The 57,671-nt window shown below is 35.2% G+C and carries 55 protein-coding genes and 2 pseudogenes (1 of these 57 running past the window's edge); 17 read left to right on the plus strand and 40 right to left on the minus strand.

Going from position 1 to position 57,671, the window contains the following annotated elements:
- From A6I66_RS16775 to A6I66_RS11975, 5 genes and pseudogenes are all read left to right on the plus strand, one after another.
- Positions 1-406: pseudogene (locus A6I66_RS16775) on the plus strand (hypothetical protein); the annotation flags it as partial.
- 77 nt (positions 407-483) lie between these two features.
- Positions 484-990: a DUF6702 family protein gene (locus A6I66_RS11960; protein ID WP_067149610.1), complete on the plus strand. Its 507-nt coding sequence runs from the start codon at positions 484-486 to the stop codon at positions 988-990.
- A 105-nt stretch (positions 991-1,095) separates the two neighbouring features.
- Positions 1,096-3,402, plus strand: coding sequence for a M1 family metallopeptidase (locus A6I66_RS11965; RefSeq protein WP_067149611.1), 2,307 nt, complete (start codon positions 1,096-1,098; stop codon positions 3,400-3,402).
- A gap of 94 nt (positions 3,403-3,496) precedes the next feature.
- Complete coding sequence (locus tag A6I66_RS11970; RefSeq protein WP_067149612.1) at positions 3,497-3,784, plus strand: Sec-independent protein translocase subunit TatA/TatB; 288 nt, start codon at positions 3,497-3,499, stop codon at positions 3,782-3,784.
- A gap of 257 nt (positions 3,785-4,041) precedes the next feature.
- Positions 4,042-4,692: a peroxiredoxin-like family protein gene (locus tag A6I66_RS11975; RefSeq protein ID WP_067149613.1), complete on the plus strand. Its 651-nt coding sequence runs from the start codon at positions 4,042-4,044 to the stop codon at positions 4,690-4,692.
- A 90-nt stretch (positions 4,693-4,782) separates the two neighbouring features.
- Here the strand turns inward: A6I66_RS11975 and A6I66_RS11980 are convergent, their stop codons facing one another.
- From A6I66_RS11980 to A6I66_RS12045, 14 genes are all read right to left on the minus strand, one after another.
- On the minus strand, positions 4,783-5,424 hold the full coding sequence (locus A6I66_RS11980) for an O-methyltransferase (RefSeq protein ID WP_067149614.1): 642 nt from the start codon (positions 5,422-5,424) through the stop codon (positions 4,783-4,785).
- Positions 5,425-5,453: 29 nt separating this feature from the next.
- On the minus strand, positions 5,454-6,539 hold the full coding sequence (locus A6I66_RS11985) for an amidohydrolase family protein (RefSeq protein ID WP_067149615.1): 1,086 nt from the start codon (positions 6,537-6,539) through the stop codon (positions 5,454-5,456).
- A gap of 88 nt (positions 6,540-6,627) precedes the next feature.
- Positions 6,628-7,161, minus strand: a complete 534-nt coding sequence (locus A6I66_RS11990; RefSeq protein ID WP_067149616.1) for a 3-hydroxyanthranilate 3,4-dioxygenase — start codon at positions 7,159-7,161, stop codon at positions 6,628-6,630.
- Positions 7,162-7,315: 154 nt separating this feature from the next.
- On the minus strand, positions 7,316-8,098 hold the full coding sequence (locus tag A6I66_RS11995; protein WP_067149618.1) for an SDR family oxidoreductase: 783 nt from the start codon (positions 8,096-8,098) through the stop codon (positions 7,316-7,318).
- A 15-nt stretch (positions 8,099-8,113) separates the two neighbouring features.
- Entirely contained in the window at positions 8,114-9,550 is a 1,437-nt protein-coding gene (locus A6I66_RS12000) for an aldehyde dehydrogenase (protein WP_067149619.1), read from the minus strand.
- Complete coding sequence (locus A6I66_RS12005) at positions 9,540-10,985, minus strand: hypothetical protein (protein WP_067149620.1); 1,446 nt, start codon at positions 10,983-10,985, stop codon at positions 9,540-9,542. Before A6I66_RS12005 ends, A6I66_RS12000 begins: the two co-directional genes overlap by 11 nt.
- Positions 10,982-11,386 (minus strand): RidA family protein, encoded by a 405-nt coding sequence (locus A6I66_RS12010; protein ID WP_067149621.1) that lies wholly within the window; start codon positions 11,384-11,386, stop codon positions 10,982-10,984. Before A6I66_RS12010 ends, A6I66_RS12005 begins: the two co-directional genes overlap by 4 nt.
- Before the next feature lie 5 nt (positions 11,387-11,391).
- On the minus strand, positions 11,392-12,810 hold the full coding sequence (locus A6I66_RS12015) for an FAD-dependent oxidoreductase (protein WP_067149622.1): 1,419 nt from the start codon (positions 12,808-12,810) through the stop codon (positions 11,392-11,394).
- A gap of 35 nt (positions 12,811-12,845) precedes the next feature.
- Entirely contained in the window at positions 12,846-14,120 is a 1,275-nt protein-coding gene (gene kynU, locus A6I66_RS12020) for a kynureninase (RefSeq protein WP_067149624.1), read from the minus strand.
- Between the two features lie 225 nt (positions 14,121-14,345).
- On the minus strand, positions 14,346-14,996 hold the full coding sequence (locus tag A6I66_RS12025; RefSeq protein ID WP_067149626.1) for a hypothetical protein: 651 nt from the start codon (positions 14,994-14,996) through the stop codon (positions 14,346-14,348).
- A 55-nt stretch (positions 14,997-15,051) separates the two neighbouring features.
- Entirely contained in the window at positions 15,052-15,711 is a 660-nt protein-coding gene (msrA, locus tag A6I66_RS12030; protein ID WP_067149719.1) for a peptide-methionine (S)-S-oxide reductase MsrA, read from the minus strand.
- Between the two features lie 238 nt (positions 15,712-15,949).
- The gene (locus A6I66_RS12035; RefSeq protein WP_067149627.1) at positions 15,950-16,408 is read right to left on the minus strand and encodes a hypothetical protein; all 459 of its coding nucleotides are present in this window, start codon (positions 16,406-16,408) and stop codon (positions 15,950-15,952) included.
- Between the two features lie 97 nt (positions 16,409-16,505).
- Complete coding sequence (locus A6I66_RS12040; RefSeq protein ID WP_067149628.1) at positions 16,506-17,285, minus strand: zinc ribbon domain-containing protein; 780 nt, start codon at positions 17,283-17,285, stop codon at positions 16,506-16,508.
- 3 nt (positions 17,286-17,288) lie between these two features.
- Entirely contained in the window at positions 17,289-18,383 is a 1,095-nt protein-coding gene (locus A6I66_RS12045) for a Nif3-like dinuclear metal center hexameric protein (RefSeq protein WP_067149629.1), read from the minus strand.
- A 215-nt stretch (positions 18,384-18,598) separates the two neighbouring features.
- Between A6I66_RS12045 and lpxK the strand changes: the two genes are divergently transcribed.
- Positions 18,599-19,606, plus strand: coding sequence for a tetraacyldisaccharide 4'-kinase (lpxK, locus tag A6I66_RS12050; protein WP_067149631.1), 1,008 nt, complete (start codon positions 18,599-18,601; stop codon positions 19,604-19,606).
- Here lpxK and A6I66_RS12055 read toward each other — a convergent pair.
- The 6 genes from A6I66_RS12055 to A6I66_RS12080 all read right to left on the minus strand — a co-directional run bounded on the left by A6I66_RS12055 (position 19,593) and on the right by A6I66_RS12080 (position 25,912).
- Positions 19,593-21,830, minus strand: a complete 2,238-nt coding sequence (locus A6I66_RS12055; protein ID WP_067149632.1) for an ATP-binding protein — start codon at positions 21,828-21,830, stop codon at positions 19,593-19,595. The genes lpxK and A6I66_RS12055 overlap by 14 nt on opposite strands.
- 32 nt (positions 21,831-21,862) lie before the next feature.
- Complete coding sequence (gap, locus tag A6I66_RS12060) at positions 21,863-22,873, minus strand: type I glyceraldehyde-3-phosphate dehydrogenase (RefSeq protein ID WP_067149633.1); 1,011 nt, start codon at positions 22,871-22,873, stop codon at positions 21,863-21,865.
- A gap of 2 nt (positions 22,874-22,875) precedes the next feature.
- Positions 22,876-23,757 (minus strand): lipoyl synthase, encoded by an 882-nt coding sequence (gene lipA, locus A6I66_RS12065; protein ID WP_067149635.1) that lies wholly within the window; start codon positions 23,755-23,757, stop codon positions 22,876-22,878.
- 295 nt (positions 23,758-24,052) lie between these two features.
- Entirely contained in the window at positions 24,053-24,598 is a 546-nt protein-coding gene (locus tag A6I66_RS12070; protein WP_067149637.1) for an RNA polymerase sigma factor, read from the minus strand.
- Positions 24,589-25,701 (minus strand): glycosyltransferase, encoded by a 1,113-nt coding sequence (locus A6I66_RS12075; protein ID WP_067149644.1) that lies wholly within the window; start codon positions 25,699-25,701, stop codon positions 24,589-24,591. The genes A6I66_RS12070 and A6I66_RS12075 overlap by 10 nt, the downstream gene beginning before the upstream one ends.
- A 7-nt stretch (positions 25,702-25,708) precedes the next feature.
- Complete coding sequence (locus A6I66_RS12080; RefSeq protein WP_067149645.1) at positions 25,709-25,912, minus strand: membrane or secreted protein; 204 nt, start codon at positions 25,910-25,912, stop codon at positions 25,709-25,711.
- Positions 25,913-26,066: 154 nt separating this feature from the next.
- Between A6I66_RS12080 and aqpZ the strand changes: the two genes are divergently transcribed.
- Positions 26,067-26,753 carry an aquaporin Z gene (aqpZ, locus tag A6I66_RS12085; protein WP_067149646.1) on the plus strand — a complete coding sequence of 229 codons (687 nt, stop codon included), beginning with the start codon at positions 26,067-26,069 and terminating at the stop codon, positions 26,751-26,753.
- A gap of 73 nt (positions 26,754-26,826) precedes the next feature.
- On the opposite strand, the gene A6I66_RS12090 is transcribed toward aqpZ, so the two are convergent.
- The 5 genes from A6I66_RS12090 to A6I66_RS12110 form a co-directional block, all read right to left on the minus strand.
- Positions 26,827-27,615 (minus strand): anti-sigma factor, encoded by a 789-nt coding sequence (locus A6I66_RS12090; protein WP_067149648.1) that lies wholly within the window; start codon positions 27,613-27,615, stop codon positions 26,827-26,829.
- 12 nt (positions 27,616-27,627) lie between these two features.
- Positions 27,628-28,158 (minus strand): RNA polymerase sigma factor, encoded by a 531-nt coding sequence (locus tag A6I66_RS12095; protein ID WP_067149649.1) that lies wholly within the window; start codon positions 28,156-28,158, stop codon positions 27,628-27,630.
- A 64-nt stretch (positions 28,159-28,222) separates the two neighbouring features.
- Entirely contained in the window at positions 28,223-29,236 is a 1,014-nt protein-coding gene (gene murB / locus A6I66_RS12100; RefSeq protein ID WP_067149650.1) for a UDP-N-acetylmuramate dehydrogenase, read from the minus strand.
- A 5-nt stretch (positions 29,237-29,241) separates the two neighbouring features.
- The gene (locus tag A6I66_RS12105; RefSeq protein ID WP_067149651.1) at positions 29,242-30,432 is read right to left on the minus strand and encodes a pyridoxal phosphate-dependent aminotransferase; all 1,191 of its coding nucleotides are present in this window, start codon (positions 30,430-30,432) and stop codon (positions 29,242-29,244) included.
- A 204-nt stretch (positions 30,433-30,636) separates the two neighbouring features.
- Complete coding sequence (locus A6I66_RS12110; protein WP_067149655.1) at positions 30,637-31,044, minus strand: DUF1573 domain-containing protein; 408 nt, start codon at positions 31,042-31,044, stop codon at positions 30,637-30,639.
- 306 nt (positions 31,045-31,350) lie between these two features.
- On the opposite strand from A6I66_RS12110, the gene A6I66_RS12115 reads away from it, so the two are divergent.
- Positions 31,351-33,987 (plus strand): valine--tRNA ligase, encoded by a 2,637-nt coding sequence (locus A6I66_RS12115; protein ID WP_067149656.1) that lies wholly within the window; start codon positions 31,351-31,353, stop codon positions 33,985-33,987.
- Between the two features lie 372 nt (positions 33,988-34,359).
- Complete coding sequence (locus A6I66_RS12120; protein WP_067149657.1) at positions 34,360-35,454, plus strand: OmpA family protein; 1,095 nt, start codon at positions 34,360-34,362, stop codon at positions 35,452-35,454.
- Between the two features lie 498 nt (positions 35,455-35,952).
- Here A6I66_RS12120 and A6I66_RS12125 read toward each other — a convergent pair whose 3' ends face one another.
- The 6 genes from A6I66_RS12125 to rsfS all read right to left on the minus strand — a co-directional run bounded on the left by A6I66_RS12125 (position 35,953) and on the right by rsfS (position 40,764).
- Positions 35,953-36,219, minus strand: coding sequence for an acyl-CoA-binding protein (locus tag A6I66_RS12125; RefSeq protein WP_067149658.1), 267 nt, complete (start codon positions 36,217-36,219; stop codon positions 35,953-35,955).
- The gene (locus tag A6I66_RS12130) at positions 36,219-36,872 is read right to left on the minus strand and encodes a phosphatidylserine decarboxylase family protein (RefSeq protein WP_067149659.1); all 654 of its coding nucleotides are present in this window, start codon (positions 36,870-36,872) and stop codon (positions 36,219-36,221) included. The genes A6I66_RS12125 and A6I66_RS12130 overlap by 1 nt, the downstream gene beginning before the upstream one ends.
- On the minus strand, positions 36,862-37,683 hold the full coding sequence (locus A6I66_RS12135) for a phosphatidate cytidylyltransferase (RefSeq protein WP_067149660.1): 822 nt from the start codon (positions 37,681-37,683) through the stop codon (positions 36,862-36,864). Before A6I66_RS12135 ends, A6I66_RS12130 begins: the two co-directional genes overlap by 11 nt.
- A 1-nt stretch (position 37,684) precedes the next feature.
- Positions 37,685-38,293: an LUD domain-containing protein gene (locus tag A6I66_RS12140; protein WP_067149661.1), complete on the minus strand. Its 609-nt coding sequence runs from the start codon at positions 38,291-38,293 to the stop codon at positions 37,685-37,687.
- A gap of 116 nt (positions 38,294-38,409) precedes the next feature.
- Entirely contained in the window at positions 38,410-40,383 is a 1,974-nt protein-coding gene (ftsH, locus tag A6I66_RS12145; protein ID WP_067149662.1) for an ATP-dependent zinc metalloprotease FtsH, read from the minus strand.
- Between the two features lie 9 nt (positions 40,384-40,392).
- Positions 40,393-40,764, minus strand: coding sequence for a ribosome silencing factor (gene rsfS / locus A6I66_RS12150; protein WP_067149663.1), 372 nt, complete (start codon positions 40,762-40,764; stop codon positions 40,393-40,395).
- A gap of 93 nt (positions 40,765-40,857) precedes the next feature.
- Between rsfS and A6I66_RS12155 the strand changes: the two genes are divergently transcribed.
- Entirely contained in the window at positions 40,858-41,589 is a 732-nt protein-coding gene (locus A6I66_RS12155; protein WP_067149664.1) for a biotin--[acetyl-CoA-carboxylase] ligase, read from the plus strand.
- On the opposite strand, the gene A6I66_RS12160 is transcribed toward A6I66_RS12155, so the two are convergent.
- Positions 41,586-41,981 carry an SRPBCC family protein gene (locus A6I66_RS12160; protein ID WP_067149665.1) on the minus strand — a complete coding sequence of 132 codons (396 nt, stop codon included), beginning with the start codon at positions 41,979-41,981 and terminating at the stop codon, positions 41,586-41,588. The genes A6I66_RS12155 and A6I66_RS12160 overlap by 4 nt on opposite strands.
- Positions 41,982-42,066: 85 nt before the next feature.
- Positions 42,067-42,711 (minus strand): orotate phosphoribosyltransferase, encoded by a 645-nt coding sequence (pyrE, locus tag A6I66_RS12165; protein ID WP_067149668.1) that lies wholly within the window; start codon positions 42,709-42,711, stop codon positions 42,067-42,069.
- Positions 42,712-42,847: 136 nt separating this feature from the next.
- Between pyrE and A6I66_RS12170 the strand changes: the two genes are divergently transcribed.
- The 5 genes from A6I66_RS12170 to A6I66_RS12190 all read left to right on the plus strand — a co-directional run bounded on the left by A6I66_RS12170 (position 42,848) and on the right by A6I66_RS12190 (position 47,831).
- A complete protein-coding gene (locus A6I66_RS12170; protein WP_067149669.1) occupies positions 42,848-43,429 on the plus strand; it encodes an NUDIX hydrolase in 582 nt (193 codons plus the stop codon).
- A 59-nt stretch (positions 43,430-43,488) separates the two neighbouring features.
- The gene (locus A6I66_RS12175) at positions 43,489-43,992 is read left to right on the plus strand and encodes a GNAT family N-acetyltransferase (protein WP_067149672.1); all 504 of its coding nucleotides are present in this window, start codon (positions 43,489-43,491) and stop codon (positions 43,990-43,992) included.
- Positions 43,993-44,027: 35 nt separating this feature from the next.
- Entirely contained in the window at positions 44,028-44,354 is a 327-nt protein-coding gene (locus tag A6I66_RS12180; RefSeq protein WP_067149674.1) for a DMT family transporter, read from the plus strand.
- 621 nt (positions 44,355-44,975) lie between these two features.
- On the plus strand, positions 44,976-46,637 hold the full coding sequence (locus tag A6I66_RS12185; RefSeq protein ID WP_067149676.1) for a SulP family inorganic anion transporter: 1,662 nt from the start codon (positions 44,976-44,978) through the stop codon (positions 46,635-46,637).
- A 366-nt stretch (positions 46,638-47,003) separates the two neighbouring features.
- Positions 47,004-47,831 carry a T9SS type A sorting domain-containing protein gene (locus tag A6I66_RS12190; protein WP_067149678.1) on the plus strand — a complete coding sequence of 276 codons (828 nt, stop codon included), beginning with the start codon at positions 47,004-47,006 and terminating at the stop codon, positions 47,829-47,831.
- 121 nt (positions 47,832-47,952) lie between these two features.
- Here A6I66_RS12190 and A6I66_RS16965 read toward each other — a convergent pair.
- From A6I66_RS16965 to A6I66_RS12205, 4 genes and pseudogenes are all read right to left on the minus strand, one after another.
- Positions 47,953-48,114: pseudogene (locus tag A6I66_RS16965) on the minus strand (pantetheine-phosphate adenylyltransferase); the annotation flags it as partial.
- A gap of 190 nt (positions 48,115-48,304) precedes the next feature.
- A complete protein-coding gene (locus A6I66_RS12195) occupies positions 48,305-49,270 on the minus strand; it encodes a sulfotransferase domain-containing protein (RefSeq protein WP_067149680.1) in 966 nt (321 codons plus the stop codon).
- 18 nt (positions 49,271-49,288) lie between these two features.
- The gene (gene coaD, locus A6I66_RS12200) at positions 49,289-49,744 is read right to left on the minus strand and encodes a pantetheine-phosphate adenylyltransferase (protein ID WP_067149682.1); all 456 of its coding nucleotides are present in this window, start codon (positions 49,742-49,744) and stop codon (positions 49,289-49,291) included.
- 97 nt (positions 49,745-49,841) lie between these two features.
- Entirely contained in the window at positions 49,842-50,822 is a 981-nt protein-coding gene (locus tag A6I66_RS12205) for a D-alanine--D-alanine ligase (RefSeq protein ID WP_067149720.1), read from the minus strand.
- Between the two features lie 146 nt (positions 50,823-50,968).
- On the opposite strand from A6I66_RS12205, the gene A6I66_RS12210 reads away from it, so the two are divergent.
- Both A6I66_RS12210 and A6I66_RS12215 read left to right on the plus strand, forming a co-directional pair.
- A complete protein-coding gene (locus A6I66_RS12210; RefSeq protein WP_067149683.1) occupies positions 50,969-51,526 on the plus strand; it encodes a PASTA domain-containing protein in 558 nt (185 codons plus the stop codon).
- Between the two features lie 2 nt (positions 51,527-51,528).
- A complete protein-coding gene (locus A6I66_RS12215) occupies positions 51,529-52,563 on the plus strand; it encodes an RluA family pseudouridine synthase (RefSeq protein WP_067149684.1) in 1,035 nt (344 codons plus the stop codon).
- A gap of 605 nt (positions 52,564-53,168) precedes the next feature.
- Here the strand turns inward: A6I66_RS12215 and A6I66_RS12225 are convergent.
- The 3 genes from A6I66_RS12225 to A6I66_RS12235 form a co-directional block, all read right to left on the minus strand.
- Positions 53,169-54,674, minus strand: coding sequence for an aminotransferase class V-fold PLP-dependent enzyme (locus tag A6I66_RS12225; RefSeq protein WP_067149686.1), 1,506 nt, complete (start codon positions 54,672-54,674; stop codon positions 53,169-53,171).
- A 146-nt stretch (positions 54,675-54,820) separates the two neighbouring features.
- On the minus strand, positions 54,821-56,809 hold the full coding sequence (locus tag A6I66_RS12230; protein ID WP_067149689.1) for a protein-disulfide reductase DsbD family protein: 1,989 nt from the start codon (positions 56,807-56,809) through the stop codon (positions 54,821-54,823).
- Positions 56,810-57,539: 730 nt separating this feature from the next.
- Positions 57,540-57,671 carry the final stretch of a GumC family protein gene (locus A6I66_RS12235; protein ID WP_169815730.1) on the minus strand. 2,223 nt of this gene lie beyond the right edge of the window, so 132 of the gene's 2,355 nt are visible here — the last part of the coding sequence; its start codon lies beyond the right edge, outside the window; its stop codon occupies positions 57,540-57,542.

A 57,671-nucleotide genomic window follows, 5' to 3' on the forward strand; every position in this document is an offset into this window, starting at 1 on the left:
GCTAGCGGATATTAAAAATACCACAGGCGAAGCGCCTATTAATTTTTATGATGTTGGTATACCTGGTTACACGGGGAAAGTAGCAACGCAGAGTGTACGCCGGTTGTATGAAGCCCAAAGTGGCGTGCTAGGATTAATTGTTAATACGGTTAATGGTCGCATAAAGGAACTTAAAAAACATGTCGAAATTGAAAATGCAGCAAATTTAGGTCATGATATTAAAGTGAAATTTTCAACCATGTTCTTTGAGTTACATCCATTAGATGAAGACAAGCAAAATGAATTTTTCCAATTTTGTGAAGAAGATGATCGCTTTGTTCCTATATGTAGTACCAATAACGATTTTGAAATTTTACAATTCCTGGGAAAAAAGTATGAAAAGTATCTCGAAAACCTAAATAATTAGGCGTTAGAGCTGTTTTCAGAGCTATAAAACCACTGTTTATACCTTTAAATCTTTAATTTAGCCGAAAAAATATTTCAATGACAGTCAATAGGTTAATCCTAATTTTATTAATCATTCCATTTCTTGCATTTACTGCTGTACATAAATATTATGTGTCGGTAACCCAAATCGAATATGTAGAAGACAAACAAGCTGTTCAAATTATTTCTAGAATTTTTATCGATGATATAGAACGTTTGTTACGCGAACGCTACGATGAGTCCATTACGCTTGCTGGTAAAAATGAACCTGAAGAAGTCGACACCTATATTGCAAGATATTTAAGCGACAAGATGAAAATTAAAATTAATGGTCAGCCTACAACGCTTAAGTTTTTAGGTAAAGTTTATGACGCCGATGTCATGAAATGCTATTTGGAAATAGAAAATATAAAAACCGTAAAAACATTCGAAATAAGTAATAAAGTACTGTTTGATATTTTTGAAGATCAGCAGAATGTTATTAAAACAAAGATCAATTCAAAGCAGAAAAGTTTTATTTTATTCCCTCAAAAGGATGAATACCTGTTAAAATTTGATAATTAATAAGGATTTAGTTCTGAATTTCAGTAATTTCGTTGACTTTTAGTGATAAAATTTAGTAAACCTAACCGAAATCAATAATAATTATTTTTTTAAAGTAAAATTCATATGAGAAAAATCGTTTATCTCTGTCTTTCATTAGTCCTTGCAACCTCTGGGATTAACGCCCAAGACCAAGCCAAAGAAAAGGAAGCACCAAAAACAGGTCACACCAATACTAATAAGTTTAAGCAGTTATACGACGAGTTTTCTACACCAAATATGTACAGGGCAGCTTCAGGAGCTCCTGGGGCAGCTTACTACCAACAGCAAGCCGATTATAAAATGGACATCGTTTTAGACGATAAATTAGCAAAAATTACAGGTGCAGAAACGATAACATACACGAATAATTCTCCAGATAATCTTAAATATTTGTGGGTGCAATTAGATCAAAACCAACGCGCCAAAGACTCAAAATCACCTTTGATTGAATCAACAGGTTTAGATCCTGTTTTTCAGCCTAGTAAGTTTTCTGAGACGTATTTAGTAGATGGTAAAGATCGTGGCTTTCATATTTTAGAGGTTACTCAAACCAATGGCGATGCGCTACAGTACATGATTAATCGAACCATGATGCGTGTAGAGCTGCCTAAAGTTTTAAAAAGCGGCGAGAAATTTTCTTTTGCTATCAAATGGTGGTACAATATAAATAACCATGTTGATGAAGGTGGTCGTTCGGGTTACGAGTATTTCCCAGAAAACGGAAACCGTTCTTATGTTATAGCGCAATTTTACCCTAGAATGGCTGTATATAGCGATGTTGAAGGGTGGCAAAACTCTCAGTTTTGGGGGCGCGATGAATTCGCTTTACCATTCGGAGACTACGAAGTTAATATTACCGTACCTGCCGATCATATTTTAGACGGAACCGGTGTACTTACCAATAGAAAAGATGTATATACTAAAGATATGATGAAGCGTTACGAAGACGCTAAAAAATCATTTACTACACCTGTAATTATTGCAACACAGGCTGAGGCTGAAGTTCGTGAAAAATCATTCTCTGAAGACACAAAAACTTGGAAGCTTAAGGCTGAAAATGTACGTGATTTTGGTTTTGCAACTTCTAGAAAGTATATTTTAGATATGATGGCTGTTAAAATTGGCGGTAAAGACGTTATGGCGGTTTCTATGTATTCTAAGGAAGGAAATCCACTTTGGGAACAATGGTCTACTAAAGCTGTTGCAAGTACCTTAGAATCTTACTCTCGAATGACTTTCGATTATCCTTATCACAAAGCTATTTCGGTTCACGCCAAGCGTCAAGGTATGGAATACCCTATGATTTGTTGGAATTACGGTCGCCCAGATAAAGATGGTACTTATAGCGATCGCGTAAAATACGGTATGATGGGGGTTATCATTCACGAAGTAGGACATAACTTTTTTCCTATGATTGTGAATAGTGACGAGCGTCAATGGACATGGATGGACGAAGGTTTAAATACATTCGTACAGTACGTAGCCGAGCAAGATTTTGGTGAAAAATACCCTGCAGCTCTATCTCCAGAACACAAAGCATTCCCTTCCGATCGTGGACCTGCAAAAATGATTGTGCCTTACATGAGTGGTAACCAAGATCATATTGCGCCTATTATGACTAAAGGTTTAAATACCTACCAATTTGGAAATAATGCCTACGGTAAACCTGCTACAGCGCTTAATATTTTAAGAGAAACGGTAATGGGTAGAGATTTGTTCGATTACGCGTTTAAAGAGTATGCTAACCGTTGGAAATTTAAACACCCAACCCCAGAAGATTTCTTTAGAACGATGGAAGATGCTTCGGCTTTCGATTTAGATTGGTATTGGAGAGGTTGGTTTTATACCACCGATTGGGTAGATATGGGAATTAAAGAAGTTAAAAAATTCTATGTCTCTTCAGAGCCTAATGCTTATATTAGAAAAATGGCTAAAGAACAAGGCTTCAAGCTAGAAAATTTACGTCCATTAGTATATATGGTAGAAGAAGGTAGTGAAGACTATAAAGAAGAATTATCTCAAGGTTCACTTTTAGAAAACAGCACGCCATTAAAAGAATATATCATGGATAATTTTACCCCAGAGGAGCGTAGAAATTTAAAAAATCCTAAGTATTTCTATAATGTGACCTTTAATAAGCCAGGAGGTTTAGTTATGCCTATTATTGTTGAGTATACCTATGCCGATGGTTCGACTAAAACTGAAACATACCCTGCTCAAATATGGAGACTTAACGATAAAGAAGTCTCAAAAGCCATTGCTTCCGATAAAGAAATTGTTGGTATTAAATTAGATCCAAAGGAGGAAACTGCCGATGTGGATACCTCTAATAACATCTGGCCAGCACAAGAGCAAAAAAGTGAATTCGATCAGTTTAAAGAAAATATGTAAGTCGTTTAATAACGGTAAAACAGAAATACAAGAAAGTCGATTTTTAAAATCGGCTTTTTTTTATTCTAAACAAACAACTTAGTATATTTGCATTGTGATACAGCAAGCAACATTCTTATTTATTAGCGGTGCAGAAATAGCCTTCATACTATTTATTGCTATCATGGTGTTTGGTGCCGATAAATTACCGGAAATAGCAAGAGGTCTGGGTAAAGGCATGCGTACGCTCAAAGATGCTTCAAACGATATTAAGCACGAAATCACTAAAACGGCCGAAAAAAGTGGTCTCGATACCAGTATTACCGGCGATGTAAAAAAGGAACTCGATAAAGTTAAAGAAGACCTTGAAGAGTTTACAGGTTCTGTAAGACGAAAATTCTAAATTTTTATGTTCTGGGCGTTACCCCGCTCTGGCGGCGTCAGGCTGTCGGCAGTCGCTCTTTGCAAGGAGCTCCAACAGTGCCTCCATCCTTAACGCGAATATCCGCTAATAAAGTTTAAGCCTAAAAGTCAGTGTGTACCTGCCAAGGAATAACCTATTTGCACAAAGGATAGTGGTAAGTTTAATTAAAAATTATAATGAGTTAGTAAAAGTGATTATATCCCTAAACTAACAATGAAAACCTATAAAGTCATTCCATGAAAACATTAAAAGAACTCACCGATGCTAAAATAGAATCAGGACGACAAGCTAATCCTAAGTTTATGAGTGGTGTTGATGACATCATTAAAAAAGCAAAAGCCTTTGAGCAAGGGAAGGATGCCATTAAAGTTGGACAAAAATCACCTAGTTTTAATCTGCCTAACGCCGAAGGAAAATCCATTTCGTTAGATGCTTTATTAGAACAAGGTCCTGTTGTCGTTACTTTTTATAGAGGCAGTTGGTGTCCATATTGTAACCTACAACTTAGAGCGCTGCAAGCTAAATTAGACGAAATTCATGCATTAGGGGCAACACTTGTTGCTATAAGTCCGCAAGTTCCAGATGGATCATTATCAAAAGATGAGATTAGTAACATGGACTTTACTGTATTATCCGATCAAGATGCAAAAGTTGCTCAGCAATACGGCGTAGCATGGGAGGTACCAGAGTTTTTAGCAGAACACATGCGCGTAGATCGTAAACTTGATTTAGAAAAAATTAATAATGGCAATGGAAATATCTTGCCAATCCCTGCCACATTTATAATAGGCAAGGAAGGCGTTGTAACATGGAGCTATGTTAACGTTGATTACAGAACCCGATCTGAACCCGATGAGATTATCGAAGCTTTGAAAAGTCTATCCTAAAGTATCTGTACTTATAAAGATCACCATAATAATTTAGAGCTCATTAATTTCTGTAAAATCGAATGTAATGAGCTCTTTTTTGTTTTAGTATTACAGTTTTCTACTAATCGTTAAACCATCACGAATGGGTAATAAAACGGTTTCTACTCTGGGGTCCTTTTTTAAAAGGGCGTTATATTCTAAAAGGGCCTTAGTTGAGGTGTCATCTTTCTTTAAGGTTTCAAGCACCTTACCACTCCATAATACGTTATCCGATAAAATGATGCCACCAACATTAAGCTTGTCTATAATGACATTAAAATAGTTGGGGTAATTGTCTTTATCGGCATCAATAAAAATTAAATCGAAGGTTTTGTCAAGCTTGGGGATGATATCCATGGCATCTCCTAAATGTTGAAAAATCTGTGCACCATATACCGATTTATCAAAATATTTTCTCTGAAAATCAAACAACTCTTCATTGATATCTAAGGTGTGTAATTCACCATCTTTTTGCATGCCTTCAGCTAAACAAAGCGCTGAATACCCTGTGTATGTTCCAATTTCTAAAATGTTTTTAGGATTAACAAGTTTTGAAATCATACTTAAAACACGCCCTTGATAATGCCCACTAAGCATACGTGGCTGTAATATTTTTTGATAGGTTTCGCGAGTTAATTGTTGTAATAATTCAGGTTCATTTTCAGAATGTTTTACAACGTATTCGTCTAAGGCTTCAGGAATAAAATGCATGCTTGTTATCTTTTAGTGCAGCTTCAAAATTAATTTAAAATTCGTTTAATAAGCTTTTCTTTAGCCAATTTATCTTCACCACATAACCACTGTATTACATTATCTTCCCAAATGGCTTCGTACTCTGTTTGATTGATAATCTTTCTTTCTTTAGCTAAATCTAAAATCTTACCAGGGTAAGAGGATTGTTTTTCGTTTTCCATTTCTCCCAACGGATAAGGGTCATCAAGACCCATAATCACTTGTTTCGAACTGTGATTGTTTATAAGGAGCTCTAAACTTCCTGTATCATGTACTAGGGTATCAAAAAATATGTTTTTATGGCCAACCGCTTTTCTTGGATGGTGTTTGCCTTCAAATAAATCGGGTCTGCCATCAAATCCCTGAATGCGACGTCCTAAATTAATTTGAGCTAATTGGCCACCATGAGCAAAACAAGTTCGCATATTTGGATATTTTTCTTGATAACCATTAAGGGTTAAAAAGTGGTAAGCATCAGCACATTGGGCAAGCATCCAAATGAGGTGAAAACGCCAAGACGTATTTTCTAATTTTATAAACTTTTCACCATCATAAGGGTGAATTTCAACCGCTAAGTTGTATTTGTTAGCGAGTTCAAAAATGGGATCGTTGGCTTCATCAAAAATACAACGCCAGGTGCCTATGGTGTCCATGTAATGCGTTGGTAAGCAAAGTAACTGTAGGCCTAAGGTTTCTACACAACGTTCAATTTCCCAACAGGCACTACTTACAAACCCAGGGTGTACTACAAACCCACAAGTAAATTTACTTGGGTGTTGGTGTTGAATGCCCGCATTAAAATCATTTTGGAAACGCAAGGCTTTTTTCATTTCTTCAACACGTAAGCCATTTCCGTAAAGTTGCGAAAGATTTAAAACCACCGCGTGATCAAGTTTGTTGCGAGCCATCCACTCTAATTTTTCATCTAGAAAAAAACTGGAATGTGTTACTGGGCGGCTCCAATCTTTTTGAAGCATGAATTTACGGTCTTTATCAACCCAAAAGATTTCTTTTTCTCTCATGAAATCTGGAATGTCTTCCGGGTAAGGTAAGAGGTGCGAGTGGCCGTTTATACGAAGTTTACGTTTTTCCATGTTATTCTTTCTACTTGGGTAGCGGTCTGTTTTAATTTTTGATTACAATGAATATCATGAGTTACTAGATGGTACTATACAAAATTGTTTACTCGATTTTAACTTGCTTTGGGGGCTGCATAACGTTTCCGCAGTTAGGGCAATGCCGTTTGGTTTCATCGCTGTAGAATTTATCGAATATTTTAGGCATATCGGTTTCGATGTTTTCTAAAGTGAAATCTTCTTCGTAGAGCTTGGTAACACAATTTTCACAAAACCATAAAAGTGCATCTCGCATGCCTTCCGGACGCTTGTATTCAATTACTAATCCAACGGTATTGGCACCGCGTTGGGGCGAATGAGGTACTTTTGGTGGTAATAAGTAAATGTCCCCTTCTTTGATGTGTACATCCTTTGGGGTGCCTTTATCAATAATCTTTAAAATAATATCGCCTTCAACCTGATAGAAAAACTCTGGTGTTTCATTATAATGGTAATCTTTTCGGTTGTTAGGACCGCCAACCACCATCACGATAAAATCGCCATCCTTCCAAACCACTTTATTTCCTACAGGTGGTTTTAGGAGATGTCTGTTTTCTTCAATCCAAGCTTTAAAGTTTATAGGAGATGTTAAATGACTCATGTTGAATATGCCCTTTTAAACTTCCTTTTTATTCTAGCCATTAGAATCAGGCTCTTAAGGAAGAAACTCAAATTGGGTGTTTGAGTTAATTGTCAAACGAAATATGTAGTTAAAGATAAAAAATAATAAGCTTTAAACATCGTATGAATCTTGTTTAAAGCGACTTCGTTCTACCTCCATCAACAGGAATGTTAACTCCAGTAACATAACTCGCTGCTTCACTCGCTAAAAAGGTGATGACGTTGGCTGTTTCTTCAGGTTGTGCAAAACGTTTTGCTGGTGCATAGTTTTTCATGGTTTCTGTCATGTTTTCTATACTGGTGTTTTCGGTGTTGGCTTTAATTTTTATAATTTCAGCCAAGCGTTCGGTATCTGTAAATCCTGGAAGCACATTGTTCACCGTGATTCCAAAAGGCGCCACCTCGTTGGAAAGCGTTTTACTCCAATTACCAACAGCCCCTCTAATAGTATTACTAACGCCCAAGCCAGGAATAGGTTCTTTAACAGATGTAGAAATGACGTTGACGATACGGCCAAAACCTTCCGTTTTCATAAAAGGTATTGTGGCCTGAGCTAAAACATGATTGCATTTGATGTGCATGGTAAAAGCATTTTCAAACTCTTCAAGGCTTGCCGTAACAATAGCACCACTTCTTGGTCCGCCTGTATTGTTAATAACGATATGAAACCCGTGATTTCTTTCAATAAATTTTATAACCTGCTCCTGTAAATCTCTGGGGTTGGCAAAATCGGCAACAATATAACTATGTTGCTCTGGGTTTGGTAATTCGGCTAAAACCGCTTTTAATTTGTCTCTATTTCTAGCTACTAAGGTTACATTTACACCTTCTTGAGCTAGTGCTATGGCTGTTGCTTTACCTATACCTTGTGTGCTTCCGCAAACTAAGGCATTTTTATTTTTTATTTTTAAATCCATAAGATGTCTAATTACTTAATATTTAATACATACATTTTTTGTTTCTGTGAAAAACCGCAAAGATTCCAAGCCGCCTTCACGTCCAAGTCCAGAAGCTTTCATACCTCCAAAAGGGGTTCTTAAATCACGGAGTAACCAAGTGTTTACCCAAACAATACCAACGTTTAATTGACGCGTTATTCGCATACAGCGTTTTAAATCATTGGTCCAAATAGTAGCTGATAATCCGTAATTCGAGTCGTTGGCCATATTAACAACCTCTGCAGCAGTTTCAAAAGGCATGATGGTTACTACAGGGCCAAAAATTTCTTCTTGGTTTACACGACAACGGTTTGTTTTTACTTCAATTACCGTAGGTTCTAAATAATAACCGTTTTCAAAACTTGGAACATTAACTAGGTTGCCACCATAAAGTATTTCACCTTCATTTTTAGCAATTTCTATATAATCTAATATTTTATTTAAGTGATTTTTGGATACGATGGCACCAACATCTGTAGTACTTTGTGATGGATGACCGACTTTAAGTTGTTTTACTTTTTCAATAAAATCGGTTTTAAATTTATCATAAATCGAAGCTTCAACAAAAATACGGCTCCCACATAAACATATTTGTCCTTGATTAGCGAATGATGATCGTAACGTGGTGTTAAGCATATCTTCATAATCGCAATCAGCAAAAATGATATTGGGGTTTTTTCCTCCTAATTCTAAAGATGTTTTTTTGAATAGAGGCGCTGCGGTTTTAGCAATTTCAGCACCAGTTTTAGTACCGCCAGTAAAGGATATGGCTTTTATTTTTGGGTGCTCTACAATAGCTTGTCCTGTACTGTAACCTTCGCCGTGAACAATGTTTAAAACGCCTGGAGATAAGCCAGCTTCATTGCAAATGTCTCCTAACAAATAAGCCGTCATAGGTGTAATTTCACTGGGTTTGGCTACAACACAATTTCCTGCTGCTAGTGCAGGTGCTATTTTCCAGGTGAATAAATAAAGTGGAAGATTCCATGGCGAAATACAGCCTACCACACCAATGGGTTGGCGCAAAGTAAAATTTATAGCATCTAATCCTACACTGTCATGACTTTCACTTGAAAACTGCGTAATCGCCTGTCCAAAAAAACGAAAATTAAGTGCTGCCCGCGGAATATCCATAGACTTGGCTAAATGTAAGGGTTTGCCATTATCCTTGCTTTCAGCTAAGGCAAACTGCTCTAGCTGACTTTCTATGAGTTCCGAAATTTTTATTAAAATTCGGCTGCGGACTTCATAAGTGGTTTGCGACCATGCAGGAAATGCTTTTTCGGCTGCCTGATAGGCCAATTCAATATCTTCTTTTGACGAATTAGGGATTTGGCAGTATACTTTTCCGATGGCTGGATTATAATTGTCTAACCATGAATCCGACGTAGGATTAGTAAAGATTCCGTTTATGAAGTTTTTAATTTTCATGATTTCTTTTGTAAAGCGTCATATAAATACGATTTCTTTCAAATGTTTTAACTGGACTCCATGTGTTTTGATCTTGTAAGGTGTCTATAATCTCATCAGATACATTGAAGGCATTAGAAAATAAAATATAATCATCTTTTTCGATTTCAGCATGTTTAAATCCGATATCTTCCGAACTCAAATCTATGAGCTTAAATGATTTGGCGTTAGGAAAAAAACTTCCCGTGGTTTGTGGATTGAATTGGTTGAGCTGTATGAAATCTATCATCTCGGACCTCACAGTATAGTAATTCCAGTGTAAGGTTGTAGCGTCCCATCCTTGGCTGATTTTGGGTGGGTATAACCAAAAATGACCACTAATCAAACAGATATATGACAATGTTAACACGGTTCGTTTCCATTTTTTGAAATGGAGTACCCATAATACCGTTAGAATAATTACAGGAATTATAACAGGAAGTAAATAGCGGTGCCCAAATGGATTTTTGTAAATGACGATTATTGGGAAAAAGACAATAAATTGAGATAGAATTAAAAGTAATAGGGGTTGGGCAGACTTTGGGAAAATGTGTTTTGATTTTACTATAGACAACAAAAAGAATCCGAAAACTATAAAAATGAATACCCTTCCGAAGTCAATTAAACGCCAAATAAATAGTCCAGTGTTTCTTAGTATTTCAGTAAAAGAGGCATATTCAGCAGATTCTTTCCAGGTGTTAGATACAGTATTATGCACAATCCATCCTTTGTTCAAATAGAAAAACAACAAGAAAAGAACAATTGCCGTAATTCCGAAAATGTAGGGTAAAAAAGGTTTAATCGCTATTTTTTTTGTTTTGGAATAGTGGTATAAAAAGTGAAAGAGCATGACGCCACCGCCACATATTGTAGCTCTTAAACTCACTAAAACCAAACAGGTAAAAGCTATGGCAAGTGTGGTTTTATTGTCTTTTAAAATACTATTAATACACAAGAGATAGAAAAATAAATGAATAACCTCAAAAGTGATTAATGACATTTGAGAAAGTAGCGTAGCATCAGATAAAATGAAACACGTAATAATAACACCATGTTGTTTGGTGATTTTTAGGTTTGTACACAACTTATAAATTTGACATGCCAGACCAAATACAAAAGGCAACATAGCAAGGTGACTTACCACTAGTGATTTGCCAAATATTTTCCAGAGTGCGGCAAAATACATACCTATAAAGGTTGGGTGACCAGTAGCCATATGGTCGGGGACATAAAAATGTGTAAAATTTGTATCATAGTACCAGTTTGCAGGAACGGATAACTGTGCTACATTATCCCAATAAAAAGGGTAGTTTAGACTTGTTACTGTAAGGATTATACTTAAAATAAAAAGTGTAATTTCAAAAGCATAAGTATGTAGGAAGGATGTTCCAGTGGTCGGGGTCGTGCTTATTTTCATTTTACTTTTTTATACGCCATCACTTTTATTTCAATAATCAAATCGGGGTGAGGTAATTGGTGTACGGCAACTGTGGTACGTGTTGGACCAGTTTCCGTATTGAAAAATTCGGCGTAAGCCTTATTGTATCCTGCAAAATCATTCATATTAACTAAAAAGGTTGTTACATCCACGACATCATCTAAAGTGGCGTTTTCCTGTTCTAAAAGGTGTTCTATATTTTTTAAAACTTCATGGGTTTGAATCTCAATATTTAAGTGTTTGGTGCCTAGATTGTCAATAATATCAACCCCAGCAATACTGTTGTCAGGACGTCTAGAGCTCGTGCCTGAAACAAAAATAAAATCGCCTACGCGTTTAGTGAGCGGATAGGCACCTCGTGGTGTTACAGCTTTTTTCATAGTAGTTAGTATCTTAAATCAGCATTTCTATGGTCTTCTAGAATTTTGTTCGTATCGTGGTTTATTTTATCTAATGCCTCTTGTAATTCGTCCAAGGTTGCTTTGGAGTTTACAGAAATCTCGCCGTTTGCTAATAAGTTCAAAATCGCACGATCCTGTGCACGACCTCTAAGCATCGCTACTTCATAGCCTATGTTCTCATTAAAGGTCACCATAGCGTATTTGGAGTTGTACTGAAGCGGGAACTTTTTTTCAAGTAGCATTTCTAATTTTCTTTTTTCCTGAAAAATAGGGTCTGCAACATGTTCTTTCATTTCATGAAAATTGTCAATGGCCAAATCGGCAATAGCATCGGTGTCTTTTCTACGATGTTTTTCATAGGTTTTAAAAGTGGCCTCCCAGTTTTCTAAATTCAAATTTAAAACCGAATCCAGTACTACAACATCTTCAAAAGCAGCATTCATACCCTGACCGTAAAACGGAACAATAGCATGGGCCGCATCACCCATTAAAAGGGTATTGCCTTTATAATGCCAAGGCGAACATTTAATCGTGCCTAGTGGTGAAGTAGGGTTTTTGAAAAATTCGGTTGCCAAATTTGGCATGACTAGTAGGGCATCGGGGAACTCTTCTTTGAAAAAATCGAGAACTTTTTGCTCGGTATCCAGATTATTAAAATTATAAGTGCCTTCAGTGTAACTTAAAAATAGGGTTACCGTAAAGCTGCCATCAAGATTTGGTAATGCAATAAGCATAAAACTTTGCCTAGGCCAAATATGAAGGGCATTTTTGTGAGCGAGATATTCACCGTTTTCATTAGGTAAAATACTCAGTTCTTTATAACCATAGCTGAGGTAGTCCTGAGAAAAACTAAACAGAAAATCACGATCCTGAAAATAACTTTTCCTAAGAGCAGAGCCAGCCCCATCGGCGGAAATAATAACGTCGGCATCTTCTATGAAATCTTTTTGTGTTTCGCCATCTGTAAACAAAGCTGTAGTTTTTTCTAAATCAACAGACTGACACGTTTTATCAAAATAAAAATTGACATTTTCATGTTTTTCAGCTTCATCTAAAAGAAGGGCATTTAAATCGTTTCTTGATACAGAATTGATGTATTCATGTTTTCTTCCGCTATAATTTGATTGTACCGTATCACCATTTTTATCGTGGAGCATGCGGCCATGCATGGGAATACAAAGCTTCTTTACTTTTTCTTCTAAACCCACTAGTTTCATGGCTTTATTACCACGATCTGAAAAGGCTAAGTTTATTGAACGGCCAGAGCTTAATTTGGTTGTTCTTAGGTCTGGACGCTTTTCGTAAACTGCAACATTAAAACCGCGCTGCCCCAAACGCAAAGCGAGTAGTGCGCCACAAAGTCCAGCGCCAATAATAAGTATGTTTTGTTGTTTGTTATCCATGTTGTTTCACTTTTTGTGCGGTGACCGGGTTTAAATTATGGCGTACTTAAAATAGTTTTCAACTGCTCAACCAAAAGATATACATCATGAAAGCTGTTATAGAAAGGCGTTGGAGCGCATCGAATAACATCGGGTTTGCGCCAATCACTTATAATACCTGCTTCTGTTAATTGGTCATGTAGTGTTTTATTGGCGTTTTTTACCTGAATAGATAGTTGGGCACCTCGCGAATTAGGGTTCGTAGGTGTGATAATGCGGATGGTATCTTCACCTAATTGTTTCAGTAAAAACTCAAAATAACTGGTTAGTTTTTGTGATTTCTCCACAAGCCTTTCAATACCGACTTCTTCGAACAGGTCTAACGAGGCTTTTATGGCGGCCATAGATAGGATAGGCGGGTTGCTAAGTTGCCAACCTTCTGCTCCCGGAAGCTGATCAAAGTCATCACGCATGTTAAACCTAGTAGCTTTATTGTGGCTCCACCAGCCTGTAAAGCGATTTAGGTTTTTGTTATGTGCATGACGTTCGTGAATAAAACAACCTGCAAGACTTCCAGGTCCTGAGTTTAGATATTTATAGGTACACCAAACAGCAAAATCGGCTCCAGAGTCATGCAGATTTAATACCACATTCCCTGCGGCATGAGCACAATCAAATCCTACTTTGCATCCGTATTGATGACCAAGTTTGGTTATGCGTTTTAAGTCGAAATATTGTCCTGTATAGTAATTAATACCGCCAATTAAGATGAGTTCAATTTGATCGCCTTCATTTTGGAGAATCGATTCTAAATCTTCGTAACGTAGTAACTCTTCATGCTCTCTAGGTTTCCATTGGATAACGCCTTCTTGGTCGTCAAACCCATGATGCCTGAGCTGCGATTCAACAGCATATTTGTCTGAAGGAAACGCATCGCTTTCAATTAAAATTTTATAGCGAGATTTTGTGGGCTTGTAAAAGGAAACCATCATCAAATGAAGGTTGGTGGTAAGCGTATTCATAACAATAACTTCAATCGGTTTTGCACCGACTACATCAGCCATGTTTTGCGTTAAAAATTCATGATAGGGTAACCATGGTGTATCGCCTGTAGTATGACCTTCAACGCCTAGTTTTGCCCAATCCTCAAGCTCTTTATGTACATATGCACTGGTTTGTTTAGGTTGCAGGCCTAAGGAATTACCCGTCATGTAGATGAGATTGTTTCCGTGCTTATCCTTAGGAAGATGAAATTGATTTCTATAAGATTTTAATTCGTCGCTTTCATCTTGTTCTAAAGCATATTCAAGACCTAGTTTATGAGTGAACACAGTGGAAATGTTTAGGGTTTATAACAAAAATACGGATTATAATGTTAGAAAAGAAGCTACTTTAAAGCACTTGTCAGTTTAGAAACGAGACTGTTTTAAAAAGGAAAAGCGCTTAAACCATTGATTTAAGCGCTTTAATATATATAGACGCATGACGCGGAATATTTAAAACTATACCTTATATACGTATATATAACACGTTTTAGACGTCGAGTAACTGATTATTTATTTGGTTACCACGTTGACATCCGAAAAGTAAAGACGCCAAGAGTCTTCAGGCTTTTTGTGTTCTAAGGCCAATTTAAGCCCATTAAAATCTTGATAATTTTCAAATGTGGTTATCATAGATGGTTCTTCTTGATTGGCTTTTCTGAAAATCCACTCGCGAATTAAATAATCATCATCATAAAAAATATCATAAGCATCGCCAGGGGTATAGCCACCTTTGTTAGGGTAGGTGATGGTTAATTTGTTAAGTTGCTTTTTGCTTATTGGTGCTTCCGTTTTTGTCACTTCTGAAAAAGTTATATCGGAATCCCATACCAGTTGAAAAGGGATAAGCAACCAGAATTTATCGTTTATAAAACCGCGATCTGTTTGTGCTAATGTCGAATCTATTTTAGATTTGTTGTATTGTATAGAATCTCTTCTTTTATAATGTGTTATTTCATTCGTTTTCGGGTTCCATTTCCAAGCTCTTTCAAAATGCATGCTGTCTTTATCAACATTGAAAGTGAATTGAATTTCTGACACTTGGCTCCAGTTTTCGAAACCATGGGCATCTGCTATGTTTTGTGCGATGTCTTGAGATGTTAATTCTTTTTTACATGCAAAGCACAACAAGGCTAAACATGAGATTATAAAAATATTTTTCATGGTTATTTTTTTTCAAAGTTAAAAGAATTTTAGTGTCTTGAAACCATGAAAAAGATTAATGGCTGTCTTTTAATAGTTCTTTAGGAAACTTAGCTTTAAATCTATTAAGACGGGGAATCGATACATTTTTAATATAAGGGTTGTTAGGGTGGTTTTTTTCATAATCTTGATGGTAATCTTCTGCTACCCAAAATTTTTGAAAAGGGTAAACCTCTGCAGCAATTTTTACACCAAGTTGTTTTGCTAACGCCGATTTCTTTTCTAAGATAATTTGTTTTTGTGCTTCGTTCTGATAAAAAATGATAGATCGATATTGGGAGCCTTTGTCGTTTCCTTGTCCGTTTACCTGAGTGACATCTTGTGAAGCGAAATACACATCAACCAGTGTTTCAAAAGACACAATTTTAGGGTTATATATAATTTCAACGGCCTCGGCATGGCCTGTGCTTCCAGTGTTGCTTGCTGCGTAAGTCGGGTTTTTGGTGTGTCCACCAGAATAGCCTGAAATAGACTCTTCCACGCCTTTTACACTTTCGTAAATGGCTTCAACACACCAGAAGCAACCGCTAGCAAAGTAGGCTTTTGCTTTGCCGTTTTCTATGGGTATTTCTACGGGGTTGGAGTTTATAACTTCTTGTTGTGCTGTGTTGCTTTGAGCGGAATTTTGACAACTAAAAAATAGGATAAAAGTTAAAAGTGGTAATATCTGTTTCATCATAAATAAGTTTCTTAAAGTATAGACGAAAAAATATAGGAAACCTTATTCTGATTTTAGTTTTATAGTTAAGTGATATGATGAGAAAGCTGTCATCTATAGCGCCTTTTAATGGCGTGTTCGTTAGGTTGAGCCTGTCAAAACCCTTATTCGTTATGGATTAAGAGATATTTCGACAGACCCAATATGACATATAATAGAATATTTATTTAAGCCTCAATTTAGGTTCTAATTGATGCTATTTAGTTTCAACCAAAGGAACATCTAGTGCTAGTTCTGCATTAATTAAGTCGTCAATTTTATTGATGGCTTGAAGAAATTTTGCTGCTTCTGTCGCGGGAATAATCTTTTTCATTTTCTTATAATATTTCTTCTTAAGTTTGAGGTCTTCTGCCTTAAATGCAAGAAGGTCATTTACTAATTCATCTGCTTTTTCGTTAGAAATACTTTCGTAATTTTTAGCATAATCTTTTATTAAAGCTATTCTTTTGTTTTTAACAGAATGATTTTCAGTTTCGTATTGGTTGTATACTTCCCAAAAGGGTGCGCTTTGCGTTTCGTTTAAAGTCATGACTTCAGCAATAGCCTCTTTTGTTTCAACGTCTAAGATAGAACGCGTCAATTCAACATAATCATTAGTTTGGGCATAGTTTATATAACTACTTAAAATGGCGGTAAGAATGAATAGTTTTTTCATTTAAAATGGATTTATTAATTAGTTTAGTAAATATAAGGGAAATAAAAAAAGCCTCCACAAAGTGAAGGCTTTAATATTTACAGGTGAAAACGGATTATTACAGTTTAGAAAACAGTTTTTCCATTTTTTCTCTTTGTTCTTCAGCTAAAATAGCGTCAACTAAAATACGACCACTATGCTCGTCGGTAATTACTTTTTTACGTGAAGCAATTTCAACTTGTACTTGTGGTGGAATCGTAAAGAATGATCCTCCAGAAGCACCTCTTTCAATTGGCACTACAGCTAAACCATTTTTTACATTAGTTCTAATTCTAATATAAGCGGCAACTAATCTATCATCAATTTGCTCTTTATATTCTTCAGATTTTTGAATTAAAGCCTGCTCTTCTTTCTCTGTTTCAGATAAAATAGCATCTAATTCACCTTTTTTGTGCTTAAGGTGGTTTTCACGCTCTTTTAAACGCTCTTTAGTTTCAGCGATAACTTCTTTCTTTTGCTCGATTTGAGCTTTGAATTCTTTAATATGCTTTTCAGCCAATTCAATTTCTAATTCTTGAAATTCAACTTCTTTAGTTAAAGAATTAAATTCTCTGTTATTTCTAACATTTTTTTGTTGCTCGGTATATTTCTTAATTAAAGATTTAGATTCTTCAATTAAGTTTTTCTTTCCTGCGATATCGTTGTCAATTACTTCTAAATTAGAAATAAGTTTATCTAATCTAATGTTTAATCCAGCAACTTCATCTTCTAAATCACGAACTTCTAAAGGAAGTTCACCACGAACATTTCTTATTTCGTCTACACGAGAATCTATGAGTTGTAAATCGTATAAAGCTCTTAAGCGCTCTTCAACAGTTACTTCTTTCTTTTTGGCCATACTTTAAAAATACTTAACAGGATTGGTATTTGTCTTTGATAAAATGATTGCAAAATTAGTAATTTTTTTCTTAAGATATGCTACTAAAAGGTTTTTTGTGTACTGTTCACTTTCATAATGTCCGATATCTGTGAGAAGAATGTTATTTTCAGCAGTAAAAAAATCATGATATTTTAAATCGGCTGTTATAAAGGCATCAGCACCAGCCGCTTTAGCCGCAGAAATAGCAAAACTACCCGAGCCGCCTAAAACCGCTACTTTTTTAATGCTTTTATTGAGAAAGGCAGAGTGTCGAATACATTCTGTATTCATTTTATCCTTAACATATGCTAGAAATTTTTCTTCTTCCATAGCGGTTTCTAGTTCGCCAATCATACCAATACCTATGTCCTGATTTTTGTTTTCTAAAGTGGTAATTTCGTAAGCCACTTCTTCATACGAATGGGTGTCGAAAAGGGTGTCTAGTATTTTCGACTCCAAATGCTTGGCGAATGTTACCGATATTTTTGTTTCTTCTTCGGTATGTATTAGGCCTTTTTCTCCTAAGGTTGGGTTGGAATCTTCGTTACCATTATAGGTTCCGTAACCATCGACGTTGAAACTGCATTCGCTGTAATTACCAATATTTCCTGCGCCGGCTTCAAATAAAGCACTGCGTAATAAATGTGCTTCGTATTTTGGGACGTAAGTTACTAATTTTTTAATAGTGGCGTTTTGCGGAATTAAAACTTGTTTACTTTTTAATTTTAATTGGTTGCAAATCATGTCGTTCACCCCTAACAAAGTATTATCCAATGCGGTATGTAAGGTGTAAATAGCAATATCGTGCTTAATGGCTTTTAAAACCACGCGCTCCACATAGGTTTTTCCGGTAATCTTTTTGAGACCTTTAAAAATAATGGGATGAAAACTAACAATGAGGTTACAGTTCTCTTGTATGGCTTCATCAACAACAGCTTCAAGCGTGTCTAAAGCGACTAAAATCCCTGTAATTTCCGACTGTTTATCGCCTACTAAGAGGCCTACGTTGTCAAAATCTTCAGCGTAAGCTAAAGGGGCTAACGCTTCTAAATGATTGATGACGTCTTGAACGATCATATAATTTAATGGTATTGGTGTTAATTACCATTTTACCATAAAAATAACATTTTAAAATTTGTTCTTTTTCGCTTATACTTCAAAATAAAACTTAACCGTAGTTATGGCTATGCTTGCGTTTTCTTTTTAGTCTAAACAAAAAATACCTGCTTTTTATTAAAGTCATTTTACAGTGAAAATGGTATAACAAATATAAATATTATATTTTCGTTGTCATGAAAATTTTAAGATACCTATTGCTTCCTGTGGTTCCCATTTATTTTATGGTGACATGGCTGCGGAATAAATTATACGATTTGGAGATTAAAAAGTCTAAATTTTATAATTTTCCTGTGATATGTGTTGGGAATTTAAGTGCTGGCGGCACCGGAAAAACCCCCATGATTGAGTACTTGGTAAGGTTTTTGAAAAGCGATTATAAGGTGGCTACCTTAAGCCGTGGTTATAAACGTAAAACAGAAGGTTTCGTGTTGGCCGATGCCCATGCTTCGGCTGAAGCCATAGGTGATGAGCCGTTTCAGTTTTACAATAAATTTAAAGCAGACATTCAGGTTGCTGTAGATTCTAACCGGCAACATGGTATTTCTAAACTGCAAGAATTGCCATCTAAACCAGACATTGTTTTGTTGGATGATGCCTATCAGCACAGAGAAGTGAAAGCAGGGTTTAATGTGCTTTTAACCACTTTTTCTAATCCTTATTTTAACGATATCGTTTTACCAACGGGCGACTTAAGAGAGCCGAGATCAGGAGCAAATCGTGCCAATATTATTGTAGTAACTAAATGTCCTTCGGATTTAAATGCGACCCAAAAGGAAACGTTTATAAAACGAATTAATCCTGAAAAACATCAGCACGTTTTTTTTAGTACCATTGCCTATTCTGAAACTTTATATTCTCAAACGAATACCATAACTCTTGATGATTTAAAAACCTTTACTCTGGTTACAGGTATAGCAAACGCAACGCCTTTAGTTCAATTCTTAAATAAACAAGGTGTAAACTTTGAACATTTAAATTTTAGTGATCATCACGATTTTACAGCTCAAGAAATTGAGCGACTTCGCGAAAAGCAACACATTGTAACTACTGAAAAGGATTTTATGCGATTAAAGCAGTATGATGTTTTAAAGGATAAACTGTATTATCTGCCTATTCAGGTTAAGATAGATAACGATGAGAAATTTGATGCCATAATTAACGAATTTATTAAGCGTTATTAGACGTCTTTTTTTTTGAAGCTAAAGCATTATATAGTTTTTTCTCAAACTCATCTTGCTTAAATGGTTTCGGGATAATATCGGTAAATCCAGCGTCTTCAAATTCTTGCATTTTATCTTCTATCGTCACGGCAGTAAGGGCAAAAATGGTTAAGTCTTTATCAAATTCTCGAATACGCTTGGTCGCTTCAATACCACTTATGCCAGGCATATGAATATCCATAAGGATGATATTATAGTCATTCTGACGTATCATTTCAACAGCTTCTTCACCATTATCGATAACATCACAAGATAATTCCATTTTAGAAAGGATTTTTCTTGTAATCATTTGATTAATTTTATTGTCTTCTACCACAAGTATCTTAACCGTAGAGAGGTCTAGTTGCGATTTATCTATTTCAGGGTAGTTTGATTTGCCTTCTAAAGCTTCTTCAACCGTTGTGTGTTCTAAAGGTATTTCAAAAAAGAAAGTGGTGCCCTTATTCAGCTCACTTTTTACGTAAATTTTACCTTTTAAAATATCTATTAAACCTTTAACTATAGAAAGTCCTAAACCGGTACCACCATATTTTCTGTTGATTTGAATGGAACCTTGAGAAAAACTTTCAAACATATGATCTTGTTTTTCCTGACTGATACCTATACCGTTATCTTCGATTTCAAAGCGTAAGGTGTATATTTTATCATTTTGGGCTATTTTATTTACACGAATCCAAATGTCACCACCTTTCGTAAATTTTATAGAGTTACCGATAAGGTTAATTAGAATTTGTGAAATTTTTAGCTGATCGGCAATGAAATTTTCAGCGAGATCGGTTGGGTATTCAAAATGAATTTTAATATCGTTGTCTTCAGCTGAATTATTTAAAGCCAAAATAATATTGGTAATTTTCTTTTTTAAATTGAATGGTTCGGGCTCAATATCGACCTTATTGGCTTCAATTTTGTTAATTTGAAGGATGTCGTTTATAAAGGTGAGTAAATAATCTCCCGAAAACTTTAAGGATTTTAAATGAGGTATTTGTTCTGGCTTGGGGTCTTCCTCGAGCAACATGTTGCTAAGTCCCGTTACAGCATATAATGGTGTTCGGAGTTCGTGGGTTACTGTAGAAAGGAAATTTGCTTTAGTTTTTGAAGCTAGTTCCGCTTTTTCTTTAGCTATTATTAATTCTCCATTTTTTTTATGGAGCATCGTGTTGGTTTTTAACCTAATGTTGTTGTTTTTATATAGAGATAAGGTTAAAAGGGAAAGGATGGTAATTAATGCCACACTCAAAATAGAAATCAGTGTTCCTAAGTTTTTGTCTTCTTCGGCTTTTTCTAACTTTTCAACAATCTCGTTATTTTTTTCAATTTCCTCATTCAGAAGGTATTGTGTTTCTTGACTATTCGAAGAGTAGGTTCTGCTTAAACTACGAATGGAATCCGAGAGTTTTAGGTGGTCTTTCAAGTATTTTCTAGAAAGCTTATAATTGCCAATACTGTTGTATAAGTCACTAATTATTAGGTAGCTATCGTTGGTAACATCCATATATTTATGATTGTTCGCAATATTTAAACCTTCTAAAGCCGAAACAATGGCTTTTTCTGTGTTGCCAAGCTTGCTATAAATAATCGCATGGTTGTTTAAAGCTTCACTTTGAGTTTTATAAAAATCGTAGTTTTTAGAAATCGCTAAGGCTTGTTCTGTAACGTCTCGAGATTTTTTGTAATTTCTTAATTGAAAATATACTTTACCTTCGTGTAAGAGGGTTTCGGCAAGTTCTCGATATAAATTTTCTTCTTGGAATTTAGATTTTGCTGCGGTATAAGAATCTAAAGCTGCGTAATAATCTTGTTTGGAAAAATATACATCACCGTAAATTTTATACGATGTACCCAAGTTTTTATTATCGTTAATAATGCGTTGGATTTCAATTGCTTTGTTTAAGGATTTTAAGGCTTTGTCTTCTTGTTGTATGATAAGTTGTAACCGGCCTTTTAGTGCATATATGACACCTACACTTTTTTTATTGCCTACTTTTTCTGCAAGTTCTAGGGCTTCGTCAAGGTTTTTTTGGGCGTTGTAATAGTGGTAGTTTTCTAGTTCGGTTTGAGACTGACTAATGCGGTAATTGATGTTATTTTGAACAATTTCAGGGTCTTGTTCAATAGGTATTTGCGCCGAGACTCTCGCGTTCAAGAGCAATACGATGATGTAAAGGTAGGTCTTAAATTTTGTCATGACGGTTGGTATTCAAAACAAATATAAACTTTTTACCGAGTAGGAGTTTCTTTTTCCGACAAATAACAAATTAAATCAATTATTCGTTTAGAATAGCCAGTTTCATTGTCATACCAACCAATTATTTTAACCATATTTCCTATTACAGAAGTCATTTGAGCATCAAAAACACACGAATGGGTATTGCCAACAACATCTATAGAAACAATGGAATCTTCGGTGTATTCTAAAATGTTTTTATATTGATTTTGTGAAGCTTCTTTAAAAGCACGATTAATGTCTTCTGGAGAAACTGTTTTTTTTACATTAAAAGTAATATCTGTTAACGAGCCATTAATAACAGGAACACGAATACCACAGCCCCCAATAACATTTGAAATTTCAGGAAATATTTTAGTAAGTGCTTTAGCTGCCCCAGTTGTGGTAGGCACAATAGATTGTGCTGCCGCTCGCGACCTACGTAAATCACGGTGTGGAACATCATGTAAACTTTGATCGGTAGTGTAGGAGTGAACCGTGGTTATATAGGCCTGATCGATACCACAAAGTTTGTTGATGATATCAATCATGGGCGCCGCGTTATTGGTCGTACATGAGGCATTTGAAATGATGGTTTCACTGCCATCAAGTTCATCGGTGTTTACGCCTAATACAATGGTTTTTATGTCGTCATCTATAGGCGGAACACTTAATATAACACGTTTTGCACCATTTTTTATATGTTCGTTTAATTCTGATTTGGTTTTGAACTTCCCTGTGGATTCAATAACAAAATCGATGGCAAAGGGTTGCCAATTGATATCTTTTGGGTGAGCGGCACTTGTTAAAGGTATTTTTTTATCGTTATAAATAATGTGAGCTTCGTCTGAAGCAAATTCACCTTTTAAAATACCATGTACGCTATCGTATTTTAATAAATGTGCTAAAGTTTTTGAATCTGATAAGTCGTTTATTGCAACAACTTTAATGTTTTCTTGCTCTTGAAGGAGTCGAAAAACACGTCTTCCAATTCTACCAAAACCATTGATAGCAACCCGTATCATGATTAGTTAATGTGTTTTTGTGCTTTGTAAGAAGATCTCACCAAAGCACTACTTTCAACATGTCGGAATCCTAATTCTAAACCAATTTCTTCAAACTCTTTAAATTCATCTGGGTTGATGAATTTTTTAACAGGAAGGTGTTTTTTTGAAGGTTGTAGGTATTGACCAATAGTTACCACATCAACATCTTGCTCTTTTAAATCGTGAAGGGTCTGGATCACTTCTTCTCGAGTTTCCCCCAAGCCAAGCATAATGCCTGATTTTGTTCTACGCTGACCTTGTTGTTTTAAGTATTTTAAAACACCCATACTACGATCGTACTGTGCTTGAATACGTACATCACGAGTTAAACGACGCACGGTTTCAATGTTGTGAGACACCACTTCTGGCGCGACGTCTATAATACGGTCAATGTGTTTTTCTATACCTTGAAAATCAGGAATTAGAGTCTCTAAGGTGGTTTCTGGGTTCATGCGTCGTACAGCTTTTACTGTTTCAGACCACATGATGCTACCCATGTCTTTTAAATCATCACGATCTACGCTGGTTAAAACGGCGTGTTTGATGTTCATGATTTTAATAGAACGTCCTACTTTTTCAGGCTCATCCCAGTCTACCGTTTCTGGTCGTCCTGTTTTTACACCACAAAATCCGCAAGAACGGGTACAAACGTTACCTAAAATCATAAAGGTTGCAGTACCTTCACCCCAGCATTCTCCCATATTTGGACAGCTTCCAGAGGTACAAATCGTATTTAATTTATACTTGTCCACTAAGCCTCTTAATTCAGTGTATTTTTTTCCTGTTGGAAGTTTAACACGAAGCCATTTTGGTTTTGGTGTACGTTCTGCTGGTAATATATTCGAGGTGATTTCGTTATTCATAATCTGAAAAAATAGAATGCAAAGATACAAAGTATTCTATAAAAATACGCTTATATGGTAGCGAGATACCAAACACTAAAAAAGATTAGAAATAATACGCCAATCGAACTAAGAACCTGAAGTTTTATTGAAGTATAACCTAATTTTTGGAGTATACTTATTACAAATTAATGTATGATTTATGAAGGGGGAAAAGATGCCGTTATAAAGGAACGTTAGATGTATTTTATAAAGAAGCAAGCAGGAGTTTTAGTAAATAATAGTCCCGGTCCTAGGTTTTTAAACTTAAAAGGCTTTATTTTTTAAGAATGATTTCGGCTAGAAGTTTTTTGGCTCGCAGTAATTTTACTTTAACGTTATTGATAGGATCATTAAGTTCATCCGAAATTTCTTTGTAACTCAATTCTTGAAAATAACGCAAGTTTATAATTTCTTGATAATGCGGTTTCAGCTTTTTAATATCCCTTAATAATTTGGCCAAATGTTGCTCGGTGATGAGTTTGTCTTCTGGAGATGGCGATTCGTCTAGAATATCAAAAACTTCGCGGTTGTATTTCAATCCCACTTGCGAAATAGAATTCTTTTCTTTTCGAAGTAAATCAATATGGATGTTTTTGGAAATGGTAATGAGCCAAGTTTTAAATGTATAAGCTTCATTAAACGTTTCAATGCGGTCAAAGGCTCTAGAGAAAGTTTGAATGGTAATATCTTCAGCGTCATTTTCATTCTGTGTACGCTTAAGTTGAAACCCGTAAACATCATCCCAAAACATATCTAACAAATGATTAAAGGCTTTTTGGTCCTTTTGTTTGGCACTTTTGATAATGAGATCTATTTCCAATGCTTGGGTTTTGAAATGATATTATTTATAAAGATAGTTAATTGTGTAATGACTAGGAAAAATTCTAATAAAGGAAATAAAAGAATTAAATCGGTCTCTTTTAGCTTTTTTGAAGCCAGACCTAATATCAAATACTGTAAACTTAATCGAAATGCAAAGGCTCCTAGAATAATTTGCCACTTTATTTGGGCGATAAATAAAACAAGTGCTAAAACCCAAAACAGAAAATTTGATATGTATAATAAGGCTAGAAGAACCTTATGTGAAGACTTGTAATGCTGTGCAGTCGAAACATGACGACGTTTTTGAAGATACCAGGCTTTATAGCTTTTTTTTGGAACTGAAAGCGTAAAGCTATTTTCTGAAAAAGCACAGGCTGTATTTTTTGGAGTAGCGACTTGGTTAACAAATAAATCATCATCGCCAGAGCGTACCTTAATGTGATTAATAAATCCGTTAGCATTAAAGAACTCCTCTTTGGTATAAGCTAAGTTTCTACCAACTCCCATGTATGGAATCCCAGATAATGCAAACGAAAAATAATTTACTGCAGTGATAAGGGTTTCGTAGCGGATAAGTTTGTTTAAAAATGAATTCTTAATTTTCAAATAGCCACCATAACCTAGTACAATACTTTTTTCTTTTGAAAAATGGTTGCTCATTTCTGAAATCCAATGCGTAGAAACAGGCTTGCAGTCAGCATCAGAAAATAATAAGCATTCGTTTTTTGCGGCTTTAATACCTAGAGTTAAAGCATATTTTTTATTGCCCCAGAATGCTTCAATGCTCTTTACGTTAACTATTTTAATGTTGCTGTATTGACTTGCTAATGCTTCGATAACGTCTAAAGTATCATCCGTTGAATCGTCGTTTATAAGAACAATCTCAAAGTTTGGATAATCTTGTTCACAAATTGAAGGTAAAAATGTTTTTAAGTTTTCAGCCTCGTTTTTGGCACAAATAATAACCGAAACAGGAAGGCTTGAATTATCATTCTGTTCTTCTTTTGAAAACACAAATTTTGTGTAAACGCCTAAGAAAAATATGGCTTGAATAGCTACTACCACTAAAAAAATGTAGAGCAGTACAACAAGTAGGGGCATAGACTAGTTACGAATGTGAAGTTTCATTACAATCGGCAAACTGATCTGGTGTTTTTCCACAAAAACCACAAGACTCACCTTCTTTATTAAGCATAGGGTTTTGACTTGCACAAGTACCAGCAAATTTGCCATCTTTTTTGGCCCAAATTTTAATCGCAATACCTGCAACTCCTAATCCTAACAGAACAATAGTAATTAATAAAAGTTTCATTTTAATCTTGTAATTGTTTGTGCAAAGATACGATTTTTAGATCATGATTATTGAAAGATAGTCTCCAAAAAAATGTTAAGACACTATTAAAAAAGTAAGTATTTGTTTATTAATTATTTGTACATTTAAAACACTAATCGAATAAAACATTATTATGAAAAAATTATTTGCAGAGTTTTTTGGAACATTTTGGCTTGTTTTTGGAGGCTGTGGTAGTGCTGTGTTTGCAGCTGGATTTCCCGAGCTTGGTATTGGGTTTGCAGGCGTAGCCCTAGCCTTCGGATTAACAGTTTTAACAATGGCTTACGCTGTAGGGCATATTTCTGGTGGACATTTTAATCCAGCCGTATCCTTTGGCTTATGGGCTGGAGGGAAATTTGAAACAAAAGACTTGTTTGGCTATATTATAGCGCAATTACTAGGAGGTATTGCGGCAGCAGGAGCTTTGTATGTTATTGTTACAGGGAAATCTGATTTTGAAACTATTGGAGGTTTTGCTTCAAATGGCTATGGGAATCTGTCGCCTGGAGGGTATTCTATGATGTCTGGATTTATAGCTGAATTTCTTTTAACCATGTTTTTCCTTCTTATTATTTTAGGAAGTACAAATGAACGAGCGCCTAAAGGTTTTGCGCCAATAGCTATTGGTTTAGGACTCACTTTAATACATTTAATAAGTATCCCTATAACAAATACGTCTGTTAACCCTGCGAGGTCTACAAGTCAGGCTTTATTTGCAGGCGGTGCGTATATCACACAATTATGGTTGTTTTGGTTGGCGCCAATAGCGGGAGCGCTTGTGGCAGGCTTTGTGCATAAAGCTTTATTTGATAAAGAATAAAATTGTGATATTTCTATAATGAAAAAGCCTCGTTCTGTATAGAGCGAGGCTTTTTTTGAGAGTTATCAATGGATTAATGTAAACTAATTTCTGCAACTGAGTTTTCTTTAGAGGCTACATTGTTGCCTCCTTTAGGTTCAATAGTAATACTTAAACCTTGAACATCTTCCATGTAAGGGATGTTTCTTAATTTTCTGTCAGCTTTATCTAAAATACCTAGATTTACCATTTTACCTTGTAATTCTGCCCAAATTTGGTAACATTGTTCTTCCGGTAACTGTGGTAGAGAAACCACATCAATCATGGATGTTTTTTCTTTAGCATTAATGTATGCTACCGTTTTTAAATCTTTAGCACGCTCATTTCCTGAAATAATGTACTTTTCTGTTTCTGGATTATTGAGCTTTAAAAGCTGTCTCATCATACTGTCAAGCATCTCATTGTGCTTATCAATATCACTACGTAAATCAAAAATTTCTTCAACAACCACTTGGTTCTCTTGTGAAAGCTTTTGATTTTGATTGTAAAAGATAAACGATGTTCCAGCAAAAATTAACGCTGCAATACTAGCTGCAACACTAAATTTGTACCATTTCTTGTATTTTTTCTGAGGCTTTAATTCAATAACAGGCTTCTCGTCTAATTCATCTAAAATAGAATCTAAGATGTGCTTAGGCGCTTCAATAGCCTGACTTTTTGCAACAACCTCAAGATTAAACTGCAAGGTGTTGTAGGCATTCTGTACTTCTGGATATCTTGAAATATAGGATTCTACTTGTTTCGTTTCTTCAGAAGAAGTATCCCCTAATAGATATTTGTCTAGTAGGCCAGAATTTAAAAAAGCTTGTACTTTCTCATTCATGACTTAAATGTATTAAGGATTGTAAATTTTTTTCAATTCACGCAATCCAATTTTTAATCTTGATTTTATTGTTCCTAACGGAATATCTAATTCTTCGCTAGCTTCTTGCTGCGTCATACCTTCAAAAAAGAGGGCGTTAATCACTATTTGATACTTTTCATCTAAAGTGTTTAGATGTTTTTTGATATCTAAAACATCCTGATTTAGTTCATTGGATGTTACCTTATATACGGTTGAAGTCTCCATCTGGACTTCATTATTTGTTTTATTTTTTAGAGATCTAACTTTATCAATAGCAGTGTTATACGCTATTCTGTAAAGCCAAGTGAACAACTTTGCTTTAGTAGCATCGTATTTTTTGGCATAGCGCCATACTTTAACAAAGGTTTCTTGAAGTACATCTTGGGCCATGTCATCGTCGGTAATCACCTTTCGGATAACTCCCAATAGGGCATCGGCATAGTTTTCATAAAGTAAACTTATGGCCCTTTTGTCTTCTTTTTTTAAAAGACTGATTATTTCTTTTTCTATTGCTGAAATCAATTTATAATGACATTATGTAATACTTGCCAAAGCCAAGCGAACAAAGTTAGAAATTTCTTTTTGATTATAGGATATTAACTTCGGCCTCAATAATGATGTTAAAAATACGTTTAACCGTTTTTTGAATTAGTTTAGACAGATTTAAGACTTCTTCTCCTTTAGCACCTCCGTAATTTACTAGGACTAAGGCTTGATTTTTGTGAATGCCATAATTTCCAAATGTTTTGCCTTTAAAACCAGCTTTTTCAATGAGCCAACCAGCAGGAACTTTAACTTCATCATCTGAAACAGGATAGGATGGCATGTCTTCAAAATTCTTTAAAAGCAATTGGTATTGGGCAGTAGAGATGACAGGGTTTTTGAAAAAACTACCGCAATTTCCTATAATTTTCGGATTGGGGAGTTTGCTTTCCCGAATAGTAATGACAGCTTTTGAAATAGCTTGAATGCTCGGTGTTTTGATACCTTCTTTTTCGAGCTCTGAAGTAATGGCTCCATAATGCACATGAAGTTTGTGATTTCGTTTTGTTAATTTGAAATTAACGCTTGTAATGATAAATTTACCTTTAGCTTCTTGTTTAAAGATAGAATTTCTATATCCAAAATGGCAATCTTCCTTGGTGAAGGTATGTAGCTCTTGTGTTTCTACAGAAATGGCTTTGCAAGACTCAAAGCTGTCTTTAAGCTCAACACCATAGGCTCCAATATTTTGAATGGGTGCTGTACCAACATTTCCTGGGATCAAAGATAAATTTTCTAATCCGCCATAGTCGTTTTTAATAGTCCAAAGGACTAAGTCGTGCCAAACTTCACCAGCCTGAACCTTTAATGTTACAAAGTCTGAATCTTCTGAAAGAACTTCAATACCCTTTAATTCGACCTTGATCACTAGTCCGTTAAAATCTTGGGTAAGAAGCATATTACTTCCGCCTCCTAAAATGAGTTTGTTGGGGTGATTTTCAAGTGATAACACCTCTTTAAGGTCTTCAATTGAATGTACAACTACAAACTGTTTAGCTTTTACATCAATGCCAAAAGTATTGTAGGGCTTTAAGGAAGTATTTTGTTCAATTTGCACAGGATTTAGTCTTTATAGATTTTCAGGGCTTCTTTTAATATATGTACGGCTTTTATCAAGCTGTCTTTGTTAAGTACGTATGCAATTCTAATTTGGTTTAAACCTACATGTGGTGTTGAGTAAAATCCGTTTGCAGGAGCAACCATAATAGTTTCACCATTAATATCGAATTTTTCTAATAACCATTGTGCAAAATGATCAGAATTTTTAATTGGCAATTCAACAATGCAATAAAAAGCACCTTTAGGTTTCGCCACTTTTATTCCTTCAATTTTCTGTAGTTCAGAAATTAAAGTATTTCTGCGGTCTACATATTCGTGTATCACTTCATCAAAATAGCTCTGTGGAGTATCTAATGCTGCTTCACTAGCAATTTGTGCATAGGTTGGCGGACTTAATCTTGCCTGCGCAAATTTAAGTACCGTTTGCATCACCAGTTTGTTTTTTGAAACTAGGCAGCCAATTCGAGCACCACACATACTGTAGCGTTTGGAAACAGAATCGATCATTACGGCATGTTCCTTCAAATTCTCAACTTGCATGATGGAGTAGTGAGTTTCTCCATCATAAATAAACTCCCTGTAAACTTCATCAGCAACTAAAAATAAATCGTGTTTAATGGCTAAGTTGGCAAGTTGTTGTATTTCCTCCTTTGAGTATAAAGAACCCGTAGGGTTTCCTGGGTTACAAATTAGGATCGCTTTTGTTTTTGGCGAAATTAATTTTTCAAACGTTTCTACAGATGGTAATGCAAAATTATCATCAATATTACAAATGGCAGGCACTACTTTAACACCACTCGCTGTTGAAAAGGCTATGTAATTTGCGTAAAAGGGTTCCGAGATGATAACTTCATCATCAGGATCCATAATACTACTAAACAAAAAAAGTAAGGCTTCACTAGCTCCAGTGGTTACAATGATATCTTCATGAGATATTGGAATATCATGGTTTTTATAATAATTTGCTAGTTTAACACGGTATTCTTCAGAACCTTCAGATCTGGAATACGATAATATATCTATATCATTTTGCTTTACTGCATTAAGGGCGACTTCAGGCGTTTTTATGTCTGGTTGTCCTATGTTTAAGTAGTAAATATGCTTTCCGTTTTTAATAGCTTGTTCAGCATAAGGAACAAGTTTTCTAATAGGAGAAGCAGGCATTTGGTGGCCTTTTCTAGATATGGTTGGCATTTAAAAAAATTTAGAGTGTAAAGTTGAGAAAATAATATGAAGTTTTTCAATAAACTATCCGAAAATAGCGTGTATGCTTAAGGAATTGAATACTTTTTTAAGAAAAGGCCTAATCTTTTGTTAATTTGTTTTAAACAAAGGGATTAAATGAAAAAGGCTTAAACATGTGTTTAAGCCTTTTAAAAGTTTTTAATAGAATTGCTTCTATTGCATCACGCTTTTACTTTTTTTTTCCATAACACTAGATTTTTCAACAACTAAGCCTTTTATTTTAAGGGCTACTGTTGGAGTCTCCGCGTTGGAAATAACGGTAATCGTTTTTCTAATTGGATTCACACGATTAGTGTCATATTTTACTTCAATTTCTCCAGTTTTTCCTGGTAAAATAGGATCTTTTGGTTTTTTAGGAATGGTACAACCACAACTAGAAGAAACTTTAGAGATGATTAGAGGTTCATTACCTGTATTTGTGAACTTGAAAACACGTACGCCATCAGAACCTTTTTCAATGGTTCCATAATCTATGGTGTCTGATTCAAAGTTAATTTTAGCTTGAGCCTGAACTGACAAACTTATTAATCCGATAAATAAAATTGTAAATAAAGATTTCATTTTTTAAAGTTTTAATGTTTCGTTTTGTATCCTTTTTTTGATTTTGCTTTCTGTCTTTACTTGGTAGAAGTTCTTCAAACATACTTACTTTTCCGATAATCTGCAAAAATAAAAGATGAAATGCTGTTTTATGGCATCTCATTAGTCATGTCAAATGTACGGATCACTTCTAAATGAAACCTTATAATAATGTTAAAATATCGCATGAACTTAAGGTTAACTAAGTCTTTAAAAGTTTCACAGAAAAAGAAATATAAGTACTTTTGCGCTTTATTATTTAAAATTTTACAAAAACCATTCCGAAGCATGCAAATTCCATCAAAATATGATGCCCATAAGGTAGAAGACAAGTGGTACAACTATTGGATGAAACATAATTATTTTCATTCAGAACCCGATGAAAGAGAACCTTACACGATAGTCATTCCGCCACCAAATGTTACTGGTGTTTTACACATGGGGCACATGCTTAATAATACGATTCAAGATGTATTAATACGTCGTGCAAGACTATTGGGTAAAAATGCCTGTTGGGTACCAGGAACAGATCATGCTTCCATTGCTACTGAAGCCAAAGTGGTTGCTAAATTAAAAGAACAGGGTATCGATAAAAATGACTTATCTCGAGAAGAGTTTTTAAGTCATGCATGGGACTGGACTCATGAATACGGTGGTGTGATTTTAGAACAACTTAAAAAATTAGGTTGTTCTTGTGATTGGGATCGTACGAAGTTTACCATGGATGATGAGATGAGTGAAGCTGTAATCAAGGTTTTCGTTGATTTATATCAAAAAGGGCTCATTTACAGAGGTTATCGTATGGTAAATTGGGATCCTGAGGCCAAAACAACGCTTTCTGATGAGGAAGTGGTACATGAAGAGCGTCAAGGAAATCTATACTATTTAGAATATAAAGTTGAAGGTAGTGATGAAAAGCTTACTATAGCTACCACCCGTCCTGAAACGATTTTTGGGGATACAGCTATTTGTATCAATCCTAATGATGAACGTTTTAATCATTTAAAAGGTAAAAAAGCCATTGTGCCTATTTGTAACCGTATCATCCCAATTATTGAAGATGAATATGTGGACATGGAGTTTGGAACAGGTTGTTTAAAAGTGACTCCAGCTCACGATGAGAACGATAAAAATCTAGGTGATAAACACAAACTAGAAGTTATTGATATTTTTCATGATGATGCCTCTTTAAATAGTTTCGGATTACATTATGAAGGTAAAGATCGTTTTGTTGTTAGAAAAGAGATTACTAAAGAGTTAGAAGATAAAGGCATTTTAGTAAAAACAGAAAGTCATATTAATAAAGTTGGTACTTCTGAAAGAACCAAAGCAGTAATCGAGCCTCGTTTGAGTGATCAGTGGTTTTTAAAGATGGAGGAATTGGTGAAGCCAGCTATTGAAGCTGTTTTAGGTGAAGATGCCGACATCAACTTATTTCCAAAAAAGTTTGAAAACACTTATCGACACTGGATGGAGAATATTCGGGATTGGAATATTTCTCGTCAGTTAATGTGGGGGCAACAAATTCCAGCATATTATTACGGTGATGGTAAAAATGATTTTGTAGTGGCTGAAACTGCTGAAAAAGCCCTAGAACTTGCCAAAGAAGCTACTAAAAATCAAGAATTAAAAATTGAAGATTTACAACAAGATAAAGATGCCTTAGATACTTGGTTTTCTTCATGGTTGTGGCCAATGAGTGTGTTTGATGGTATTCGAAATCCTGAAAATGAAGAAATAAAATATTACTATCCTACTAACGATCTAGTTACAGGTCCAGATATTTTATTCTTTTGGGTAGCACGTATGATTATTGCTGGTTACGAGTATAAAGGAGAAAAACCGTTTAACAATGTATACCTAACAGGGTTAGTTCGTGATAAGCAGCGTCGAAAAATGAGTAAATCCTTAGGAAACTCGCCAGATGCTTTAAAACTTATTGAAGAATATGGGGCAGATGGTGTTCGTGTAGGCTTGCTTTTAAGTTCGGCAGCTGGAAACGATTTGATGTTTGATGAAGCCCTATGTCAGCAAGGGAAAGGTTTCGGAAACAAGATTTGGAATGCTTTCCGTTTAATTCAAGGCTGGGAAATCGATGAAAATATACCGCAGCCAGAAACCTCAAAAATCGGATTGGAATGGTATGAAGCTAAATTCCAAAGTGCTTTAGTGGAAATTGAAGACCATTTTAGTAAGTACAGATTGAGCGATGCTTTGATGGCGATTTATAAATTAATCATGGACGATTTTTCATCATGGTTGCTAGAAATTATAAAACCTGCTTATCAAAAACCAATTGATGTACATACTTATAAAGCGGTGATAGAAGCTTTTGAAAATAACTTAAAAGTGTTGCATCCGTTTATGCCGTTTTTATCAGAAGAAATCTGGCAATATATCTCGGAAAGAACACCAGAAGAAGCTTTAATAGTAGCAAAATGGCCTGTTTTCAAGGATATTAATGAAGAATTAATCTCTGAGTTTGAATTTGCTTCAGAGGTTATTTCGGGAATTAGAAACATTAGAAAACAAAAGAATATTCCTTTTAAAGATGCGATTAGTTTTTCTGTTATTAATAATGGAAATACTAGTAAAACCTTTGATGGCGTTATTGCAAAAATTGGCAACTTAGAAAACATTGAATATACCGAGGAAACGGTAGAGGGGGCTTTAACCTTTAGAGTAAAATCTAATGAGTATTTTATTCCCATGGTAGGCGCTATTGATATTGAAGCTGAGGTTGTAAAACTTAGCGAAGAGTTAAAATACACCGAAGGGTTCTTGAAATCGGTTCAAAAGAAGTTATCTAACGAACGCTTTGTTGCTGGTGCTCCAGAACAGGTGGTTGCAGCTGAACAGAAAAAGGAAGCTGATGCTTTAGCAAAAATTGAAACGTTAAAAGCGAGTTTAGCAAGTTTGAATTAGGAATTCATTTTTGTAACAGATCTAATAGTTTTAAAGTTCTTCAATGTGGCTAGTGTCTGCATTGAAGAACTTTTTGTTTTCTGTCTCCAAAATCAAAAGTCTTTTTGCTATTGTGATTATACATTTAATCCTTGTTTAGTGATTATTTATTAAAATGAAGGCAAAAATATCGATTTGTAAATTTGTCTTTGTGTAAATTGCACATTTAGTAAATGTTTCGGTTTTAGGTCTTTATTTTTTAATTTATTAAAGATTTTTAAGAATTTGCTGGGAATAATCTTACCAGTTTTCTATATTTGATACTCAAATCAAGTAACAACGGCACAATAGACTCACTGTTGATAGTCAGTTATTTACATTAATTAATTCATTATGAAAAAAATTTACTTATTTAGTTTACTCATGCTTATCATGGGGTCCCTTTCGACTATCACTGCTCAATCGAGTGGAGAAAGTAAAGAAAGCGGTTGGTTTTTTGGCTTAGGATATAACTTTATTGATGATTCAGGGTCAGCAGGAAAAGATGCTTTTAAATTTGACAATTGGCATACAACAGCTTATCCGAATAGATTAAACATTGGCTATGAATTGGGTGCCGGTTTTACTATTCAAGCTATTGGAACCATTAACAAATTAAAAGAGGGAAAGCCTGCTCAAGGAATGATCTTAACACAAGACGAAGACTATTGGGCTGTTGATGGTATGCTTACTTACCAATTAAATAAGTTCTTTGCAAAGCAAGGATGGTTTGATCCATACTTACAAGTAGGTATGGGAGGTTCTTCTCTTATCAATAACCGAGTTTTAACTTTTAATGCTGGAGCAGGATCTAATTTTTGGTTAAGTAAAAATTTCGCTATTAACCTAAATACCATGGGTAAATGGGGAATAAACAAAAATGATAAAGGTAATAATCATATCCAACATTCAGCGGGTATTGTATTTAAACCAGGTCTTTTTGCTAAGAAAAAACCAGCACCAGTACCACCTCCAGTTGAAGAAGAGCCAACTCCAGAGCCAGAACCAGTTGTTGAGCCAACTCCAGTAGTAGAGCCAACTCCTGAGCCTGAAGTAGATCAAGAAGCTATTTTACGTGAAAATATGGAATCAGATCTTAGTGAATTACGTCGTGTGTACTACCACTTCGATTCTTCAACGTTAACATCTGATGATAAAGATATCGTTGATGAATTAGTAGAGTACATGAATAAGTATCCTACGGCTGTTCTAGATATTAAATCTCACGCAGATAGTAGAGGAGCTAAAGATTACAACCTTAACTTATCTCAAAAAAGATCGAAAAGTATCTTAGAGTATGCTGTAAGTAAAGGTATTGATCGTTCAAGATTCCAAGCTGAAGGATTCGGTGAAACTCAATTAAACAACGGATGTTCAGATGGTGTTAAGTGTACCTCTGCAGAACACAGAGAAAACCGTAGAACAGATTATGAATTAATCTGGAAGTAATAAACAAGAATAAATTTTAAGTAGAAAAAGGCTTTCTGGTTCACCAGAAAGCCTTTTTTATTTGGAACTTATGTGCCTTCAAAATTTTTATTGTCAAAGTCTTGAACTAAATGTTTTTATAATAGAGGGGCCTTCTGAATAATATAAGTGAATGGAAATTATTTTTTATATATATGTATCTGAAGGTGGTTGTCTAGTTTTGAATAAAGCGTAATTGTGATAGATTTCGATTTCAATATTAGTAGCAAAGTATGCTAAATTTCAAAAGGAATTTAAAAGAGTTTTTATTGGATGCTTGTTATTACATATAAAAAACGATACCACAAGGAGTAGGCTCTTGATATGGATATAAATCTGCTATACGGTTAGATTGAAGAAGTGTAATGATACGATGTTGTTTACTCCTGAAAATCTAGATCGAGCATAATTTTAACCAAACCCAATGATTTCGCATAGTGAGCGTTCTAGATAAAGGAATTTTAAATAGCGTGTGCCGAACTATTTTCGGTATAAAAAATAGCTGTTAACTAAGTCGATATAGCGTTGTTTGGCTTCGTCTTCAGTCAGACCTTTCGCTTGAAACAATGCATTCGTTTTAAAAGCATTTATGATTGGTTTCTTACTTTTAGGGCGGCCATAATCGTTTGTAGCTTTCTTGTAGTAAGCATATAGTTTCAGTAGCGTATCGGCTGGAAATGGTTCTGTATAGGCATTTACCCGATCAACGGCCTGATTAAACTCTATATCTAAATCACTTTTACTCATTATTTTAATTCGGCAATAACACTTTCGCCTCCTCTTACTTTTTGGTTCAATGTCACGTTAATTTTTGTGTCTAAAGGTAAAAATAAGTCGACACGAGAACCAAATTTGATAAAGCCAGAATCGGTACCTTGGGTAACCTTATCATTTAACTGTGCATAATTTACGATACGTTTTGCTAATGCTCCAGCAATTTGTCTGAATAAAACCTTTCCATAGGTTTCGTTTTCCACAACCACAGTAGTACGTTCGTTTTCTTCACTTGCTTTTGGATGCCATGCTACTAAGTATTTTCCAGGGTGGTATTTGCTAAAAATAACATTTCCACCAATAGGATAACGGGTAACATGCACATTTATTGGAGACATAAATACACTGACTTGTAATCGTTTTTCTTTGAAGTATTCTTTTTCAAAAACTTCTTCAATAACGACAACTTTTCCATCTACAGGAGATAAAACCTGAGCATTATTTAAGACAGTATGTCTTTTTGGGTTTCTAAAAAACTGAAGAATCAGGATTAAGAATATGATTAGAGCAACGAGTATGCTCGTTTTAAGCCAGTTTATATCAATAAATCGATCAACAAGTAAAGCTGTGCCTACAACAATAACAAACGTTACTAAAATGATTTTATACCCTTCTTTATGAAACATAATGTAAAATTCTTAAAAATAAATATATAAAAGGAGCAGCAAAAATAATACTATCCAATCGGTCTAACAAGCCTCCATGCCCAGGCATAATGACGCCACTATCTTTTACATTTGCTTGCCTTTTAAACTTAGATTCGATTAAGTCACCCAACGTTCCAAAAACACTAACAATGATGCTTAAAACTAGCCAGCTAGCCGAGTTTAAAGATTGTGTAAAGGTAGCAATAAAATAACTTGCTACGCAGGAAAAAAATAGGCCACCAAGAAAACCTTCTACTGTTTTTTTGGGTGAAATAGATTCAAAAAGTTTTTGTTTTCCAAAATTTTTACCCACCAAATAAGCAAAAGTATCATTAACCCAAATTAGAATAAATGCTCCTAATAATATTTTAGGATTGTATTCTTGATGGTTGGTGGTGATTAGTATTAGAAAGACGAAGGCACTTGATAGATAGAATGTTGTCAGTAAAAATCTTTTAGTACTAAAAAGAGGGATGGTTTTTTCTGAAAACAAATCTTTTATTAAAAAGAGGTTGACAAATATGGAAAGCACCAGGAGTATTTGTGTTGCCTCAGTTAAGCCCTCGTTAGTATTTAAAACAGTTTGCCAATATCCAAAGAAAATATAAAGTATAATAAATATAATATAAGGGATATTACTTTTTAACTGAATGAGCTTTTGAAATTCGGCCAAACACAGTAAGCCAAATATGGCAAATAAAGCAATTAATAAATGCTCAAAATATAATGAAACAAGTAAAATGGATATATAAAGTAATCCAGAAAGTGATCGAATAACTATTTCTTTCATTCTATAAATCTTCTAAGAGTAGGAGGTATAGGTTTTTAGCGCTACTGCCATAACTTAGGAAGTTATTATCTTCGCCAGATTTAAAGTGTTTTATAGTTGTGATATTTGTAGGTATTTGTTTGCTATTTTTAGATTTGATTCCTTTTAAACCTTCGCCTATAGTTTCCACTAATTGACTTGTTGTGGCAAAAACGATAAAGCTGAATGGTAATTCAAGAAGTTTTTTCTCAAAAATCTGTTTTGATGAAATTAAAATAGAACCATCGTTAGCAATAAGATTTTCGCATGTTGTTAAGAAAAATGGTGCTTGATTGAGTTTTTTAGTTGCTTTAAGTTTTAAGCTTTTAAACTTGTTTTCTAATTCAGAATCCAATAATAGCACGTCTTCTTCTTGCCACTCATTCTCGTTAATAATCAGTTTGAGGTTTTGGTAAACTTCATTGATGTCTTCACAGTAAAGAAATTTACCTCCATTACCTTTAAAATTTATAGTAAACCTCTCGTCTATAGGAAGCTTAAGCTCTGGCATGTATTTGCCTCTATCATCTGATGTAATCTCCTCGTCAGGTTTCTTAGATTTTGAACCAAAAATTTTTTTAAAAAGACTCATTAAATACCGCTATTATAAAGAATTTGTGTTGAGAAGGAACACCAAATATAAAAAATCTTAAATTAATCATATGATTAATTTAAGATTTTTGTTTTGTACTTAATTTTTAAAAGCTATTACGCCTCTTCTTCAGTGTTATTGATGGCTGATTTAGAAGTGATAGCTTCCTCTTTTAGGAAGGCACGTTTACCAAATATTTTTTCAAGGTTGTCTTTGAAAATTACCTCTTTTTCTAGAAGTACTTCAGCAAGTTCGGTAAGCTTGTCTTTGTTCTCTTCTAATAATTTGATAGCACGTTGGTATTGTTCTTCAATAATTTTAGAAATTTCTTTATCAATCAGAACCGCCGTTTCTTCACTGTATGGCTTAGTAAAACCGTGATCACTTTGGCCCGAATCGTAATAGGTTAAATTACCTATTTGATCACTTAATCCATAAATGGTTACCATGGCTCTAGCTTGTTTTGTAACTTTTTCTAAATCACTTAAAGCACCAGTAGAAATCTTGTTGAAGATTACTTTTTCAGCAGCACGACCACCTAGGGCAGCACACATTTCATCAAGCATTTGTTCAGGACGCACAATAAGTCTTTCCTCTGGTAAGTACCAAGCAGCTCCTAAAGATCGTCCACGAGGAACAATGGTTACTTTTACTAAAGGAGCAGCATGCTCTAGCATCCAACTTACTGTGGCATGACCCGCTTCGTGATAAGCTACAGCTTTTTTCTCGCTAGGAGTAATGATTTTATTTTTCTTCTCAAGACCACCTATAATACGGTCTACAGCATCTAAAAAGTCTTGTTTATCCACCGCTTTTTTGTTGTTTCTTGCAGCAATTAAAGCCGCTTCGTTACAAACGTTAGCGATATCGGCACCTGAAAAACCAGGAGTTTGTTTAGACAGGAAGTCTAAATCTAAGTTCTCTGCTTTTTTTAACGGTCTTAGGTGAACTTCAAAAATTTCTTCACGTTCTCTTACATCCGGTAAATCAACAAAAATTTGTCTATCAAAACGTCCAGCACGCATAAGAGCTTTGTCTAAAATGTCAGCTCTATTGGTTGCAGCGATTACAATCACATTGGTATTGGTTCCAAAACCATCCATTTCAGTTAATAGCTGATTTAGCGTGTTTTCACGTTCATCGTTACTTCCCGACATGGCATTCTTTCCTCTCGCACGACCTATGGCGTCAATCTCGTCAATAAAGATGATTGACGGCGATTTTTCTTTGGCCTGCTTAAATAAATCTCTAACTCGAGATGCTCCAACACCAACAAACATTTCAACAAAATCTGAACCTGATAACGAGAAGAAAGGCACTTTAGCTTCACCCGCAACGGCTTTTGCTAATAAAGTTTTTCCTGTTCCTGGAGGTCCTACAAGTAAGGCCCCTTTTGGAATTTTACCACCTAAGGTTGTATATTTCTCAGGGAATTTAAGGAAATCTACAATTTCTTGTACTTCTTCTTTAGCACCTTCAAGTCCTGCTACATCTTTGAATGTTGTTTTAACTTCAGTTTTTTCATCAAAAAGCTTGGCTTTCGATTTCCCGATGTTAAAAATTTGTCCGCCAGCACCTCCGCCAGCACCACCAGACATACGTCTCATGATAAAAATCCAAACTCCAATAAGTAAGATAAAAGGAAGAATTCCCATTAATAAGTTGCCTAATTCATTGGTTTCTGTATCGAAAGTTACCTTCGGTTTGGGTTTGCTAGGTAAATCTTTAATGATAAGATTAACTTCATTTTCAAAGTTTTGAAGATCACCGAATTCAAATTTATAGTTAGGTAATTCTGTTGCCGAAGGAATTATAGATTGCGGCTTTGAACCTTTATGAATTTCTTTAGTTTGAGCTTCAGGGGTTAAATATACTTTGGCAACACGAGTGTTTTTTACAATATTAACACGAGCAACATCACCTTCTTTTAAATAGTTGAAAAAATCTTGTGGTGTTATGGTGTTACCACCCTCGTAACTATCGCCACTAAATAGTTGAAATCCTAAAAATAAAGCTATTAATGCTCCGTAAACCCAGTACGGACTAAATTTTGGTTTTTTGTCTTTTGGTTTTTTATTGTCTTTTGCCATTTGATTTTTTTAGTAATTGGTTTCTATTACGGTAGTTTTTGCATCACCCCAAAGACTTTCGATGTCGTAAAACTCTCTAATGTGTTTTTGGAATACATGAACAACTACATTGACGTAATCAATTAAAACCCACTCGGCGTTATCCATACCTTCAGTATGCCATGGGTTATCCTTAAGTTCTTTGCTTACTTTTTTCTGAATGGAGTTAACAATAGCGCTTACTTGTGTATTTGACGTTCCTTCGCAAATAATAAAGTAATCACAAACCGTATTTTCAATCTCTCTTAAATCTAGAATATTTATTTCTTTTCCCTTAACATCCTCAATTCCACTAATTATAACGGATATTAACTGGTCTGCGCTTATTTCTTCTTTCGCCATTAAATTTATTTAATTTGTGCAAAGTTATTATTTTTTTAGTTCTTTATACTTGAAAAATATGATAAGATTTCTTCATATCCTAATAACTTGTTTATGACTATTATCAAACTTGGTGCCACCGATTCTACTAATAGCTATTTGAAACGCCTTCAAGCGACTGAAAACGTTGAAGATTTTACGACAGTTATTGCTGAAAAGCAAACGCATGGCCGCGGACAAATGGGAGCAGAATGGGAGTCGCAAGCTTCAAAAAACCTTACGTTTAGTGTGTTTAAAGACCTAAGTGATTTTTCATTAGAAACTACCTTTGGTATCAGTTTAGCGGTGTCCTTAGCGATAAGAAAGGCGCTTCAGTCGTTTTTAATTCCGCAATTAAGTGTGAAATGGCCAAACGACATTTTGTCAGTAGACAAGAAGATTTGTGGCGTATTGATAGAAAATGTCATAAAACAAAATACCATTACGGGATCAATTATTGGTATTGGGCTAAATGTGAATCAGGTTGACTTTGATAATTTACCAAGAGCGTCCTCATTAAAAGTGATAACGGGAACTCTTTTTGATTTGGATGAAGTTGCTCATGCGATCTTAAATCAATTACAAGTTCATTTTGATCTTTTAAAAAGAGGAGAGTTTACAGCTCTAAAGGCGGATTATGAATCGTGTTTATTTCGAAAAAATAAGCCTTCAACATTTAAAGATGCTGAAGGCTCACTGTTTTCTGGTTTTATAAAAGGGGTTTCTAATTTTGGTCATCTTCAGGTTTTAGTTGAAGATAATATCATCAAAGAATTTGATTTAAAAGAAGTCACCTTAATGTATTAAACGTTTTGAGGGATATTCGTGGCTAACGTTTCAATGAATTTTGTAATCGGATTTTTAATCATCATGGCCATCATCGGATTGATATCTCCAGTAAAATGAAGTTGCACTTCGCTAGAGGCATCATCAATATTATCGATATTCACGGTTAAGGCAAAATCAATTTTCCCACCTGCAGCTCCTAGAACAATTTTATTTGGAGGAATAACCTCTTTCTTTTTAAGTACAATTTCTGGCATACCTTTTAGAGCAAAGAGAAATTTGTCATCTTCAAGAAGTTCAAATTTGCTAATATTTTCAGGCATTAACGATTCGAAGTTTTTAACATCAGAAAGCGCTTTAAAAACGGCTTCAGGTGATTTACTAACTTTAACTTTTGGGGATTGTAAATTCATAATATCTTAATCTTTTATTCCTTATGTGATTTCTAATTAATATGTTTTAATGGTACTTTAAATTAAAGTGCCAATATAAAATGTATCAATTAGCGTTCCATTCACTAGGATTAGTATTCCATTCTGATAAAGTTTTCACTTCTTTTTCAGAAATGTAATTGGTGTCTAAGGCTTGCTCTAGCAAGTTTTCGTAATTACTTAAAGTGTTTAAATCTACGTTTTCTTGCTTAAAGTTTTCTGCAGCGACATCAAACCCATAGGTAAAAATAGCCACCATGCCTTTTACATTAACTTGAGCTTCTTTAAGCGCTTTAACAGCATTCAAGCTGCTTTTTCCAGTGCTTATCAAGTCTTCTACAACCACCACGTTTTGACCTTTTTCAATAAAACCTTCAATTTGGTTTTTTCTACCATGGCCTTTTGCATCTGGTCGAACATAAATAAAAGGGAGTCCCAAATATTCGGCAACTAGGATGCCGATACCGATAGCCCCAGTAGCTACACCTGCGATAACATCAGGTTTGCCATAGTGGTTTTCGATATATTTACCCATGGTTTCTCGAATATAGTTACGCACAGGAGGGAAAGATAAAATAATACGGTTATCGCAATAAATTGGCGATTTCCAGCCCGATGCCCACGTAAAAGGTTCTTGCGGACTCAGTTTTATAGCATTTATTTGCAATAGAACTTCGGCTGTTTTTTTAGCTGTGTCTTTGTTAAAAATCATGTTGGCAAAATTACGGATAAATTTAATTTTAATTGAATCGAGTTTTATTTTTAATGAAAATATTTTTTGAACAACGCTGGCAATGTGAACAAAATTAATATTTTTACCTTAAAGAAATTGTTAATTAAAATTGGCTATGTATAAAGTTTTTGTTGGAGATAAACCTATGATTTTGACCTCTATTGTAGAGCAAGAAACCAATTTTAAAAACTATTTGCTTAACACCGTTAACCTTGTTAAAGTAATAAGAAAACTTAATTCTGGAGCTTTGCAAGAGGCACGCTTAATTCATAAAAACCCAGATAAGTTACTTAAAAAGTTTTTAAAGAAGCTTCCTAATGTCGTTGCTGGAGGTGGCAAAGTATATAATGCAGAAGGAGATATTCTATTTATTTATAGAAATGATAAATGGGATTTGCCAAAAGGAAAGGCTGAACGCAACGAATCTATTGAAGAAACTGCTATTCGTGAAGTCACCGAAGAAACTGGGGTTGCGGGCCTTACGATCACCAAACCTTTAGATACGACTTACCATATATTTAAACGTAATGGACGTTATAAAATTAAAATAACACATTGGTTTGAAATGAAAACCAGCTTCACGGGAAATTTATATGCTCAGGAAGAAGAAGGCATCACCAAAGTTTCATGGCTAAATAATGAAGAAGCTCATGAAGCGCTTAATAATTCTTATGCGAATATTAAGTTGTTGGTTTAGTTTGTTTTAGAAGAAGTAAAGCCGTAGATGAATTAAAAATTTAAAATCTTTGAACCTAAATGGATTTAATATTCGAACAAATACATATTAAGGACATTGAAGCGGTTTTAAAATTATTTAAAGAAGCAGCTGAAAAAATTTCAAAAAAGAAAATTGACCATTGGCAATATTGGACAAACCCGCCCATTGAGAAAATTAAATGGGTAGAAGCAGGTATTAAAAATGGAGAATTCTACTTTATTAAAAACAAAGATGCTGTAACTATTGGCATGGTTAGAGTTTTAGATGAAGATGAATTGTATTGGGGTAAAAAGGACGATCTATCGAAATATATTCATTCTTTAGTGGTAATTGAAACGTTTGAAGGACAAGGTATTGGTAAACTGGTGCTTCAAAAAATTGAGAATGAGGCTAAAAATAACGGATTTGATTATTTAAGATTGGATGCTGATTCTAAAAACCCAAAGCTTTGTAAATATTATGAAAATCAAGGTTTTGAAAAGGTAGGTGTAAAAGAATTGCCACTTTCAATCTATAATTTATATCAAAAGGAAATACGTTAATGTTAATGCTCTAAACCTATTGCCGTTTTTTAAAAATGAATTGGATTTTATTAATTATAGCAGGTTTATTTGAAGTGGCTTTTGCGGCCTGTCTTGGGAAAGCGAAAACAGCCTCTGGAGCTGAAACCACCTATTGGTATTTGGGTTTTTTGCTCTGCTTATGCATCAGCATGTATCTTCTAGTAAAAGTAACTCAAGAATTACCTATTGGAACAGCTTATGCCGTTTGGACGGGTATAGGCGCTGTGGGTACTGTGCTTGTAGGGATTTTTGTGTTTAAGGAACCCGCTACATTCTGGCGCTTGTTCTTTATTACCACCTTAATAGCTTCCATTGTAGGACTGAAATTTGTTTCTAATTAGAAGTGATTTTTCTTTATCCTAGCTTATAGTTTAGAGAAGATGTCATTCAAATGGGGGTACGACTGAAGAATCTTTTTGAGCATGTTTTGAACACTTAACCGAACACCCCTATGGTCCCCTTATTAGGGGACAAGGCTCTTTCCTATTTTTGGAGCATTAATGGTTTAGTAATGTACTTTATCCTTTAGAAGGAGGTACGACTGAAGAATCTCTAGTCGAAAATTTACGGCATTTATCCAAAATTTTATACAAAGTCCCAATTGAAAGGTTACGCTAGTATCCCCTAAAAAGGGATTACAGGGGTGTTTTTAGGAAAGGTTAATATTGAGAAATTGTGTAGCTGAAAAGAGATTCTTCACTGCGATCAGAATGATAGTGGCGTTTAGCAACAGTATTTTTCCTAACCTTCAACCTTCAACTTTTAATTTTTAATTTTTCACTATTCACTATTCACTATTCACTATTCACTATTCACTATTCACTATTCACTATTCACTATTCACTATTCACTATTCACTAATGATAAATCAAACGTTATAGTTTCTACTTCTTGTAAATTAAATAGGTATGTCTTGCTAAACAAGATTTTAAACTTATTTTTGCAGCCTCAACAAACGAACCATGACCGATTTTATTATTAAGCGTGCGGCCAACGCAAAAAACGATGTTTTAGCCGGAATTACGGTGTCTTTAGCAATGGTACCCGAAGTGGTAGCTTTTGCTTTTGTGGCACAAATAGATCCTTTAATGGCACTATCGGGTGCTTTTATAATAGGACTGGTAGCCGCTATTTTCGGAGGTCGACCAGGATTAATTTCTGGTGCAGCAGGAGCAGTAGCCGTTATTTTTGTTGGTATGATTGCCGAAGGGCATACCCGTGGCATGTTGTTCGATCAGCCTATAGAGAATATGGGCTTTTTCTATTTAATGGCCTGTGTGATCTTAATGGGGATTATACAAATATTCGCAGGCGTCTTCAAGTTAGGACGTTTTGTTAGGTTAATTCCGCACCCCGTAATGATGGGCTTTGTTAACGGATTGGCCATTGTTATCTTTTGGGCTCAGGTTAAAATGTTTTCTCATAAAAGCTTACATGTTTCAGCCGAAGGCGTTAAAGAATATGTTAATACGTTTATGCAGGGCGCCGAACTGTACACCATGATTGGCTTAGTAGCTTTAACCATGGGAATTATCTGGTTATTACCAAAAATTACTACTAAAATTCCAGCAGCTTTAACAGCCATATTGGTTACCTCATTAGTCGTTGTTGGTTTCGGTATGGATGTTTCAACCGTAGGGTCGTATATTATAGAAGGTGGCGGAACGGGCCTAAAAGGTGAGTTGCCAATGCCTAATTTAGAATTGTGGGATAAGTTACCTTTCAATTTAGACACCTTAAGTTTTATTTTGCCATATGCCTTTTTAGCGGCCTGTGTGGGATTAATTGAGTCGTTAATGACCATGAATTTAGTTGATGAACTTATCGACAGTCGTGGTGATGGTAACAGAGAATGTATCGCTCAAGGTGCAGGAAATATCATGTCCGGACTCTTTGGTGGTACCGGAGGTTGTGGTATGATCGGGCAAACCGTAATTAATATTAAAGCAGGCGGACGTGGAAGACTGTCTGGAATCATGATGGCTCTAGCCTTACTTACCTTCATTTTATTTACTGATAAATTAATCGAGCAAGTGCCAATAGCCGCTTTAATTGGTGTCATGTTCATGATGGTTATCGAAACTTTTGCTTGGTCTAGTTTCCGTATTATGCGAAAAATTCCAAAATCAGATGCTGTGGTGCTTATTGTGGTTTCTGCTGTAACGGTAATTTTCGATTTGGCCATTGCGGTTTTCGTAGGGGTGATTATTTCTGCCTTAGCCTTTGCTTGGGAAAACGCCAAACGTATTCGTGCGCGTAAGCGTATGCGGGAAGATGGTACAAAGGTTTATGAAATTTGGGGACCTTTATTCTTCGGTTCAATTACCGCTTTCAACGAGAAATTTGATGTAAAAAATGATCCGGATAAGGTGGAAATCGATTTTGTAGAATCCCGTGTTAGTGATCATTCTGCCATGGAAGCCATTTTTAATTTGGTGAATAAATATGAAGAAGCAGGAAAACAAATCAAACTGAAACATCTTAGCGAAGATTGTAAATTACTGCTTTATAAATCGAATCCTAAATTTAGAGAAGTGGTTATTGAAGATATCGACGATCCAAGGTACCATTTGGCCGAAAACCCAGAAGCATTTACAAAAGGTTTATCGGAGTATAAATTTTAGATTTTTGTGGGCGTTACCCAAGGGGCGGACTTTCCGCTATATCTTTTTTTATTAAGAGTCCTTGATTAATTTGTCGTTTTTTATACATGAAACGTATCCCAGTTCCATCAACTTTTTTGCTAAAAAAAGGATGCCGCTGCAATCCCTAACGCGGAGGATTCCACTATTTAACTTTACTCTTTTATCGTATAATATTTTAAACAAGCGTAGTTATAAAAGTGTTGTTGCGTTTTAAAAATAAATTTCTACGGTTTTTTTAGGAATGACTTTATATTTTTGAAACATGTAATTTGTTAGTTGGTTGATTTTGTGATGTTTAATTATTTTTTTTATTTTAGAGAAAACTAATCTTAAAACATTTAATTAATGAAAACAAAATTACATCAAAACCGTACTAACCATCATAGGTTACATTTTACTTATTTATTCATTTTATTTAGTCTTTTTGCCTTTTCTCAAACGCCAGTAGCTACAACTAACACTTTAATCTCAGGAGTAAGCGTCGCATCCGTTTGGCATGAGGAGATTACTGGCGGAAAAACAAACTATGCCATAAATGTTCTAGATGGTGATCCCGCAACAAACTGGGCAGGACAAAGTGCCGCAATGATGGCCGATCGTGGCGAACCGTTTATTTTTGATTTAGGTGGTACTTACGACTTGGCTGAGCTTCAGTATTTGACAGTTACAAGAACACCGCCTTACGAATTTCAAATTTGGGTTTCTACCAATACTGAAAGTACAGGAGATTTTGTAAATGTTTATCCTGGTCAAGGAAACCACTTTAGTGCCACCGATAACACGTATAAGAGTTTTACGTTTACTCCGATTGCTGGTGCAAAATACGTGATGCTTAAGTGTTATGGACGTTCAGACAGTTTTTGGAATACCATAAGCGAATTACTTTTTTATTCGGCGAGTACAGCTTCAGTTGAGGACAATGAATTAAGCGGATTTGCCCTATATCCAAACCCAGCCAAGTATTCCTTTACATTAAGTAATTTAAGTGACAAAGTAGCCAAAGTTCAGGTTGTCGATTTACTAGGTAAATCAGTATTAACTAAAACCATCGACAGTTTTTCTAAGGAGCTAAGCATAAACACTTCCAATTTAGTAAATGGTATTTATTTAGTAAGATTGTCAGGTGCTTCTGGAGGTTTAAGTGCTTCTAGAAAAATGGTTGTACAGCACTAAATTTACTTATTTTATTTTATGATAGACATATGCTGTCATTTAAAAAAGGGATACGATTTAAAATAAATCGCATCCCTTTTTTATTAAATTATAATATTTTGAAGGTACCTACGAATTGGCGTTATTTCATACGGACACTTGTAGGAACCAATTTAGTGTAATCACCATGGTTTCTTATCACATCACGAACAATATTGGAAGCGATGTATGAGGTTTGGGCGGAGGTTAAAAGAAATATGGTTTCTATAGGCGCTAAATCTCTGTTGGTATGCGCTATGGTTTTTGTTTTGAATTTTAGTAATAGAAAACGATATATGAAAGGATTAAATTAACTTGACCTAGGGTTTTATTTTCATGTTGACATCATAAAATGCTGATTTATAAAATACTGGAAAAGTAGGATTGTGTATGATAATTTGGTTAGTAGAATTATCTTCAAATGAAATGTCATCAGTTTTCTTAAAATATATTTGTTACTGTATTAATCTATAAGTTAGCGATTTTAAGTTTGGTGTAGGAGAGTAAGCTGAGTATAATTTAAAATTGAAATAATCAAATATAATTTGAATTTTGTCCTTTGTATTGGAGTCTAGTGAATCAATATTTTTGCTCAACTGTAATTGAGGAGATTTTTTTAGATTTTTACTAAAATCTGTAGAGCTTGGTTTTCTGAAGTCTATTTTTTCTAAAGGGCCACTTATTTTATGAAGATTAGTTTCTTTTAGAATCCTCTGAACCTCTTTTTTAGGGGTTGATATTAAATCAGAATAAAAAACGACACATAATTTATTAGTATCCAAATTTTCAAGTGTGGTGCAATTATTTAAACACCAAAAAGCGATATACCACTCTAAATCCGATTCAAGCTGGTTTAAGAAGGTGGTATGTTCAATGAATCTTTTATTGTCTTTATGTTGAAATATTTTAGAATGTAATTCATTTTTAGATTGCTTAAAAGCTTTAATTTGTGAAACACACGTGTCTATAGGATGTCTGATTAGAAATATCGGTTTGAATTTAAAATTAAAGTTTTTTAATAAATAAGGTACAAGCATATTGGCTCGAACATATTTTGTAAGTACAAGTTCTGCGTTAAAAATTTGTGTTGGGGTTAGGTATTTTCTAGTCCAATCTGAATGAATTTTAAACTCATGTGTCTTTTTAAAGAAATGATAGTAATCTGGATTTGTTTCTATTGCAGGAATGTAGGGTCTAAAACCAAATCCTTCCTTGTTTGGTAATTTGCCTTTATCTAAGTGGAGGGGTTCCCAGTTAATACATACCGGTAATAGCATGGTTAAAATCTCCATTAACCATGTGCTGCCTCCTCTAGGTTCGCTGAAAATAATTATACTTTCAGAAGGCTTAAATCGCTTAGTTGTTAAAATGACTTTGAGGAAGGTGTCTTTTGCGGATTTTATAATTTTATTCTTGTTCATACTATGTTTTTGTAAACGTTATTTAACTCTAACACTATCAGGAACCAATTTAGTATAATCACCATGGTTTCTTATCACATCACGAACAATATTGGAAGCGATGTATGAGGTTTGGGCGGAGGTTAAAAGAAATATGGTTTCTATAGGAGCTAAATCTCTGTTGGTATGCGCTATAGCCTTTTCAAATTCGAAGTCTGCCGGATTTCTAAGCCCTCTTAAAATAAATTCTACCCCAATTTCTTTACAAAAATCGACGGTTAAGCCTTGGTACGTAGCCACCTTGATTTTTGGATTGTGAGCAAAAGTCTCTTCAATAAACGTTTTACGTTGATCTAATGAAAACATGTATTTTTTATCGGCATTGACACCAATAGCCACTATAATTTCATCAAATAAAGTGGACGCCCGTGTTATGATGTCTACATGACCTAATGTTAGTGGGTCAAACGAACCTGGAAATAATGCTTTTTTCATAGTTTAAACTTTTAATTCCCACGAAAGCGGGAATCTTAATTTATTAAATATAGAGTTTTAATATTTATTTACCTGGAGGCTTCTCAGTCTATAGGAATTAGGCACCCTTCAAAGCTTCCTCAATGGCATTCGAGAATAAATCAGCTAATGAAATATTCGCAGCCGCAGCCTGTTGAGGCAAAATGCTCTCACGGGTTAAACCTGGAATGGTATTCATTTCTAACATATGAGGTTCACCATCTTTAAAAATAAACTCACTGCGACTAAAGCCTTTCATTTTTAAAATCTCGTAAACTTTTTTGGCTTCGGTACTCACTTTTTCTTCTTGTTCTTTTGATAATCGCGCTGGCGTTATTTCTTGAGATTTGCCTTCATACTTGGCTTGGTAATCGAAAAAGTCATTTTCAGAAACAATTTCAGTAATAGGAAGCACTATAATTTCTCCTTTGTAGCTAATCACTCCTACTGAAACTTCTGTACCTTCTAAAAAGGATTCAATAATAATTTCATCATCTTCTTTAAAAGCCACATCAATAGCATCTTGTAACTCGGTTTTTTTGTACACTTTACTCACACCAAAACTACTGCCTGCTTTATTAGCCTTTACAAAGCAAGGTAATCCTACTTTAGCAACAATGGCTTCTGTGTCCACAGCATCACCAAGGTTTAGGTAGTAAGATTCGGCGGTTTTTATACCATAGGGTTTTAAAACACTTAGTAAATCACGTTTGTTATAGGTCAAGGCTGCTTGATACATATTACAGCTGGTATGCGGTAAATTAAGCATTTGAAAATAGGCTTGCATAAAACCATCTTCTCCTGGAGATCCGTGAATGGCGTTAAAAACACAATCAAAGGTATATTTTTCGCCATGTGCAGTAGTCGAAAAATCATTTTTATCTATAGGGTGTTCAAGCCCTTCTTCATCAACGTAAACCCATCTGTCTTTAAAAATATGAATACGGAAAGGCGTGTATTTCGATTTATCTAAAGTCTCGTAAACCACATTTCCGCTGGTTAGAGAGATCTTATATTCGCTGGAATAACCTCCCATAATGATGGCAATGTTTTTTTTCATTGTTACTTTTATTATAGTTTCCATTAGTTTACACCTTAATCTTGCAATAAATGGTGTTTATTATAAGTTAAGCTAAAATATCATATAAATGGCAAAAGAAAAAACAGTTCTGTTTTTATATATTTGCCTAATCGAAATTTCTGTAAATGAGCTTAGTTAAATTTATTACGAGTAAAACATTTTTAAAACAAATAGGCTTAGCATTAGTCGCTTTATTTGTATTGTGCTATGTTATTTTAAAATGGTTAAATATCACCACAAATCATGGTGAATTTGAAACCGTTCCAGACTTAAAAGGCAAGTCTATTAACGTGGCTAAATTGGAATTAGAGGATAATAACTTGGTTATGAAAATTCAGGATTCAGCGAATTATAATCCTGAATATCCAAAGTTTTCGGTAATAGAACAAGAGCCTGCTTCGGGTACGAAAGTTAAAGAAGATAGAAAAATATACATCACACTAAATCCTTCAGGATATCGTAAAATAACCATTCCTGATGGTTTGATTGACAAAACGTTCCGACAAGTAAAACCAACGCTAGAAGCCTTTGGGTTTAAAATTGGTAAAATCACTTACGTTGATAATATCGGAAAAGACATGGTTTTAAAATTAACCCACAAAGGTACCACGCTTAATGCTGGCGATAAATTAGCAAAAACTTCGGTAATCGACTTACAACTTGGTAACGGTAACCGCCCTTAATTATGGATGACTATACGCCTCAACTTCCCGACGAAGACAACCTGTTCGAACATCATGCTTTTACAGTAGATAAAGGGCAGACCCCCCTTCGTATCGATAAATATTTAATGAATTTTGTTGAAAATGCCACCCGTAATAAAATTCAAGCTGCTGCAAAAAATGGCAGTATTCATGTGAATGGCGAACCTGTAAAATCGAATTACAAGGTGAAGCCCAACGATAATATTCGTGTGTTATTTGCACATCCGCCTCATGAAAATTTATTGGTAGGGGAAGACATTCCGCTTGATGTCGTTTATGAAGATGACGATCTACTAGTTGTGAATAAGCCTGCTGGCATGGTGGTTCATCCTGGTCATGGTAATTATTCTGGAACGCTTATCAACGGATTAATTCACCGTTTTGAAAACTTACCCAACAATTCTAGTGAGCGCCCTGGTTTGGTACATCGTATCGATAAGGATACCAGTGGCTTGTTAGTCATTGCCAAAACAGAAGAAGCGATGGCGCATTTATCTATGCAGTTTGCCGAAAAAACCAGCGAGCGCGAATACGTAGCTTTGGTTTGGGGAAATGTTGAAGAAGAAGAAGGAACCGTGGAAGGCAATATTGGCCGTCATCCTAAAAACAGACTTCAAAACACGGTTTTCACAGATGATGAAGCGGATAAAGGAAAGCCGGCCGTAACGCATTATAAAGTCATTGAACGCTTGGGCTATGTGACCTTAGTATCATGTAAGTTAGAGACGGGGCGAACCCATCAAATACGTGTACATATGAAACATATTGGTCATACGCTATTTAACGACGAACGCTACGGTGGTGAAAAAATACTAAAAGGCACCACATTTACCAAGTATAAACAATTTGTAGATAATTGCTTTAAAGTCTTACCAAGACAAGCTCTGCATGCTAAAACCTTAGGTTTTGTACACCCTAGAACAGGAAAATTCATGAGTTTTGATAGTCCGATCCCAGAGGACATCGTTGCCTGCGTTGAAAAATGGCGCGGCTATGCGAAGCATGTAGGGGATTAAGGAGATTGTTGAAGGGGAGGTTGATTCGTTAAACTGTTGAAATGTGTAATTGTAGCTTCAACAGTTTGATTTGTTATTCAGAAGGAGGCATGACTGGAGAATCTGTTTGTATAGAGTTACAAAGTTTCAAAGCTACAAAGTTTCAGAGTTATAACACAGCGATTCACAGAGCTGGTGTTGAGGTCCGCGGAGGATGAAACCTACGGTCTTCGAGCGGAGTCGAGAAGTTTTGTATAATCAAAGTTTTAATGTTCTCGACTCCGCCCGAACTCCGTATTTTGTGATGTTTTTGCTGTTGGGAGTAATTGGGTTTTTGGAGGAGATGCTTCACTGCGTTCTGCATGACAGGGCTGATTCTATGCGACAGGAGATTTGTCATTCTGAAGGAGGTACGGCTGAAGAATCTGTTTGTATAGAGTTACAAAGTCTCAAAGTTACAAAGTTTTAAAGTCTGTGCTATCTGTTTAGTCTTCGACAACCCTTCGACAAGTTCAGTGTGACATAGGAGAGCCATATGCCTTAAGCTATAGGCAAGGACATCACGTTAATTATTAAACGCAAGCTGAACTTTAAACTTTAAACTTTCCACTTTTAACTTCTAATATCTAATTAAACCACTTCTCAGTAATGGTTTTTTCAACATTCAAATGATTTTTATGGATGTATTCATTTTTGGAGGCGTGGTATTCGTAATCTTCACCCCAAGCTTTATGATTTTTAGAAACTTCAGCAATAGCATCGCAGATGAAGGTTATTTCAGCATTGGTCATAGTTGGGTGAATAGACATTCTAATCCAACCTGGACGCTCTATTAAACAGCCCTCTAAAATTTTCTTTTCGATGGATTTTGAAGTGGATTCATCTACATTCAAAAGGTAATGGCCATAGGTTCCAGCACAAGAGCAGCCGCCACGTGTTTGTATACCGAATCTATCGTTTAATAGTTTTACTATTAAATTATAATGTACATTTTCAATATAGAAAGAGAAAACACCCAGCCTGTCGGTGTGGTTTGGTGCTAAAATGTTAAGGTTGGCTATTTTTGAAAGCTTCTTAAATACGATAGCGTTTAATTCGTGCTCTCTATCTAGGATATTTTTAGTACCCATCTCTTCTTTCAATTGAATAGCCAAGGCCACTTTTATGGCTTGTAAAAAACCTGGTGTACCACCGTCTTCGCGAGTTTCAATATCATCAATATAATCGTGGTCTCCCCATGGGTTGGTATAGCTAACGGTACCTCCGCCTGGGTTATCTGGAACCAAGTTTTTATAAAGTTTTTTATTAAAAACTAAAACGCCTGATGTTCCCGGGCCACCAAGAAATTTATGAGGCGAAAAGGTAATAGCATCTAAATAGGCGTCGTCATTTTTTGGATGCATATCGATATCGACGTAAGGGGCAGAACAGGCAAAATCGACAAAACATAAACCGTTATTTTGGTGCATGATTTCAGCAATTTCATGATAGTTGGTTCTAATACCAGTCACGTTAGAACAGCCAGTTACCGCGGCTATTTTTAGAGGTGTTTCACTATATTCTTCAAGTAATTTTTTTAAGCCTTTTGTACATGGAATCCCTTCTTTATTGGAAGGAATAACCTTTACACGCGCAATGGTCTCTAACCAAGAGGTTTGATTCGAGTGGTGCTCCATGTGAGACACAAAAATAATAGGGCGTTTCTCTTCAGGGATATTGGTGTGCTCTTTTAGGTTTTCACTTAGTTTAAGCCCTAGAATACGCTGAAACTTGTTTATAGCACCAGTCATTCCTGTTCCTACGGTGATTAAAACATCGTCCTTAGAAGCATTGACATGATTTTTAATAATCTGTCTTGCATCATGATAAGCCAGGGTCATCGCTGAACCCGTTATAGATGTTTCCGTATGGGTGTTGGCCACAAAAGGTCCAATATCGTTGACTAGCTTGTCTTCAATAGGTCTATATAAGCGTCCGCTTGCGGTCCAATCGGCATAAATGATTTTTTGTTTGCCATAAGGTGAATCAAAATACGTGTCATTACCCACTATTTGTTCTCTAAACGGCGTAAAATAGGTTTCTAATTTACTTGGTTTTATGTTTTTATTTATAAGGTTGGATAGGAAACTCATGTTGATAGTTGTTAGGTACTTGGTTGATAAATAAATGTGTTGTGTTAGGTCGGTTCGCTTGCAGTTAAGGGGTGATTTTTGATGGTGTTAAGTTCTCGACTCCGCCTGTCTGCCGACAGGCAGGCTCGAACACCGCGTTGTGTGACCTACTTTTTAAACGATGAAATGCCAGCCTTCAACCAATTGTAATATTCATCGGCATCGGGAGTATACGCAACAGGCTCTATTAAGTTTTCTTCATCATGCCCCATCAGCACATAAAAAGGTTGCGAATTGGTTTTGTATTTAATGGTTTGTAATTCACTCCATTTCTGACCGATGTACTTTAACTGTTTTCCAGGTTTTAGCTTGGAATCAACAATCTCATCATCTTCCAGTTTGCGTTTGTCATCAACATACAATGAAATTAAAATCACATCATTTTTTAAAATACTCAGTATGTTTGGTTTTACCCATACATTTTGTTCCATTTTTCTGCAGTTTACACATGCGTGTCCTGTAAAATCTAGCATCACTGGTTTTCCAACTTTTTTGGCATAAGCAAGGCCTTTATCGTAATCGACGAAAGCTAAAATATTGTGTGGAGGCATTAAGTGTGCACCTTCAGGAACTTCTTCATGATGTCCTCCAGGCACATTTGAAGAACCTAATTGCGTATAGCCAACACCATAAGGCGATTCACTATAATGTTGTGGTGGAGGGAAGGCACTAATTAAATTTAGTGGTGCGCCCCAAAGTCCAGGAATCATATAAATGGTAAACGATAAGGTTATAAGTGCTAAAGACAAACGACCTACAGATATGTGTGTTATTGGTGAATCGTGAGGCAGCTGTATTTTTCCAAATAAATAGAAGGCTAATGCTCCAAAAACAGCAATCCAAATGGCAATAAACACTTCACGCTCTAACCAATGTAATTGTAGTACTAAATCGGCATTTGATAAAAATTTAAACGCTAAAGCCAATTCTAAGAATCCTAAAACCACTTTCACGGTGTTTAACCAGCCGCCCGATTTTGGTAAAGAATTTAACCAACCAGGAAAGGCTGCAAAAAGTGCAAATGGTAAAGCAATGGCGAATGAAAATCCTAACATCCCTACAATAGGTCCAATCTGACTTCCACCAGCAGCGGCTTGAACAAGTAAGGTTCCTACAATAGGACCCGTACAAGAAAAAGAAACAATAGCTAAAGCTAATGCCATAAAAAAGATACCAATTAATCCGCCTCTATCTGCTTGACTATCTACTTTATTCGCCCAAGAGTTAGGAAGCATAATTTCGAAAGCACCTAAAAAAGAAGCTGCAAAAACGAGTAATAGTAAGAAGAAAATAATATTAAACCATACGTTTGTTGATAAGGCATTTAGGGCATCGGCACCAAAAATCAGGCTCACTAGAATCCCTAAAAGCACGTAAATAACAATAATAGACAACCCGTAAATTACAGCATTTTTAATACCTGCGGCTTTGTTTTTACTTTGTTTAGTAAAGAAACTTACCGTCATAGGGATCATCGGGAATACACAAGGTGTTAATAAGGCTGCAAATCCAGAAAAGAAGGCGATAAAAAAGATACCCCATAAGGTTTTTTCTGATTTTTTAGCAGGCACCTTAGCGGTGTTACCTTCTGAAGTATTGTTATCAGTTTTTGTGATTTCAGAAGTCGAAGCGGTTGCAGTAGCACTGCTTTCCTCAAGATTAAAGATTAGATCCACTTCGGTAGGAGGTAAGCAACGGGTATCGTCGCAAACCATATATTCTACAAAGCCATTGATAGTTTTTTCATCTCCAGAAACGGCTATTTTTTGTTCAAAAACTGCGGAACCTTCAAAAAAGGTGATTTCCATTTCAAAAACAGGATCGTTAATGGTATGACCTTTTTCTTCTGTAGTATTTCCTATAATTTTAAACTGCCCATTAGCATCATCATATATAAAGCTTGTAGGAACCGGACCGTTTTCAGGGACGTTTTGCGAATATAAGTGCCAGCCTTTTTCTATGGTTGCTTTTGAAATTAACTTGTATTCGGTGTCCGATAGTTTCTCAACTGATGTGCTCCATTTTACCGGGTTGAAAATTTGAGCGTGCCCTAGTATGGTAATTAAGAAAGCACAGAGTAGAAATATTTTTTTCATAGTTAATGGGTATGTTAAAAAATGGTTGTTAGCGTATATTAAGCAGCTGTGTTAAAAATGTGTATTTCTGTTTTTTACAAAGCTACCAATTGTCATTTAATTTTTAGGGCTGACTATTTTGACCTAGCAAGCCTGATTTTAATATATAATATTTTAATGAAGCCTTCAGTTATTGAAACAATTATGAGGGGATTTGTTTCACTCTATGCTTAAGGCTACATATAAGAGATGACAAAAATCGTGTTTACCCTTATTAATGAAATGTTAAATATTGGGTTTTGATGTTAAAGTTGTGGTTTTGTGGTGGTATTGTCACCCAGAAGGAGGCACGACTGAAGGATCTTTTTTGTTGAGTTTTACGGTAACTGTTAAATTTTACAACTGTAGCCTTCCCTAAAAATGGGATAGGCTACACCCTGAGGTCCCCTTTTTAGGGGACAAGGCTCCGTTCTATTTTTTAGCGATTAGGTTAAAATGGAAGTATTTTGGGATTGTCATCCAGAGGGAGGAACGACGGAAGGATCTTTATGTTGAGTTTTACGGTAACTGTTAAATTTTACAACGGAATTGAATTGAAGTCGAAACGCAATATCCCCTAGAGGGGATTATAGGGGTGTTCCCTAAGAATAGCTAAACAAAACCTAATTTTATTTAAAAACAACACACCCTCTGAAGGCAATTAAAAGTCTTCAGAGGGTGTGTTATTAAGAAGGGGAACTAATATAAAAAACTAGCTTCTAAATTTCCACCACGGTTTTTTGGTTTCTTCTACTTCTCCATAGCCGTAGCCGCCATATCCGTAGCCATAACCTTTTTTAGGATCTGTGCCATTCATGACTAAGGCCATGTTTTGAACGCGTTT

Source organism: Pseudotamlana agarivorans (assembly GCF_001642835.1).
Classification (GTDB): Bacteria; Bacteroidota; Bacteroidia; order Flavobacteriales; family Flavobacteriaceae; genus Pseudotamlana; species Pseudotamlana agarivorans.

Bases quoted from the DNA above. Each gene is read 5' to 3' on its own strand.
- A6I66_RS12035 (WP_067149627.1), bottom strand. From the start codon at position 16,408: ATGAAAAAACTATTCATTCTTACCGCCATTTTAAGTAGTTATATAAAC.
- A6I66_RS12010 (WP_067149621.1), bottom strand. From the start codon at position 11,386: ATGAAAAAAGCTGTAACACCACGAGGTGCCTATCCGCTCACTAAACGC.
- A6I66_RS12040 (WP_067149628.1), bottom strand. From the start codon at position 17,285: ATGGCCAAAAAGAAAGAAGTAACTGTTGAAGAGCGCTTAAGAGCTTTA.
- A6I66_RS12080 (WP_067149645.1), bottom strand. From the start codon at position 25,912: ATGAAACTTTTATTAATTACTATTGTTCTGTTAGGATTAGGAGTTGCA.
- ftsH (WP_067149662.1), bottom strand. From the start codon at position 40,383: ATGGCAAAAGACAATAAAAAACCAAAAGACAAAAAACCAAAATTTAGT.
- A6I66_RS11965 (WP_067149611.1), top strand. From the start codon at position 1,096: ATGAGAAAAATCGTTTATCTCTGTCTTTCATTAGTCCTTGCAACCTCT.
- A6I66_RS12225 (WP_067149686.1), bottom strand. From the start codon at position 54,674: ATGAGTTTCCTATCCAACCTTATAAATAAAAACATAAAACCAAGTAAA.
- A6I66_RS12075 (WP_067149644.1), bottom strand. From the start codon at position 25,701: ATGCCCCTACTTGTTGTACTGCTCTACATTTTTTTAGTGGTAGTAGCT.
- A6I66_RS12130 (WP_067149659.1), bottom strand. From the start codon at position 36,872: ATGTTTCATAAAGAAGGGTATAAAATCATTTTAGTAACGTTTGTTATT.
- A6I66_RS11985 (WP_067149615.1), bottom strand. From the start codon at position 6,539: ATGGAAAAACGTAAACTTCGTATAAACGGCCACTCGCACCTCTTACCT.
- lipA (WP_067149635.1), bottom strand. From the start codon at position 23,757: ATGAATAACGAAATCACCTCGAATATATTACCAGCAGAACGTACACCA.
- A6I66_RS12090 (WP_067149648.1), bottom strand. From the start codon at position 27,615: ATGAATGAGAAAGTACAAGCTTTTTTAAATTCTGGCCTACTAGACAAA.
- A6I66_RS12210 (WP_067149683.1), top strand. From the start codon at position 50,969: ATGAGCTTAGTTAAATTTATTACGAGTAAAACATTTTTAAAACAAATA.
- A6I66_RS12190 (WP_067149678.1), top strand. From the start codon at position 47,004: ATGAAAACAAAATTACATCAAAACCGTACTAACCATCATAGGTTACAT.
- pyrE (WP_067149668.1), bottom strand. From the start codon at position 42,711: ATGATTTTTAACAAAGACACAGCTAAAAAAACAGCCGAAGTTCTATTG.
- A6I66_RS12180 (WP_067149674.1), top strand. From the start codon at position 44,028: ATGAATTGGATTTTATTAATTATAGCAGGTTTATTTGAAGTGGCTTTT.
- A6I66_RS12195 (WP_067149680.1), bottom strand. From the start codon at position 49,270: ATGAACAAGAATAAAATTATAAAATCCGCAAAAGACACCTTCCTCAAA.
- A6I66_RS12055 (WP_067149632.1), bottom strand. From the start codon at position 21,830: ATGACAAAATTTAAGACCTACCTTTACATCATCGTATTGCTCTTGAAC.
- gap (WP_067149633.1), bottom strand. From the start codon at position 22,873: ATGATACGGGTTGCTATCAATGGTTTTGGTAGAATTGGAAGACGTGTT.
- A6I66_RS12120 (WP_067149657.1), top strand. From the start codon at position 34,360: ATGAAAAAAATTTACTTATTTAGTTTACTCATGCTTATCATGGGGTCC.
- A6I66_RS12110 (WP_067149655.1), bottom strand. From the start codon at position 31,044: ATGAAATCTTTATTTACAATTTTATTTATCGGATTAATAAGTTTGTCA.
- A6I66_RS11995 (WP_067149618.1), bottom strand. From the start codon at position 8,098: ATGGATTTAAAAATAAAAAATAAAAATGCCTTAGTTTGCGGAAGCACA.
- A6I66_RS12025 (WP_067149626.1), bottom strand. From the start codon at position 14,996: ATGAAAAATATTTTTATAATCTCATGTTTAGCCTTGTTGTGCTTTGCA.
- A6I66_RS12125 (WP_067149658.1), bottom strand. From the start codon at position 36,219: ATGAGTAAAAGTGATTTAGATATAGAGTTTAATCAGGCCGTTGATCGG.
- A6I66_RS12160 (WP_067149665.1), bottom strand. From the start codon at position 41,981: ATGAATTTACAATCCCCAAAAGTTAAAGTTAGTAAATCACCTGAAGCC.
- aqpZ (WP_067149646.1), top strand. From the start codon at position 26,067: ATGAAAAAATTATTTGCAGAGTTTTTTGGAACATTTTGGCTTGTTTTT.
- A6I66_RS11960 (WP_067149610.1), top strand. From the start codon at position 484: ATGACAGTCAATAGGTTAATCCTAATTTTATTAATCATTCCATTTCTT.
- A6I66_RS12170 (WP_067149669.1), top strand. From the start codon at position 42,848: ATGTATAAAGTTTTTGTTGGAGATAAACCTATGATTTTGACCTCTATT.
- lpxK (WP_067149631.1), top strand. From the start codon at position 18,599: ATGAAAATTTTAAGATACCTATTGCTTCCTGTGGTTCCCATTTATTTT.
- msrA (WP_067149719.1), bottom strand. From the start codon at position 15,711: ATGAAACAGATATTACCACTTTTAACTTTTATCCTATTTTTTAGTTGT.
- A6I66_RS12140 (WP_067149661.1), bottom strand. From the start codon at position 38,293: ATGAGTCTTTTTAAAAAAATTTTTGGTTCAAAATCTAAGAAACCTGAC.
- A6I66_RS12015 (WP_067149622.1), bottom strand. From the start codon at position 12,810: ATGGATAACAAACAACAAAACATACTTATTATTGGCGCTGGACTTTGT.
- A6I66_RS11975 (WP_067149613.1), top strand. From the start codon at position 4,042: ATGAAAACATTAAAAGAACTCACCGATGCTAAAATAGAATCAGGACGA.
- A6I66_RS12115 (WP_067149656.1), top strand. From the start codon at position 31,351: ATGCAAATTCCATCAAAATATGATGCCCATAAGGTAGAAGACAAGTGG.
- A6I66_RS12215 (WP_067149684.1), top strand. From the start codon at position 51,529: ATGGATGACTATACGCCTCAACTTCCCGACGAAGACAACCTGTTCGAA.
- A6I66_RS12230 (WP_067149689.1), bottom strand. From the start codon at position 56,809: ATGAAAAAAATATTTCTACTCTGTGCTTTCTTAATTACCATACTAGGG.
- A6I66_RS12205 (WP_067149720.1), bottom strand. From the start codon at position 50,822: ATGAAAAAAAACATTGCCATCATTATGGGAGGTTATTCCAGCGAATAT.
- A6I66_RS12175 (WP_067149672.1), top strand. From the start codon at position 43,489: ATGGATTTAATATTCGAACAAATACATATTAAGGACATTGAAGCGGTT.
- A6I66_RS12000 (WP_067149619.1), bottom strand. From the start codon at position 9,550: ATGAAAATTAAAAACTTCATAAACGGAATCTTTACTAATCCTACGTCG.
- A6I66_RS11990 (WP_067149616.1), bottom strand. From the start codon at position 7,161: ATGAGTCATTTAACATCTCCTATAAACTTTAAAGCTTGGATTGAAGAA.
- A6I66_RS11980 (WP_067149614.1), bottom strand. From the start codon at position 5,424: ATGCATTTTATTCCTGAAGCCTTAGACGAATACGTTGTAAAACATTCT.
- A6I66_RS12105 (WP_067149651.1), bottom strand. From the start codon at position 30,432: ATGCCAACCATATCTAGAAAAGGCCACCAAATGCCTGCTTCTCCTATT.
- A6I66_RS12155 (WP_067149664.1), top strand. From the start codon at position 40,858: ATGACTATTATCAAACTTGGTGCCACCGATTCTACTAATAGCTATTTG.
- rsfS (WP_067149663.1), bottom strand. From the start codon at position 40,764: ATGGCGAAAGAAGAAATAAGCGCAGACCAGTTAATATCCGTTATAATT.
- coaD (WP_067149682.1), bottom strand. From the start codon at position 49,744: ATGAAAAAAGCATTATTTCCAGGTTCGTTTGACCCACTAACATTAGGT.
- A6I66_RS12045 (WP_067149629.1), bottom strand. From the start codon at position 18,383: ATGATCGTTCAAGACGTCATCAATCATTTAGAAGCGTTAGCCCCTTTA.
- A6I66_RS12135 (WP_067149660.1), bottom strand. From the start codon at position 37,683: ATGAAAGAAATAGTTATTCGATCACTTTCTGGATTACTTTATATATCC.
- A6I66_RS12005 (WP_067149620.1), bottom strand. From the start codon at position 10,985: ATGAAAATAAGCACGACCCCGACCACTGGAACATCCTTCCTACATACT.
- A6I66_RS12185 (WP_067149676.1), top strand. From the start codon at position 44,976: ATGACCGATTTTATTATTAAGCGTGCGGCCAACGCAAAAAACGATGTT.